The following is a 57671-nucleotide window of genomic DNA, read 5'->3' as shown; positions in this document are numbered from 1 at the left end:
CTCAAGAAGACCTACTGAGCTTGATCTCTGGTGGTTTTGACTCTGGCGTATCAAGCTACCTACACATCAAACGTGGTTCTAAAGTTCACTACTGTTTCTTCAACCTTGGCGGTCCTGCGCACGAGATTGGCGTTAAGCAGGTGGCTCACTACCTATGGAACAAGTACGGTTCTTCGGCAAAAGTGAAGTTCATCTCTGTTGATTTCGAACCGGTGGTTGCTGAAATCCTTGAGAACGTAGAAGACGGCCAAATGGGAGTAGTGCTTAAGCGTATGTTCATGCGTGCTGGTGGCATGGTTGCAGACAAGTTCAAGATCGAAGCATTGGTTACTGGTGAAGCACTAGGTCAGGTATCAAGCCAAACGCTAACTAACCTGCGTCATATCGATAACGTAACAGACACGCTGATCCTTCGTCCACTTATCAACTGGGACAAAGAAGATATCATCGATCTTGCGCGCGAGATAGGCACCGAAGACTTTGCGAAAGTAATGCCTGAATACTGTGGTGTTATCTCTAAGAAGCCAACAGTGAAAGCCAAGAAAGGTAAACTTGCAGCAGAAGAAGCTAAGTTTAACTTTGAAGTGCTAGAGCAAGTGATCGAGAGCGCTCGTGTTATGGATATCCGTGATATTGAGAAAGAGAGCCAAGAGCAAGCTCCAGAAGTGGAACAGGTTCAAGCTGTTGCTGAGCACGCTATCGTTCTTGATATCCGTAGCCCAGATGAAGAAGACGAAAGCCCATTAGAAGTCGATGGCATTGATGTAAAACACCTACCTTTCTACAAGCTAGCGACGCAATTTGGTGACTTAGACCAAGGTAAAGAGTACCTATTGTACTGTGACCGTGGTGTTATGAGCCGTCTGCAAGCGCTTTACCTGCAAGAGCAGGGCTTCAAGAACGTTAAGGTGTACCGCCCATAGTCTGTTAGCTTAGAGCACGACTTAGGTTGTAACAGATACAGAAAGCCGCTTACTGAAAAGTAAGCGGTTTTTTATTTATCGGTTGATTGTTATTCTGTAATCGATACCGTTATTTTACTGTGTTGCTCGTATGGTCTTTTGTTTACAAACAAGCTGATGTTATACATCTATTTTTAGGTTGCAGCGTTAGCATTCGCATTGTTACTGAGATGTACAGCTAGGTGCATATCTTTGTGTGCGTATGATTGTTTAAGTAAGCGAAGGTTAGATTTTGTGAGTAGAGTGAAAAAATAGTAAGGATTAATTAGCATAGCTATTGATAAACTTGTTGTTACTTTTCTTTGGACATAAAAAAACACCGCCTAATAGGCGGTGTAAACAAATTTGACAGACAGGTCAAAATAAATACAGGAAGTAGATGCCTCGTTTCAGCGCGTAGCTACAACAAAACATTTGGTAGAACTCTACCCAACTCGAAAAGTACGAGTTTGCAAACACAACATCGCAGGAGCTAAGCCAATTGATTCTAGAGAGAATCAAGCCGTTCAGGCTAGCTGCTGCGGAATGAAATATAGAATTTCTCTAGCCGCTAGGCAACGGACAAATTATAATGTTTCAGATAAAAAAAACTAATGCTTATTTAGAGAGTAACTATGTCTCGTCGATTACCCCCATTAAACTCACTAAGAGTGTTTGAAGCTGCGGCTCGACACTTGAGTTTTACGCGTGCCGCTGAAGAGTTGTTTGTTACTCAAGCTGCGGTTAGTCACCAGATAAAAGCTTTAGAAGAGTTTCTGTCTTTGAAGCTTTTTCGCCGAAGAAATCGTTCTTTGCTGCTCACTGAAGAAGGGCAAAGCTACTTCTTAGATATCAAAGATATATTTACATCATTGGCTGAGGCCACTGATAAGGTGCTTGAGAGAAGTGAGAAGGGTGCGCTAACCATCAGTTTGCCACCAAGCTTTGCGATTCAATGGTTAGTACCAAGGCTTGCTGACTTTAATCAACAAGAACCTGATATCGATGTTCGAATTAAGGCCGTTGATATGGATGAAGGCTCGTTGACCGATGATGTGGACGTCGCAATCTACTATGGTCGAGGAAACTGGCCGGGCTTGAGAGCCGATAAATTGTATCAAGAGTACTTGGTTCCTCTCTGTTCCCCATCTGTGTTACTGGGAACAAAACCATTAGAATCTCTAAAAGATTTAGCATGCCATACGCTACTGCATGACACCTCTCGAAAAGATTGGAAACAGTTTGCGAAACAAAACGGCATTGATGGCGTTAATGTAAACCATGGACCGATCTTCAGCCACTCAACCATGGTGCTTCAAGCCGCAGCTCACGGGCAAGGCATTGCATTGGGCAACAACGTTCTCGCACAACCTGAAATTGAAGCGGGTCGCTTGATTGCTCCGTTTGATGAAGTATTAGTAAGTAAGAATGCTTTCTATGTTGTGTGTCATGAGAAACAAGCCGACATGGGCCGTATCGCTACTTTCCGTGATTGGATGCTGGCTAAAGCACAAAGTGAACAAGAGGACTTACTTGATGAGTAGCATCATTATTGATGGTGAAGATAATCCGATCACCTTTATCTTTGCGCACGGTGCGGGCGCTGGTATGGATCATGAGTTCATGCAGTCGGTAGCCAAAGGGTTAGCCTTTAAAGGGATACGAGTGGTTCGCTTCAATTTCCCTTATATGATCAAGCGTGCCGAAGGTGGTAAGCGTCGTCCGCCTGACAGAGCGCCTAAGCTGCTTGAAGCCTATCAAGAGATCATTGAGCAAACCGATGCAGACAAACTTGTGATTGGTGGTAAGTCGATGGGAGGCCGCATGGCGAGTCACTTATCTGAGTTGGATAAAGTGGCAGCGATGGCTTGTTTAGGTTTCCCTTTTCATCCTCCGGGTAAGCCAGAGAATTATAAAGGTGAACACCTTGCTGCTTTGCAAAAGCCGTGTCTGATTCTTCAAGGCGAACGCGATACCTTTGGTAAGCGTGAAGAGTTTGCTGATTTCGACCTGTCGGATTCTATTAGAGTTGAGTTTATTCCTGATGGTGATCACAGCTTCAAACCACGCAAGAGTTCTGGTTACACAGAGCAACAGAACATCGCGTTAACGGTTGAAAAGCTCTCAGCATTCATTAAAGAGGTGCTTAATGAAAAGTAAGTACCTACTTACCTTCGCTGGTCTATCTGGCGCTATTGCGGTGATGCTTGGCGCGTTTGCTGCACACGGTTTAAAAGCTATTTTGCCTGAGTACCTGTTAGGTGTATTCGAAACGGGTGTTCAGTATCAGTTTATTCATACGTTAGCGATAATAGCGTGTGGTGCTCTGCTACAGATGAAACTTGGCGCTAAATCACAAAAATATTTTTTCATTGCGGCAATTTGCTTTATCATCGGCATCCTTTGTTTTAGTGGCAGCCTGTATGTGTTGGCACTGACAGGAATAAAATGGTTTGGCCCAATAACTCCGTTTGGTGGTCTACTATTTATCATTGGTTGGGGAGTCTTCTCCTTCGCTGCTTTGAATATAAAAGAGGTAACTCAGTGAAACACGTACTACTTTATTGTCGCTCTGGTTTTGAAAAAGAATGTGCTGGCGAAATTCAAGACAAGGCAACACAACTGGAAGTGTTTGGTTTTCCTCGATTAAAAAACAATACCGGTTTCGTATTGTTTGAATGTTACCAAGCTGGTGAAGCGGACAAGTTGATCAAAGAGATCGATTTCCAATCATTGATCTTTGCTCGTCAAATGCTAGCTGTAGCGGTTGAAATCAAAGATCTACCAACCGATGACCGCATCTCTCCAATTCTTGAGGCGCTTTCTGAGAAAGAAGGTTTCCCACGTTGTGGTGATATCCGTATTGAAACGCCAGATACTAACGAAGCAAAAGAGCTACTGAAGTTCTGTCGTAAGTTTACAGTGCCAATGCGCCAAGCTATGCGTGGCAAAGGTCTAATGACAGCGAAAGACAATGCTAAGAAGCCTGTGCTTCACTTGTGCTTCATCGCTCCAGGTCACTGCTTTGTTGGTTACTCTTACCCAACCAACAACTCACAATTCTTTATGGGCATCCCTCGTTTGAAGTTCCCTTCAGATGCGCCAAGCCGTTCTACATTGAAGCTAGAAGAAGCGTTCCACGTGTTCATCCCTCGTGATGAGTGGGATGAGCGTCTTGCTCCGGGTATGTGGGGTGTAGATTTAGGTGCCTGTCCAGGCGGTTGGACTTACCAACTAGTGAAACGTTCTATGTTCGTTCACTGTGTTGATAACGGCATGATGGCAGACAGCTTGATGGAAACTGGTCAAATCAAACACCACATGGTGGATGGCTTTAAGTTCGAACCAGACCGTAAGAACGTCACTTGGATCATCTGTGACATGGTTGAAAAACCAGCGCGCGTTGCACACCTTATGGGTGAGTGGATCATCAAAGGTTGGGCGAAAGAAGCACTATTCAACCTTAAACTGCCAATGAAGGGCCGTTACGATGAAGTTCTGCAAGATATTGAGAACCTAAAATTGTTCCTGATTGAGAACAAAGTGAAGTTCAAGATGCAGGCGAAGCACCTATATCATGACCGTGAAGAGATTACCGTTCATATTCAGTCGCTTTCAAACATCTCACCGCACTAATATTAGCGTTGATATATCAGTGATAAAAATGCTCCTTTAAGGGGCATTTTTTGTATCTGAAATTCGTTAAATGTTCGGGTTTAGGCGCGTTAATGAAGTCAAAATCGTCGAAATGTCGGCTATTTCAGTATTCGAATATTAAAAAAGCCGTAAGTGATCGAGACTTACGGCTACCTATCTTCAGGGGTGATACGAAGCAGGATTTATTCAAAGATTCAGCAGCAAAACGAAGTAAGTTTTACAGCGAGGGCATCTTAGCAAAATTTATTTTATGAAAAGTAAGTGAACGTAAGTAAAGAATGTAAATGATAAGAATTATCATTCAATTTGTGTAATATTCACGTCCCCTGACTTAAATATATAAAATATAAAAACACAGTATGAAACTTAAAGCACTTTCAGTAGCCGTTACGGTTGCCTTAACTTCATTTACAGCCCTTGCTGCCGATGAACAAGAAACGGTAGTGGTAATTGGTTCAGCTCTTGATCAACTTGTTCAGACTGAAATCAACTCTGACACACTTGAAAAGAAACAAGCATCAGACATTAAAGATGTACTGAATACTATGCCAAGCGTAACGGTAGACGGAAACGCACGTTACTCTCGCAAAGTGTATGTACGTGGTATGGAAGACAAGTTTGCCGTGGTGACTATTGATGGTGCACGTCAAGAAGGTCAGCTATTCCACCATTCTGGTGATCAGGCTATTGACCCAGCGATGCTTAAGCGTGCTGAAATTGAATTAGGCGGTAACTCTGCACGGTCTGGCTCTGGTGCGATTAACGGCTCATTTAGCTATGAGACAAAAGACCCAAGCGACCTTCTTAAGCCAGGCGAAAGCATTGGTGCTCGAGTTAAAACTAGCTACCAAACGGCTTACGAACGTTTCGCAACCAACGTTGCTGTGTATGCAAAAGTAAACGACAAGCTGCAATTCATGGGGATTGCAAACTACTCTGAAGATGGTGACCTACATATCCCTGATCAGGAAGCTGTGACGTCTAAGCAAGGCGAACTGAAGTCTGGCATCGCGAAAGTGGTATTCATCCCGAATGACGCTAACGAGTTTAAACTGACTTTCAACCGATACAACGATGGTGGTAAACGTCAGCTTTCTGGTGAGAAGGCCGGTGCTCTGTATGCGGATGAGGAGCACAACTACCATTCGCTTAACCGTGATACTGTGACTCTGCAACACGAATACGATGCGGGTAGCGACTTAGTACACCTAAAAACTAATATTTATTACAACCGCCAGTACATGGATCGTGATGCTCTAACAGAAGAGTACGGCGATTGGAATCAAGTAAATGGCTCTTGGGAATTTACTAAAGATGGTGACTTATCAATCCCACATCGTGAATACAATGTGACGACTATTGGTGGTGACATTCGCAATATCTCTCGGGTTGGTGAGCATGAGCTAACTTACGGCCTTGATGGTTATAAAGCAGAGCAGTGGATTGACGCGGGTGACGGTGTTTACCAAAGCGGTTCTAAGCAAGGTGAAACCAAGAAGTACGGTATGGATGGTGGTACCGTGACAGCTTACGGCCTTTACCTACAAGACATGTACGAGTTTAGTGACTTCCGTTTAACAACAGGTTTACGTTACGACGTTCATAAGCTTGGTGGTGTTTACGATGGTGATTTTGACCAGCTGTCTCCTAAATTCAAAGGTGAATACCAAACCACGGAGAATCTAAAACTTCGCGTAGGGTACGGTCGTTTGTTTAAAGGTGCATCATTGCCAGAAGCATTAACGATGAAAGCCGCATCTGATGTTAATCAGTCTGATACTAAGGCGATGACGGGTAATAACTACGAGGCTGGTTTTGATTACGAGCTGACACGTCTACTGGCGGCGGACTACGCTATCCTAGGTTTCACGGCTTACACCTACAACCTAGATAATCAAATGCACCCAACTAAGAATAACTCAACACTGGCAAACCAGTACGATGTTGAAGTGTGGGGTGTAGAAACGGTACTGAGCTACGCACTAGACTCTCTGAGTGTATACGCTAACCACTCTTACTCGGATGGTGATCAGAAAGACCTAGAGAGTGGCAAAACCAGCCACATGAGCAAAACTGGCATTCACAACTTTAAAGCGGGCTTTAACTACAGCCTAAACGGTGAGTTTTTGTTTGGTTGGGACTCTCGCTTCGTTCCGGGTAATGACTACACGGATGAAAAGGGTGAACAAGTGAAGCGTGCTGGTTTTGCTACGCATAATATTTGGGCGGCTTACACACCTACGTTTGCGAAAGACCTAGAGATGAACATCGGTGTCGATAACATTCTTGATAAGAAATACGCAGAGCATACTGGATTTGGTATCTCTTGGGGCTCAGATAAGTACACCAGCTACGAAGCCGGTCGTAACTTCAAAGCTTCTATCGCTTATAACTTCTAATCATCCGATTAAGTTCAGTTAGGCGGTAGCCAAAATAACAAAAAGCCTTAGTATCGACTAAGGCTTTTCTGTATCTGGAACTTGGTATAACGAAGGGTTTTATATAGAGCTAAGCGCTCGCTTCGTAACGAATATCTTGCAGGTTAAAACCTAAATCTATGTCTGTTTTGAGAGCTGAGACTTGCTTACACACTCGAGCGGACTCAATGTGTTCATCAAACTTCTTACGATATTTCTTCGGTAAGTCTTCCGCTTGGTATGCAGTTTCAATATCGGGGTACGAAGTTAATATCTCTTTTGCTGCTTTCGGCCCTACGCCAGGGATGCCAGGCACTTGGCTAGAGTTTACACCGGTTAATCCCCAGTAATCTGCAAGCTGTTCTGGTTTTACACCAAACTCCGCCTCGATAAAGGGCTTATCTAACCAGCGATGTTGGAAATAATCACGGATCTGCAGGGTAGGCGACAACAGTTGGCAGTAGCCTTTGTCTGTCGAGATGATGGTGACGGTCTCACCATGATCTGCGACTTTCTTAGCCAGCGTTGCCACTAAATCATCAGCTTCATCACCATCGGACAGTAACGAATCTATGCCTAACTCCCACCAAGCTTGTTGGATCGCATCAAGGCCTTGCATGAGCGGCTCTGGCATGGGTTTACGGTTCTGCTTGTAAGCAGGCAGTACTTCCGCGCGCCAACCACGGTCTTGCAGGTGGTGATCAAACACCGCGATGATATGCGTCGGCTTGGACTCGGAAATAATCTTATTCAGAGTGCGAGTTGTCGTGTTGATGGTTCTTGCTATATCGGTTGGATCCGGCTGAGCCGAGTGCACGCGTCGGATGAGGTTCAAGGCATCGATAATAACAAGATGGATAGACATAAGTTTCCACTAAATTGGCAATAAAAAGGGGCTGCTAGCCCCTTATAGTAACGTATCAGTTAGTGAGTTGAAACGTTGGTAGCATAAACGCCTTAATCACTTGAAGCGATTTTGTAGCAAGGCACGTAGTCGGTACCGCCTGGTAGCTTCATTCGATGTTGTTCAACAAAGTCGTTAAGCAGTTGGTCCATCTTAGTCATCAGCTCTTTGTCACCATCAATAATGAATGGGCCGTGTTTTTCTATCTCTAGAATACCCTCAGCTTTGACATTACCCGCAACAATACCTGAGAACGCTTTACGCAGATTTGCTGCAAGGCTTTCTGTTTTCTGGTCCATATGTAGGTCGAGTGCCGCCATCGATTCGTGGGTCGGATCGAACGGCAGTTGGAACTCAGGTTCAATATGCAGTGACCAGTTATAGCTGTAGGCATCGCCGGTCTCTTTACGGTGAGAACGTACGTCTGGCATAGCTTGCTTCATGATTTTCGCGGCGCGAGCCGGGTCATCAATCACGATCTCATAATGTTTTTGTGCTTCTGGACCTAATGTCTCGCCAATAAACTTATCGATCGAGCGGAAGTAAGCTTCGCTCTCTTTTGAGCCCGTTAACACAATCGGCATTGGCTGATCGGCGTTATTCGGGTGCATCATAATACCTAAGATGTACAACAGCTCTTCGGCAGTACCTGGACCACCAGGGAATATGATGATGCCATGTGCCATACGAACAAACGCTTCAAGACGCTTCTCGATGTCTGGCATGATCACAAGCTCATTCACGATAGGGTTTGGTGGCTCAGCCGCAATGATTGATGGTTCAGTCAGACCTAGGTAACGGTGATCGGTGTAACGCTGCTTCGCGTGACCAATTGCCGCCCCCTTCATTGGGCCTTCCATCGCGCCCGGTCCACAACCGGTACAGATGTTGAGTTCTCGCAAGCCTAGTTCATTACCCACTTCACGAGTGTATTGGTATTCGCTGGCATTGATTGAGTGGCCGCCCCAACACACGATAAGGTTCGGCTCGATACCCGGAGTTAATGCTCCAGCATTTCTTAAAATACCAAACACTAGGTTAGTAATATGAGTGGTGTTGGTTAGGTTAAGCCTTTGGTTGTCGGCTAGGTGCATGTTGACGTACACAATGTCACGCAGCACTGAAAATAGGTGTTCTTGAATACCCTTGATGATTTCACCATCAACAAAGGCATGCTCTGGCGGATTGCTCAGTTCGAGCTTAATACCACGCTCACGGCGTACGACTTCTACATCGAACGATTTGTATTTATCGAGCAATTCCTTGGAGTTGTCGGTATGGCTACCCGAGTTAAGTACCGCTAACGTACAGTTACGATACAGTTGGTACAGATCACTAGACGCGGTTTTCTTAAGACGCTCAACCTCAAGTTGAGAGAGTAAATCCATGCTACCGGCAGGGCTGATATGAGTGATCATAGTGCCTCCTTGTTGATAAGAGCAGGGGAGATAGTTAAGTAACCCTCTGACTCGAGAGTGAGAAGCAAACGTTGAAAGTGTTTGGTTAAAGGTGAGAGAGTTAACCAGACGAAACGAATACGACAGCGTTGCTTAATGGATTATATAAACTGCTCAAGAGCGAATATATGGCATTGCTTGCCAAGAATGCTTGTTAAGCGAATGTTAATCATTAGCTTAGCAAACATTGAGGAAATTGGTATGTGATAAGTATTTGAAAAAATGAAATAAATTAAATTTAAGGCCGCTTAGTGCCAAACAAGTTGGTTGCTACCGCGCTGTTTTGCCTTATTTAAAGTTTTATTGAGTCGCTCTAATACTTCTTCTGGTGTATCCGACTCTTTGAACTGAGTACTTGCAGCACATAAGGTTATCGTGATTTGTTGGTCACGGAACTTAAATGGCAAACGGCTCACTTGAGTCTGAATGTTTTGTATCACCTGATGACAATATTCATCGGTTTGCTCTGGGAGCAATAAGACAAACTCTTCACCAGAAAAACGAGCCACAGTATCTGTGGTGCTAGTTTCTTTGGTGATGGTTCGTGAGATGATTTTCAGAGCTTTATCGCCAGCCGTATAACCAAAGCTGTCGTTGATCGATTTGAAATTGTCGATATCAAGCAGCACTACACGTAGTGAGTGTTGTGCACGAATCCAACGGCGGTACTCAAGCTCTAAACGATCAGTAAAAGCGGTACGGTTGTAAACCTTCGTTAGAGGGTCAAGTAGCATACGCTGAGCCTGATCTTCTAGGCGTTTGCGGTAGTCTTGAGTCACTTCATACAGTGAATCGAGCTGAGTTTTTCCGTAGCTCATTCGTTCGATCAGTGCTTGTTCTTTTTGCTCGGCGTGATTCAACCTTTCTGATAGAGAAGCTATTTCACTGAGTAGGGGACTGATCGACTGCTTTAAGCTATCAATATCCTTCGCTTTATCTAAAGAGTTCTGGCTCTTACTCACTAGCTCTGTCAGCTCTGAGTTTAGACCTTGGCGATGCTCGAAATAGCTTTGGCTTTGATCGGTATTTTGGTCTGCCGTTTTGATGCTCGATGCGAGTGACGCGTTGAGTTGATCGATAAACTGTTCAGACTTTTTACGCTCTAGCGTGGTACCTTCAATGACCAGTTTGAGGATCTGAAGTGTCAGCTCAAGCAGGTTTTGTGTGGAAACACCAAGCAATAGCTTTGCGCGAATATCGGTCAGCATGTCACCTGATTCTCCCTCAAAATCGAGTTCAGTAATCAGATGTTGTAATTCGTTTGATAGGTCGGAAAGGAGCTCTTGTTCTGGAGAGTGTGCGGCGTCAGCAAACTGCGAACGTGAGTTGTTCGCCATAATCTTTATGGCACGCTCAAAAATCCCGAGTAGCTTTATCGCATGGTCGACTTTCTGACTGCCATTGCATTCGGAGAAGCTAAGTAAGTTTCGTAGGTCTCGCTTGAGCTGCGCTGGAAGACCAGTTATGCGTTGCAGCGTTTCCCCACTGTGCTTAATGCTATCGTCCAGATATCCGTTCTGTTTATCCATAGCCAACGTTTTCTGCTTTAGCATCCTTTCAAGTACTGCCAGCTTTGGGATTATCGAGCTAATGTCTTTTTGCTTTTCTAGCTCTTCCCTAAGGGCAATGAGGTTTTCATCTAAATGGCTATTGCTGCCAACGCACGCGTCGCTTAACGATGTGACGATACGCTTTAGAACTTTTTGTTCGCGAATAAATTTGAACGAGGTGTCTCTTTGCGTCAAACGAACTTGCTCCAACTGAAATTTCAGCTGGTGGAGTTGCGCCTGAATGTCTTTTTCAAGAATGCCCATAGATGTATTAAATAGCGCCGCGTAGATCGAACTCGATCATTTTGATGAAATTCCGTTACATCGATAATAACAAAACTAAAAATAAGGTCACGAGTTGCAAGTCTTAACCGCTCGCAAATCAGTCATCTTTTAGCATTTTTTTGATGTTGTCCTCATTCTGGTATGAGGATTGTATTTTTATTAGCCCTTGATTAATCGCATGTTTACAGGCTTCTCTTATGTTACCTGTTGCAAGGCTGGCGGCGGGTGCATTGTCGATGGCTTTGAGGTATACCCATTGACTGCTGCGCTCTTTGAGACTTATCTCACGCGCTAGGTTTGTTGACATCAATAGTACATCTAATAGCTCTTGATCGTTTATCGCAGTGTACGCACGTGGCAAGAATGGGTAGTCAGCGATACCCATGCGAACGGTGCGGTTGATATTACGTTCGGTCTCGAACTCATTTACCCAATCTTGAACCTTTCTGAACATGGCTTCAGGCGATGAGTCTCGGTCTGAATTCGGTTCGATGTAGAGTAGGTTGGCATCCGAGAAATGGTAAACGCGAGAAAGGCCTTCCAGTTTCGATTTGAGGTACTCGCCGAACGCATCTTCAAGCTCAAGGCCGGCTTTGTAACCATTCTGGGTGTACATATTGCGTAGGAAAGGTAGATCAATCATCACGAAGCGCAAACGGTCGTTTAGTGGTTCATGAATCAGTTCACCCATCTGCCATTGCTCAAAGGTTTGGCTAGTTTGCTCCAATGAGTTCGACAGTTTGGCGTTTAGCATTCTTAAGTTAGGCAGCTTGGAACGCGAGTGCGTAAAGAGATCGGTGCGCAGTGAATCGACTTCTTTGGCCAAGGTTTGAATGATGTAGCCTCGGCGCAGCACAAAGAAGAACAGTACAATACTGAATAGGAATAGCGCGAAGGCGATCTTCTGGAACTTGCGATGTTCAAGTTTGTATTTCTCTAGCTCTTGCGCTTGACCTGCATAGTGTAAGGTCTGCTCGGCGAACTCTTTCTGTTGGCGGAATGCATCTTCACCAACACGGTTGAGTTTTTGCTGCTCTAAAGAGACCAGGCTGTTGTATTGCTTGAGGTTAGCGAGCGCCTGCTGCGGGCGACCGGCTTGTTCGTAACCCAAAGAGAGCAAGTAGTACGAGCGTTGTGACAAGCGAGAGTTCTCGACTTGGCGTGAGATCTCAAGTGCACGTGTCGCATGCTTGATCACATCTTCACTCTCTTGCAGGTGGTAAGCCAGCCCTGCCGATAGCAGCGCAGCACGGCCTTCCAGTTTTGGTATATCGGTGTACTCGAGCAGTTCAAGAGCACGGGTGAGGTACTGTTCTGCAAGAGGGTAATTATAAAGGCGCAGGTAAGTCGCTGATAAACTTAAGCGAATATCGATGACTTGGTAGATATCTCGGTCAGTACTTTCGTGGTCAAGCACGTTGAAGAAATGCACTAGGGCAAGGTTGTATTTACCTTGGTAGAAGTACACATCACCCATTTTCTTCAGCACTTGAGCTAATACTGGTGAGTTTTCAAAGTTATCATAGAAATCAGCGGCTTGAGATAAGTGCTCTAGTGCTTTGTCTAACACTTGGCGCTCAAAGAACAGCTGTGCTAGTAGACGGTTAACTTTTGCCAAGCGTGCACTCAGGTTGCCTTCGACTGACTTCCAGTAGCCATACAACAATTCAGACAGCGCGTGATTGTACTCTTTATGGTTCAGGTAAAACTCACCGACTGCAATGTGGTAGTCGATGGATACTTTTTCTGAATAACGTTGGTCGAGGTAATTCTTGGCTTCTTGGTAGTACTTCTCCGCTTCATCGATCTTGTTGTCGTATGACGCAATGTCTGCTTTCAACATGATTAAGCGGTAGGTGATGCCTTCCGTTAAACGCAAGGTTTTGCTGACTGATTCTAGATTTGCTTCGATAGTTTCGAGTTCAGCTTTGGCTTTGTCTGACTTTCTGTCATTGAGCCAAACTAAGCGAACTTTTAGGATCTCAAGATCCACCTTTAGATAGTCGAGCTTGTAGGTTTTAGCGAGTTCAGAGGCTTTGTCGATGTGCTTGATCGCAATACGAATATTACCAAGGTTGTACTCTGCTTTCGCTAAGATCTTGTAAGCATCAATACTGCTGTTTGGGGTGCGGATCGAAGAGTCTGTCTCTTCTCGAGAAATCGCCGAAGGGCTTTTCTCGCGCTGATCAGAAAGGACACGCAGCGTCAGGTAGCTGTTGGCCATTTTTTTTGCTTGGCTTGGTTCGATCTCAACCAAGTTATTGGCTTCGTTGAGTAGCGCCGAAGAATAGACCGACGCATTCACCGAGGTGCTCAAGCTTAAAATAAATAGGCTAACAACGTATAACCAACGCATTTCAGTGTCCTTTAAAGATTAGGTAGGTGCCAAATTAAGTGTGTGGTTTGCCGATTATTGGCGAGCCATACGCTTATTGTGGCTTGGTCTATCTTGCTCTGTTGAACGGTATGGGTTGATATCCAGACCACCACGACGCGTGTAACGTGCAAATACAGTTAACTTCGAAGGCGCGCAGTATTTCATGATATCAGTGAAGATACGCTCAACACATTGTTCGTGGAATTCGTTGTGCTCACGGAATGAAACTAAATAGCGCAGCAGGGCTTCACGGTCAATTTGCTTGCCTGAATATGCGATCTCAACGCTGCCCCAGTCTGGTTGATTAGTGATCAAACAGTTCGATTTTAATAGATGGCTGTGCAGTGTCTCTTCCACTTCTTGCTCGCCAGTAGCACCTTCAAGCAGAGACGCTTCGAAGTCGTAGCTAGTGATTTGGATATCTTGGTTATCGATACATTCGCCTTCCATCGTCACGATAGGTTGGTTGGTGTAGTCGGTTACCGAGTTAACATTCACAATCACAGCTTCGCCTGCACATGCCGACAGGTCTTGCGTTAAGCGCTCAGTCACTTGTTCCCAGTTTTCGAATTGAGTCTGGTTGTAGCTGTTCAGATACAGCTTGAAAGATTTTGATTCAATTAAATTAGGGCTAGTTGCTGGGATGAAAACTTCACCCACCGCCACTTGTGGTAGGCCATTTGTGTTCAGCCACGAAAGCTCGTACATGGTCCAAATATCATGACCAACAAAAGGCAACTCGCCGTTTAGCGCGAGATCATCACGATTCAGGCTACGAGGTACTGGTTGCAATAAACTTGCATCGTATTGGTTAGAGTACTCAGTTTTTTGGCCCAGCGTTAAGCCCGCTAGTTCTTTTGCGTCGGAATATTTGCTCATACTTTCGTTTCAAATTCGATTAGAATGGGGTCGATTTTACTGAATCCCCTTTACCCTGTCATTACGTCATCGCTTATTAGACAAGCTTATTTGGCAAGGAAAGGCTCAGATTCTATTTATTATTATGTGTTTAGGAGATTTTCATGACTCAACGTGCTCAAGACGCACTGGTTTCTTTTAGTCAGCGATACGTTGACGCGTGGCAACAGCAACACCAAAGCTTACCTCGTAATGAGGAGTTGGTGGACATCGTATCGCCATGCGTAGAAGAAAAGAGTGGTGACGCTGTGTTATGGAAACACTACCCACGTGAGCAGTTTGCTGATTTTACCAACGTAGAGACAGGCATCGAGCTAACGCTACATGAAGACATCAAAACCTTCTATGGTGCTCAATACAGCGCAGATATGAATGCGACTTTTGACGGCAATGAGCTGACTCTTTTGCAGATTTGGAGTGATGAAGACTTCGAATGCCTGCAAGAAAACATTCTAGGTCACCTAGTGACGCAGCGTCGCTTAAAGCTGAAACCGACGGTTTTCATCGCAGCGACTGATGCAGAGCTGGATGTTATCTCTATTTGTAACTTAACTGGCAACGTGATTTTAGAGCGCTTAGGCACCAAAAATCGTGATGTACTCGCTGAGACATTGGCTGAGTTTTTAGAAAAGTTACAACCTGCGGTATAGATAGATGTACGTACTAGAACTTCAATTTGAGTGTTTTGATAACACAACGGTAAGCGCTGTCGACAAGGCGGTGAATGGCTTAATGGATGCACTGCGTTATAACGGACAAGTGCTAGGCCGTGAGTTTCCTATCGTTATGGGTGACGGCGAGTTTTACGTTCGTGTTGTCTGCCCAGAGCAAGATAGCTTACACCCGCGTAATCACTCAGATTTTGTGAAAGTGTGCTTAGATCGTCTGTCTAATGCGAGCCTGCTGACTCCTAAAATGCGCTTGCTGGGTCGAGATTTGAACTCAGAAGAAGTGGCTGAAGATGAAGCGCCTAGTTGGCAAGTACTGTACACCACTTTTGTGCATACCTGCTCACCGCTACGCAGTGGTGATAGCTTGTTGCCGATCCCACTATACCGTAACCCACCTACCTTCAATGGCGACCATAAAGCCGTGCTGAAATGGCAGACGGAATGGCAAGCTTGTGATGAAGTACAAATGGGTGGTGGTTGTCGAGCTGAACACGCGACCTTGACGGAAATCAGCGATACCAAAAGCGTACTGTTCAAACGCGGTTGGGGCTTGAGAGGACGTATTGAATATCTGACTAAGATTCCTACTTACTACTACTTGTACCGTGTGGGTGGCATTAGTTTGAAAGACGAAAAAGAGCGTAAATGTCCGCAATGTGGTGGCGAATGGCTGCTAGATGCGCCGATCCACGATATTTTCTATTTCAAGTGTGATGATTGCCGTCTGGTATCAAACATCTCTTGGGATCAGCTAAAGTAACGACGATATTTTTAGCGTGGCAGGCTCATAAGTGAGCTTCTAGTGATCGAAAAAGGGGCTGACACAATGTCAGCCCCTTTTGGTATCTATAGGGTAGTGAAGCGAGGCAGATTACCAGCCTTTAACTACGCCACCTTGGAAGATGTCAGAAGCTGCTTTGTACACTTCTTCAGTTTGGTAAGCTTTAACGAAGTTTTGTACGTTCTCAGCGTTTAGGTTCTCTTCACGAGACACAATTAGGTTCACGTATGGAGACTCTTTGTCTTCAACGAATACGCCATCTTTTTGTGGAGTAAGGTTGATAGAGCTCGCGTAAGTTGTGTTGATGATAGACAGTGCTACGTCATCAAGAGAGCGTGGTAGTTGTGCTGCGTCTAGCTCAACAATCGTTAGGTTCTTAGGGTTCTTAACGATGTCACGCACTGTTGCAAGAAGACCTGCGCCTTCACGAAGCTCAAGTAGACCTTGTTGCTCAAGAAGCAGTAGAGAACGACCTAGGTTTGTCGGATCGTTTGGTACAGCGATGCGCGCGCCATCTTGGATTTCGTCTACCGATTTCACTTCTTTAGAGTAACCAGCAATTGGGTAAACAAACGTGTTACCAGCGATTGTCAGTTTGTAACCACGGTCAGCTACTTGCTGATCTAGGTACGGTGCATGTTGGAATGCGTTGATGTCGATAGAACCGTCATCTAGTGCTGCGTTTGGTGTTACGTAATCAGTGAATGTTACTAGTTCGACATCTAGGCCGTACTTCTCTTTCGCTACTTTAGCTGCAACTTCTGCAACCTGAGCTTCAGCACCTGCCATTACGCCCACTTTTACTTTAGAAGTGTCGACTTCTTTATCACCACAACCTGCTAGAACTAGCGCTGAAGCTGCCGCTGCGATAGTTAGTAAACCTTTAAGGCTAAATTTCATAATAATCTCCTTTTAATAAATCTATTTAATTTGGTTCAGACGACTCTGTTGTTAGTTTGTTTGCGTATAAACGCTGAGTTTTATCTGTGGTCAACGCGGCGAACTAATGAATCACCGATCGATTGAATAATTTGTACAAGCACAATCAACATTACTACGGTCACTGCCATGATGGTCACATCGTAACGGTGGAATCCGTAACGAATAGCCACATCGCCTAGGCCGCCACCGCCAACCGTACCTGCCATTGCTGAGTAGCTCACTAGGGTAACGAGTGTGATGGTTACTGAGTTGATAATAGTCGGTAGTGCTTCAGGAAGCAGAACTTTGCTAATGATTTGTGTTGGTGTCGCGCCCATTGATTGCGCTGCTTCTACAAGACCTGTTGGTACTTCAAGCAGTGCACTTTCGATAAGACGAGCAACAAATGGGATTGCGCCAATAGTCAGTGGAACAATTGCCGCTGTTGTACCGATAAAGGTACCAATCAGCATCTTAGTCAGTGGGATAATCGCAACCATCAATACCAAGAAAGGTACTGAACGGCCTACGTTGACTACCGCACCAAGAATTTGGTTAAGCTTAGTGTTTTCTAGCAAACCGCCTTTTTTGGTGGTGTGTAGAATCACGCCTAGGGGAATACCGACAGCAAAGCCAACAATGCCTGCCACAGCAACCATATAAAGTGTTTCGCCAGTTGCTTCTAATAGAAGGTTACCGTTAAGGCTGATCCAGTCAGCAATCTCGTTGAAACTAAAGGACATAACCAAGCACCTCTACTTTTACATTGTTATCGCGTAGGAATTGGATAGCAGCATTATCATCTGCTTCGTTGCCGAACAGTTCAGCTACCATCATGCCGAACTTCACGCCGCCAGCGTAATCAAGATCAGAACTTAGAATGCTGACATCGATATTAAATTTACGAGCGATTTGCGTCATTAGTGGAGCATCAACGGTTGCGCCTGTGAACTCAAGGCGTACCAGAGGGTAACTGCCATCTACTCGAGTTTCTTGCAAGCGTGCTTGGTAATCTTCAGGGATCGTTAGATCTAAGGTTGAACGAATAAATTGATGCGCTAACTCAGTCTTAGGATGCGCAAAGATGTCGCCAACCGTGCCTTTCTCTACCAATTCACCACCACCGATGATCGCCACTTCGTGACAGATGCTCTTAACTACATCCATTTCATGCGTAATAAGCAGGATAGTAATGTGTAGCTTACGGTTGATTTCACGCAGCAGTTCAAGAATCGATTGAGTGGTTGCAGGATCTAGAGCGCTAGTCGCTTCATCACACAGTAGTACTTTCGGGTCTGATGCCAATGCACGAGCAATCGCGACACGCTGCTTTTGACCGCCACTTAGGTTTGCAGGGTAAGTATCACGCTTGTCTGCAAGACCAACCAATTCAAGTAGCTCACTGACTTTCGCTTCGATAACCGCTTTATCTTTACCTGCTAGCTCTAGAGGTAGTGCTACATTGTTAAATACAGTACGAGAAGACAGCAGATTGAAGTGCTGGAAAATCATGCCAATGTTACGGCGTGCTTCGCTAAGTTCTGATTTGCTCAGTTTTGTTAGGTCGATACCGTCAACAATCACTTCACCTGAAGTTGGGGCTTCCAACATATTTACACAGCGGATTAGGGTACTTTTGCCTGCACCTGAAGAGCCGATGACTCCAAAGATTTGACCTTGAGGAATGTGGAGGTTGATATCAATTAAGGCATTGATTTCTTTAGTGCCTTGATAAAAAACCTTATTGACTTGATTCACTTTAATCATAGAGAAACCCGTGCAGGTAGAACAGAATAATATGTCGATAGCTCGCTCGATTTACAGATGATGCTATGGTGTTCCGTGATCTAAGTCAATAGATATTTTTACGTCTAGACGGCTAAACGTCGATTGTGTTGCTGAGATAGAAACAAATCGTTAACGAACGCAAAACTAAATAGATAGTGATGAAGCAAATAAAGCGTGTAATAATTGATGATTAATAGAGAGTTGATAGAGAACAAAATTTTGTCTAAACCTGCTGTTTTTTTAGATCGTGATGGTGTGATTAACGTTGATCACGGCTACGTACATGATGAGCATGATTTTGAATACATCGATGGTGTGTTTGAAGCGGCGAAAGCGTTTAAAGATATGGGGTATTTATTGGTGCTTGTGACGAACCAGTCTGGTATTGCTCGCGGCATGTTTAGTGAAGACCGTTTTCTCTCTTTAACGCAGTGGATGGATTGGAACTTTGTCGATAATGGTGTTGAGTTAGATGGTATTTACTACTGCCCTCACCATGCTGAACACGGCATTGGTGACTATAAGCAAGATTGTGATTGTCGTAAGCCAAAGCCTGGCATGTTCATTTCCGCGCGTGACTTTCTAAAGATTGATATGGCTAACTCTGTAATGATCGGCGATAAAGCTGAAGACATGATGGCTGCAGAAGCGGCAGGTGTTGGCACTAAGGTATTGGTAAGAACCGGTAAACCAATTACCGAAAAGGGTGAAGCCTTGGCAAGTGTTGTCCTTGATAGCATTGCGGATGTGCCTGCTTTCCTAAAAGGCTAAGACATTTCACTACCTTCAACGGTATAAAGATGAGGAACGAAGTATGAAAGCTATGTTGGTAGCATCTCTATGTACGGTAGCATTAATGGGTTGCTCTAAATCAGCAGCGCCTGACAGTGCTACATCGGACAATCAATTCGTGACTTATCAATGTGAGTCTGACGTTTCATTTGAAGTGGCTTACCTTGATAATGAAAAAGCGGTATTACGTTTACCTGAAAATGAATACCGTCTGACTCAAGTAGCGGCTGGTTCTGGAACCAAGTACATCTTAGATGATGGTACTGGAGAGTTAATCAACAGCGTTACTTTACGTACCAAAGGTGATAACGCACGCCTAGAACTTGGTCGTGTGGTGTATCGAAACTGCAGCAAGTAAGCCATCTTTAATCGCAAAAATTTACAAACAGTTAAGTGAGGGAGTATGCCCTCACTGCTTCTTTTCCTTCCTTTGACGTTAGACTTATTATGAGCAAAAAACTCACTATTCTTGATATTGCTAAGCTGTCTGGTGTTGGTAAGTCGACCGTATCTCGCGTTCTGACCAATGATCCTAAAGTGAAACCTGAAACCCGTGAAAGGGTAGAAAGAGTAATTCAAGAATCTGGGTATACGCCTTCAAAGTCTGCGCAGTCGATGCGTGGTGGCAGCCAAAAAGTGATTGGCGTGATCATCTCTCGTTTGGATTCTCCTTCTGAAAACAAAGCCGTCAGCACCATGCTGTCTGAGTTGTACCAAGCGGGCTACGATGTCGTGATCATGGAAAGCCAGCTCGACAGAGAAAAAGCCAACGAGCACCTGCAGGTTCTAAAGCGCCGTAACGTTGATGGAATCATTGTGTTTGGTTTTACGGATTGCGATATTCCTGCGATCGAAGCGTGGGGACACAAAGCAGTGGTCATTGCGCTGGACACAGAGAACGTAACCTCGATTAACTATGACAACCAGCAGGTGATCAATCGGGCGTTGGCGTATTTAACGGATCAGGGGATCTCTGATATCGGTTTTGTTGGAGTGGATCCTAGTGATAAATCAACCGGTGAACTTCGTCTAAAGGCTTACCTCGATTGGTGCGAGCGCAGTGGAGTGATAGCGAACTATCGTACTGGTCAACTTCATCATGAAAGCGCTTATCAGTTAGTGGATGAGGTACTCACTCCAACGACTCAAGCGATTGTCTGTGCCAGTGATACTCTTGCTCTTGGGGTCATCAAGCGTTTACAAGAACGACAACGTGAAGATGTGGTGGTGACTGGCGTCGGTGGTAATGATCTTCTTTCTTTCCTATTCCCTCGGGTCTTTAGTATTGATCCGGGCTACCAATCAGCGGGTAAACTAGCCGCTAATCTATTGATCTCTCAACTTTTAGGTAACACAGAGATCTCTCATCACACCCAATCACCGATTCAATAATCCTCTCAACTAAGCGAAACTGAACCGCTTAGATTAAAATTAGACTGTGATCTCTTTCAATTAATGGGACTGTTCCCATTTTAATTTTTCATTCAGCTAGGCATTATAATAACCAGTTTTGGGAATGTTCCCACAAATCTAAATCTGAGTGGTTATTACTCAATGATTTAGATGAGTCATTGAATAAAACCAGGGTGAGGTAGTATGAGTAAGATAGCGAAGCAAGACATTGCGCGTCTTATCGAGTTAGTTGGTGGTAAAGAGAACATTGCGAGTGTCAGCCACTGTCTGACTCGACTACGTTTCGTATTGAATGAGACAGCTCAGGCAAATAAAGCAGAACTCGAAAAGCTCAAGCTAGTAAAAGGCTGCTTTACTAACGCAGGCCAATTTCAAGTGGTGATTGGCACCGAAGTTGACGAAGTGTATGCACTGTTGATTGAGCAAACGGGCAAAGAGGCCTCATCAAAGGATGAAGCGAAATTGGCAGCTCGTCAGAACATGAACTTCCTTGAGCGTGGTATCTCCCATTTAGCTGAAATTTTTGTGCCACTGCTGCCTGCCATTATTACTGGTGGTTTGATTCTTGGTTTCCGTAATGTGATTGGCGACATTCGCATGTTCGACGGCAAAACCTTAGTTGAAATCAGCCAATTCTGGGCAACTGTTCACTCTTTCTTATGGCTGATTGGCGAAGCGATTTTCTTCTTCCTACCGGTTGGTGTGTGTTGGGCGACGGTTAAGAAGCTCGGCGGAACCCCTATTTTGGGTATCACGCTCGGTGTGACCTTAGTGTCGCCGCAGCTGATGAATGCTTACATGATAGGTAAAGCCGTTCCTGAAGTGTGGGACTTTGGCTTTTTCGTGATTGAGAAAGTTGGCTATCAAGCACAGGTGATCCCTGCGATGCTCGCGGGTGTGGCATTAGCCTTCATTGAAACCAATCTTAAGCGCATCGTGCCTGCTTACTTGTACCTTGTGGTTGTGCCATTTGTATCGATCATTTTGTCTGTGATTCTGGCTCACGCCTTTATTGGTCCATTCGGCCGTATGCTAGGTGATGGCGTCGCATTCGCAGCGAAAGCGGCCATGACCGGTGACTTCGCGATTCTGGGTTCAGTGGTATTTGGCTTCCTTTACGCACCTTTGGTTATCACGGGTATTCATCATACGACTAACGCAGTCGATTTGCAGTTGATGCAAGACTTAGGCGGCACACCAATTTGGCCTCTGATTGCTCTATCTAACATTGCACAAGCTTCAGCGGTTGTTGGCATCATTATCTTGAGTAAACGCGAAGGTGAACGAGACATCTCGGTTCCAGCTGCAATCTCTGCCTACTTAGGTGTGACAGAGCCAGCGATGTACGGCATCAACCTTAAATACAAATTCCCAATGTTGAGCGCAATGATAGGTAGTGCCGCAGCGGCTGCTATTTGTGGTAGCGCAGGTGTGATGGCGAACGGCATCGGTGTAGGTGGCTTGCCAGGTATCTTGTCGATTCAACCGCAATATTGGTCTGTTTATTTAGTGGCGATGTTGGTAGCGATTGTATTGCCAGTGACCTTAACGCTGTTCTTCTACAAGCGTGCACAGTCAAAAGGTGATCTCGAAACAGCAAACGCGTAGCGCATCTTATAAGCGGTGACTCAATCCAGTCATCGCTTTTTTCCTTAGGTACGACTTCTATCGACCATGTGAACATGGTGATTGTTATTTATTATTTTTTGGTAAGTGAGTATTAGAGATGGCGATGACTGAACATGATGAAAGCTGGTGGAAAACCGCAACCATCTATCAAATCTACCCAAAGAGCTTTTGTGACAGCGGCAGTAAAGGTACTGGTGATATCAAAGGGATCATTTCGAAACTGGATTACCTCAAACACTTAAGTGTTGATGCGATTTGGTTAACGCCAGTATACGCATCACCAATGATCGATAATGGCTACGACATTTCAGATTACTACGCGATTAACCCTCAATTTGGCACCATGGAAGATTTCGACCTGTTGCTGGCTGAAGCGCATCAGCGTGGTATTCGTATCGTGATGGATATTGTGGTTAACCATACCTCCACTGAGCATGCATGGTTCCAATCCGCATTGGGTGATAAAAACAGCCCTTATCGTGATTACTACATTTGGAAAGATCCTGTAAACGGCGAAGCGCCAACTAACTGGCAATCCAAGTTTGGCGGTAATGCATGGGCGTTAGACGAAGCGACTGGTCAATATTACCTTCACCTGTTTGCCAAGGAGCAGGCCGACCTGAACTGGGAGAATCCGGTCGTACGTGAAGAAGTTAAAGACGTTATTAGCTTCTGGGCTGAGAAGGGCGTCGATGGCTTCCGCTTGGACGTGATTAACCTGATTTCAAAGCAGCAAGATTTCCCTAATGATGATATCGGTGATGGTCGCCGTTTTTACACAGACGGCCCACGTGTGCATGAATATCTAAAAGAGATCAGCGAAGCGGTATTCCAGAAGTATGGCAGCGTGACAGTAGGCGAGATGTCCTCAACTACATTAGAGCACTGTCAGCAGTATTCGAACATTGATAACAGCGAGCTATCGATGGTGTTTAACTTCCACCATCTTAAAGTGGATTACACCAATGGTGAGAAGTGGACCAATGCACCATTTGATTTCTTGCAACTCAAATCGATCTTCAACCATTGGCAAACGGGCTTAAACGGAAAAGGTTGGGGCGCGCTGTTTTGGTGTAACCATGACCAACCGCGAGTGGTGAGCCGTTTAGGTGATGATAAGAACTACCGTGTTGAGTCGGCTAAAATGCTGGCTGCGTCTGTCCACATGATGCAAGGCACACCTTATATCTATCAAGGTGAAGAGATTGGTATGACGAATCCTGGTTATACCGAGATCAGCCAGTATCGCGATGTAGAGAGCACTAACATGTACGACATTATGGTCAATCACGATGGTGTGAAGCATCAAGATATGATGGCGATTCTAGCGCAGAAATCTCGTGATAACTCTCGTACACCGATGCAATGGAGTAACGAAGCATATGCGGGCTTTTCAAAATCTCAGCCATGGCTGGATGTTGCGAACAACTACCCTGAGATCAATGCAGAGCAAGCACTGGAAGACAGAGATTCAGTTTTCTATTTTTACAAGAGTTTGATTGAACTTCGTAAAGAAGTGCCTGTGATTACTCATGGTAGTTATCAAGATTTGCTACCTGAGCATCCGTCAGTGTTTGCGTATTCTCGCGAGAGCGAAGGGCAGGCTTTACTGTGCATTAATAACTATTATGGTGAAGAGACGGAATGTGCTTTACCTGAGCGTTTTGATATGACGAATGCCAAGTGTTTGCTTTCTAACTATCAAGAGACTGGCAATTCGGTAACATCGTATCATCAAGTATTGCGCCCTTACGAGACTCGTATTTTGTTGATTGAGGGCTAGGTAGTCAGGTCACTTTATTAAGGTCTATCTAAACACAAAATAAAGCTCATGACCTTTAGTACTCCGTTGGTCATAAGCTTACCAACAAGGTTTTGGATTGCTCCCCCAAAGCCTTTTTAGATTAGTGCGTGGCAGTTAGTACAACTACGTCTTTTCGATTGCAGTCAGTTTGGCAGCTGATTTCTCGATGGTGGATTGCTCCACTGACATCAATTCAATCTGTTCAATCAGACCAATCGTTGGATTGAACCAGCGCTCAGACGATGTGCTAAACTCCGCTGAATCCATACCGACACAGCCAATGTAGTACGTGTTTTTCTCCGTAAGATTCGCAGCTTCGATCGATTTACCCGAAACCGTGAAGCTTCTACGTACACCAGTTTCATTAATTTCTTGTCGCCAATTGATTTGGCATGAGGCGTTATATTCTAAGTTTTTAACCCACTGGTGATCCTCAAAATCACTCAACATATTCGCGACGGCTCCTCCATCAAGCGTGATTTGCATTGCGATAGTTTCTTCACTGATATCAATGATTGGGTTGCTCTCTTTTATGTCAGTTCCTTTCAAACGAAATATGGGGCTGCTGTACATCATTCTTGTGATGTATTGGCTGCCAATAAAGTAAGCGTTGGTGATTTCATGTAACCCGCGGTCAGGACCTGCAAAATAAATGCTGCCGCCTTCTTTTGTGCCTTCGGAATTCGTCATGATGCCTTCAGAGACATAAAACTCGGTGATGCCGTAATTCACCAGATCGTTGATAATTTGAATTTCCGCTTCATTGCCAGACTCTTTTTCTAAAGCTGTAATGATGATCTCACCACTTAACGGCGTGAAGTTCATCGTCATCGAGCCTTCAGTATCACCATCTTTGGTAAATGCGTACTTCAATACTGTACTTGCTTTAGGCGCGAATTGAGAATCGTTGATTGGGTAATCGACTTGGTTGCTTGTGCCTTTATTGCCGTTGGTTAAACCAGAGGAAGAGCTGCCTCCACAGCCATAAAGAGCAAAAAGAGAAGTCGTAATCAGCACCATGGTTTTTTTCATGTGAAGCATTCCTAATAATGTTGTTGACCGTGAGCGGTCGGATATTTTTAGGAATGCTATTGATACGAGGGGTTATAGGGCAAAAAACGAAGACACATGAAATATTAATTTATATTTAAGTTTTTGTTAGTAATAGTTTTATATTTTTATTCCGATAGTTGATGCCCGACAGCGGTACAGTAATTTAGCATTAGATTCTCCCACTGCTTGATGATCAGCGGTTCTTTGACACTGAGTTTTAGATTTTTCCAAGGCTGAAGACAGGTCGATTTTGACTCTGGCTTGGACAAGCGAGCAAACAGTTCTTCCGATGGAACGACTCGTAGTAAGGCAACCAAAGACTCCATATAGTTGAGGCGAAACTTATCCATATCTCCTTGCTTATAAGCGATGTGAGATACCACCATATAAACCAGAGCATTTTCGATAGTCGAGTTCCCTGCGGTGTTGGTTAAGAATTCCTTCGAAGTTTGCAGATCTCTCAACTTGAAATGAATAATTCCCAGCCACAGTTTAAGTTCGTCTGGAATCAGCTTAAAGCGGGTTTGCACTAGGCTAGTAAATCGAATCAGTCGCTGGTGGTCGGTTTCAAATAGCGCTAGCTGTCGAGCGATCAGCGTTGATGTCATCACGTTGAGTGGCTCGCTATCAAGATCGATAGTCGTGTCATTCAATAGAGCACTTAATGTGTGATTATCGACAGACCATTCTGGAGAGAGAGGAGCAGGCAGAGCAAAGTAGCTCGCAAGCTCTTGGTTAATCTCCATCAAGCTCTCGCTGAGGTTGTCTATCTCAATAGAATAAACGCCACGAAAGGCAAGCTTACCTGAGCTCGGGTAGATAAGGCTGACCTTGGCTGCGAGTCGTTTGTCTACCTCTTGGTCCTTCAGCTGGATATTAAGCAGATAGTCACTGGTACGCATGTTCTTTGCACCAGGGAAGAAAGGAGAGCTATCTATTGGGTCTAAGAAGTAACTCGGGGCATCTTGGTTGGCTAAATCGGTATAGGCGTACTCAATTTGTTGTTGAAGCAACAGAGCTTTAACCATCTTGCGATAATGTCTTGCGTTGTCACCGACCGCATTGATGCGATTGAGTAGCAGCTCAACCTTAGGAATTAACCTCTGTTCTCGTTCAACCTCAGAGGCATGATTCGACGATTGCCAAAACATATAGCCCAAGCTTGCTGTTGTGATCAGTAACACCAAAGTCGTTAATAGAAGAACAGAGGTCACTAGCGTCGGAGTTTTTCGCGCTTTAGGTTGTTCTGTTTCTAAAACTGTTTCTGTTGTTTCAGGTGCTGTGTTAGATAAGCTGACCGAACTAGGGCTTAGGAAATAGCCTTTACGCGGATAAGTGACCAAAATCTTGGTAGCGTCACTCTCTGGCAAGTGCTTTTGTAGTACCGAGCGAAGTGTGCTGATTCGATTGGTGAGTACGTTTTTGGAGATGAAATTACTTTGCCAAACCGTTGCGATGATTTGCTTTGCCGCTAATGGTTCTCCGACGCTCGTGAGAAAGAGCTCAAGTAACTCGATAGAACGAGGTTCTAAATCGATGACCTGCTCGTTGCAACTCAAGACACGTGTCGCTGGGTTGAATTCTAAACCTTCAATGAAGATCGAGGTTTGAGTGTCTTTGGCGTTGGCGAGGTAATCTTGCATAACGAAAGAGGGGTAGCTTGTAAAAGCTAAATACTAGCTGTTTTCGTTATGAAAAACAGCTAGTAATTCATTGATTGGATAGCTGGTATTAAGACGCGTAGTTCACAGAATAGCGCGTTGGCTTGTGATTCATCGCTAGCACGATATTCAATACCGCTGTACCTAGCACTGACACTGCAATCACCCAAGGCGATACAAAGAAGAACGAGGCAAACAGAATACATGCGTCGATCGCCATTTGAGTTTTACCCACTGAGATGCCGTAGCGATCTTGGATAAACAGACACAAGACGTTGAAGCCACCCAGGCTAGAACGATGGCGGAACAGAATCAGCATACCCAAGCCCATCAATAAACCACCGGCAACGGCACAGTAGATCTCGTTATGAACTTCGAGCGAAATAACCAAGTATAAATGATCGGCAAACACAGACACTAAAGCGCCGGAAATCGCACTGCTGATCGCAAAGCTGCGACCAAAACGTTTCCACGCCAATAGATAGAATGGACAGTTAGCGGCAAAGTATAAAATACCAAAGGTTACAGGCAAAAATTGACTCAACAGTAGAGCCAGACCAGTAGTGCCTCCGGTAAGCAGATTCGCAGACTGTAAAAAGAAGACGCCTAACGCTACTAAAAACGTGCCCGTCAGCACTGCAATCCAATCTTCTTTACGTGAGTGTTTTTCCATCGTTTTAATAATTACCTAATCAATAAAGGCGTGCATAGTAGTTAAAAACTTAAGCTTTCGGTAGCTAGAGGGGCAAAATTAAGGTAAACCTATGTAATCTGCGTTTTACAGGGTGTAAATCGTAAAATTGACAGTAAGGGGCATCTTTGGTTGGATAAGCCCGATAACCATGATGAATCTTATTTGTGATTATGAAAAAACTGCATGATAAAATTGCAATTAGCTCTTTATGACCTAGATCAAATTATGTAGAATGCGTCACATCAAAACGGTGACGGAAACGTTTGCTTTCGGTCGTTGTGTGGTTTTTTTGAAACTTTCAGTACAATCTGAGTCAGGAGATACAGATGCTTAAGCGTGACATGAACATTGCTGATTACGATGCGGATCTATTCGCAGCTATCCAAGAAGAAACTCTTCGTCAGGAAGAGCATATCGAACTTATCGCTTCAGAAAACTACACAAGTCCACGTGTAATGGAAGCTCAAGGTTCTCAGCTAACAAACAAATACGCTGAAGGCTACCCAGGCAAGCGTTACTACGGCGGTTGTGAGTACGTAGACAAAGTTGAAACTCTAGCAATTGAACGTGCATGTGAGCTGTTTGGTGCTGAGTACGCAAACGTACAGCCTCACTCAGGTTCTCAAGCAAACAACGCTGTATACATGGCGCTACTGAATGCAGGCGACACAGTTCTAGGCATGAGCCTAGCGCACGGTGGCCACCTAACTCACGGTTCTCCAGTAAACTTCTCTGGTAAGCTTTACAACATCATCCCTTACGGTATCGACGAAGCAGGTCAAATCGATTACGAAGAGATGGAAAAGCTGGCTATCGAGAACAAGCCTAAGATGATCATCGGTGGTTTCTCTGCTTACTCTCAAATCTGTGATTGGAAGCGCATGCGTGAAATCGCGGACAAAGTAGGTGCTTACCTATTCGTAGATATGGCTCACGTAGCTGGCCTAATCGCGGCAGGTGTTTACCCGAACCCAGTTCCACACGCGCACGTTGTTACAACAACAACGCACAAAACGCTAGCTGGCCCACGTGGCGGTCTAATCCTTTCTAACGAAGGCGAAGATCTTTACAAGAAGCTGAACTCAGCAGTATTCCCTGGCGGCCAAGGTGGTCCTCTAATGCACGTTATCGCTGGTAAAGCAGTAGCGTTCAAAGAAGCACTTGAGCCAGAATTCAAAGAGTACCAAGCACGCGTAGTTGCTAACGCAAAAGCAATGGTTGCTGAATTCCTTGAGCGTGGTTACAACATCGTTTCAGGTTCTACAGAGAACCACCTGTTCCTAGTTGACCTAATCAACAAAGACATCACAGGTAAAGAAGCAGATGCAGCACTAGGTGCAGCAAACATCACAGTAAACAAGAACTCAGTACCAAACGACCCACGCAGCCCGTTTGTAACGTCAGGTATCCGTATCGGTTCTCCTTCTATCACTCGTCGCGGTTTCTCAGAAGCAGACGCGAAAGAGCTAGCAGGTTGGATCTGTGACATCCTAGATAACATGGGTGATGAGTCTGTTATCGAAGCGACAAAAGCAAAAGTTTTAGAAATCTGTAAGCGTCTACCGGTTTACGCTTAATTTTTCTGGCTCAAATAGCTTAATTTCTGTGTCAAAGGTGCTCATTTACACTCGTAAACTCCGCGCCTTTTCCTTGAACTAAAGCTATTTGATTGAAAAATACGATTTGAAAGGCTCCTGTAGGGAGCCTTTTTTATTGGTATAGAAATGCTTAGAGCGTGAACGAATTTCTGTGTCGCACATACTGATTTGCTAGCGCAAACTCCGTGTGAGCTCCTTGAACTTCGCTCATCTACTTTGAAAAATGATGATACTAGAGGCTCCTTTAATAGGGGCCTTTTTTGTATCTGGTGGTTTTGAGAGCAGAGAAAGGCAGGCACTAAAAAGGGCTAATGCTTTCACATTAACCCTTTGTATTTTTTTGTGTTGGTTCTACTTTTTGATGCTAAGTAGGGTGCCTGATTTACACTTGAACGAGTAGTAATTACGGCTTTCGTTAAATTTACCTAGGCCTTCGCCATCACAGTAATCGATGTTGATTTCGCGCATCACTTCTAGTGTATCTTCGCTGTTTAAAGCGAATTTAGAGCCATCAGAACAGACGATACGTACTCTCTCATCATGGCTTACAGAGTAAATATCGACTTCGGTATTACACAGCTCAAAAGAGGCTTCACGAAAATTGTCTTGCTGAGTATTTGAAGCGCAACCCGCTGTAAGAGCTGCAGTAAACACTGTTAAAAGTCCGAGTCTTTTCATTGTTAATCCTTCGCGATCATCAAGTTGGTTGATGATTTATTATTTGCTATTTGAGGTAGACTATACAACTACACGCTACGATTCAAGGCGCGTTCTTAGAGTCTAAGATATAAAAAGAGAGTAAGGAGGAGATAATTTATATTCTGAAGGCTGTGTTGGTTGAAACTTACATCTATAAAAAAGACCAACATCGGGTTGGCCTTTATCTATCAATCTGAATTTACATCATTATCTAAACTGTTTTGCTTCTGGCAGATATTCAAAACCCGCTGAGGCAAGTTTAGCGATTAATGCTGCTTTGTCGATTTCGTAGAAGTTCACTACTCGGTCTAAATCTCCGCCGAAGTCGTCACGTAGCTTCATGTTGACGATGCTCATCAACATAACAGGATCCATCTTTTCAAAATTAGCGAGGTTCATATTAGTCCTCGAAATCTGAGATGAGTAGGTTAGCAGCTGCAAATGCCGCGCGTTCGCGAGCTTCTTTAGGAAGAGATTCATCTGCTGCAAGGTCGTTTAATGTTTTTACTGCGCAGGTGATTGCTTGAGGAATGTAGCCTTGGTCGCCACTACCAATTTGAGAGTACAGTTCACGTACCAAATCACAACAATCGTATACTTTCATTTTTATACCTAACCAAATGATAACTGATCTCAATATACACATAGAGATAAGCAAAAACAAAGCGGATCTGACGAAGATCAGAGTTAGTTTGTCCTTGCTCAATATCTCACTTTATTAGGTGACCAGTTAACCAATGACTGGTCGACTAGCCCGCGACTTGCTGTTCCAGCTGGTATTTCACTTCATCTGCAAGGTTGAGTTGCTTGGCGAGCTCTTTGAGATAAGCCTTTTCCATGAAGTTCTGCTCGTCGGCCACAATCAAAGAAGCCAAGTAGATTTCACTGGCTTGTTGCGGAGAACTCGCGAGTTGAGCGATTTCGCTTGGGTCGAGCGGTTTGTGCAGCTCTTCAGACACTAACTTAGTCAGCTGATAATCCGCGCCCATGTTTTCGACGGCTTGCTCAATTTTAGCCATCTCTTGCTCATCGACATGACCGTCCGCTTTAGAAGCCGCAATCATAGAGCGTAGAATAAGTAGGTTATGACAAGCATCTTGCTCATTGAAAGTGGCTTGCGGAGATGAATCTGGTGTGCCTTGTTTGGCTTGGTAATCGTTATATACCTTGTATGCCAATGCACCAAGCGCAGCTGCTCCACCAATACCTACGGCCTTCTTGCCAATCTTCTTGGTTTTCTTTGAGCCCATGAGAGCTCCTAGCAACCCGCCACCAACGGCTCCTGCACCTAATGCACCAAGTGTACTTTTGCTGCTGCCTTTACTGCCTTGTGCAAGACCGCTTAGGCCAGATGAGCTTTGTGAGAGTTTCTGAGTGCCTTGTTTAACAAAATCTGACTTAAGTGCTTGGTTAAGTAAGCTTTTAAGATCCATCGATACCTCCAATGGTAAACGCGTCTAATGAGTTGATGAATCCAATATACGTATTTAAAGATGAACCGGGGATTAACTTACGTTATTTACTTTATCGAGAAATGAGAGAGTGAGTGAAGGTGAAGAGGGGAAATAAAAAAGGCCGCCAGATGGCAGCCTTCTATTATTTGCTTTGCAAGATCACATACTTTGCTGAGTTTGCTTATTTAGCAAATTGAGAAGTAACGTGTTCAACGATTGAATCGATAGCAACAGCTTCTTTAGTACCAGCACGACGGTTCTTATATTCGAAGTTACCTTCTTTCATTGAACGGTCGCCGATCACGATAGTGTGAGGGATACCAATTAGCTCGATGTCAGAGAACATTACACCTGGACGCTCTTTACGGTCATCGAATAGTACTTCGATACCCATAGCTGTTAGTTCAGCGTATAGCTTCTCAGCCGCTTCTTTAACTTCTTCAGACTTGTGCATGTTCATAGGAACGATAGCAACTTGGAAAGGTGCTAGTGCGTCTGGCCAGATGATGCCGTATTTGTCATGGTTCTGCTCGATTGCAGAAGCAACAACACGTGATACACCGATACCGTAACAACCCATCTCTAGGATAACGTTCTTACCGTCAGGACCAAGCACGCCACAGTTCATCGCTTGTGAGTAAACGTTACCTAGTTGGAAGATATGACCAACTTCGATACCACGTTTAAGCTGAAGTGTACCTTTACCACATGGGCTTAGGTCGCCTTCGATTACCTTACGTAGGTCTTCCACTTGAGCAAGCTCAACGTCACGACCCCAGTTGATACCGAAGTAGTGCTTACCATCTACGTTTGCACCCGCGCCAAAGTCGCTCATTACAGCAACAGAGCGGTCAACGATGAATGGTAGCTCTAGCCCTACAGGACCAAGTGAACCTGGGCCAGCGCCAACGAGTGCACGAATTTCTTCTTCAGAAGCCATCTCTAGTGGAGAAGCAACTTGTGGAAGGTTTTCCGCTTTCACTTCGTTCAGTTCGTGGTCGCCACGGATGATTAGAGCAATGATGTCTGCATCTACTTCATCAGAAGCTTTAACGAATAGAGTTTTAACTGTTTTCTCGATTGCTAGACCGTGTTGCTCTACCAATTCTGCGATAGTTTTCGCGTTTGGAGTATCAACCAGTTCCATCTCTTGAGTTGGTGCAGCAGCTTCTTCAGTTGGAGCTAGTGCTTCCGCTTTCTCGATGTTTGCTGCGTAATCAGATTCTGTAGAGAATGCGATTAGGTCTTCGCCGCTTTCCGCTAGTACGTGGAACTCTTGAGAACCACTACCACCGATAGCGCCTGAGTCTGCTAGTACTGGACGGTACTCAAGACCCATGCGGTCGAATGCATTACAGTAAGCATCGTGCATCGCTTGGTAAGACTTTTCTAGGCCTTCTTTGTCGATGTCGAAGCTGTACGCATCCATCATAGAGAATTCACGAGCACGCATAACTCCGAAACGTGGACGACGCTCATCACGGAACTTAGTTTGAATTTGGTACAAGTTCAGTGGTAGCTGTTTGTACGAGTTTACTTCGTTACGAACTAGGCTAGTGATTACTTCTTCAGCTGTTGGGCTAAGAACAAACGGACGAGAATGACGGTCAGTAAAGCGCAGTAGTTCTGGGCCCATTTTTTCGCTACGACCAGTCTCTTCCCATAGCTCAAACGGCTGCACTACGGGCATTAAAGTCTCAACTGCACCTGCATTATCGATCTCTTGGCGAACGATGTTTTCGACTTTACGCAGTACACGCAGACCGGTAGGTAGCCAAGTGTATAAACCTGAAGCTAGCTTACGGATCATACCTGCACGTAGCATCAGCTGGTGGCTGATAACTTCTGCGTCGTTTGGAGTCTCTTTCAGAGTAGAAAGAAGATAGTTACTGGTACGCATTCTATGGTATCCGTTTCATCATTAATAAAAGTAAACTTACTGCCGCTATAGGCAGCAGCAAATCCGATATAGCCGCATATAATATCAGCCTATTTGGGATCTCAAAAGCGTTCAATGTCAGTTACATTGATGAAAAACGCCTCAACAACGAATTTCACGTTAAGATCGAACAAATTTACCGCATATTCCTTGTTGTCTGGCTTGCCTTTCTTATAGGCAGGACGAGGATCTTGGCCTAATACCTCTTTGATCACCTGAATAATATGACGCGCTTGCGGATGCTGTGCCAGCTTGTTTTGTGCCTGCTGTGAAAAGTTAACCTCTAACACCTCTGGCTCTTCGGCTGCAAACCCTCCCTGTGCATCCGGAATGGAATCGGAGTAGGGGATGTAAGGCTTGATGTCGATAATTGGTGTCCCGTTGACTAAATCGACACTGCCAAGGTCTAGCCAAGTTTGCCCTTTATCTTGAGATACGCCTTTTAACTCAACCGCAGACATGCCAATTCCATTGGGCCTGAATGTGGCACGAGATGCAAAAACCCCAATGCGTTCATTACCACCCAGTCGAGGTGGCCTCACTGTCGGCTTCCAGCCTGCTTCAAGGTTTTTGTCGAACAGAAATAGGAGCCACACATGGCTGAATTGCTCGATGTTGCGAACCGACTCTAGACAGTTTGCCGCGTCTACAAGCCTTACTCTAGAGGTTGATGTCGGCACCAATCTAGGCTGCCTTGGTACCGCGAACTTCTCTTTATAGGGAGACTCTATAAAGCCAATAGGTTCAATTGAGTACATGGGGGGAGGTTCTCTAATTACGATCTATGGCTGGAAAATATCACAAAATAACTTGTTTTTCTTTTGATAATAATTATCATTTGCAATGTTATAACGTATCAAATGATGATTTAGGGGAAACAAATGAAATCAAATATCCATCCTGATTACCGCACTGTGGTTTTTCATGATACCAGTGTTGATGAATACTTCTTGATAGGTTCAACCTTGAAAACAGACCGCACTATCGAATGGGAAGATGGAATTACCTATCCTTACTTCACTATTGAAGTGTCTTCAAAGTCCCATCCTTTCTATACAGGTAAGCAACGAGTGATTCATAAAGAAGGTCGTGTGGCGAACTTTACTCGCCGCTTTGGTCAATTGGGTAAGGGAGCTAAATAGATGAAGGTTGTAAAATCACTTAAAAGTGCAAAGAGCCGTCACCCAGATTGTCAAATCGTTAAGCGTAGAGGTCGCCTCTTTGTAATCTGCAAAACCAACCCAAGGTTTAAAGCGGTTCAAAAATAGGCAGTCAATTTGGTGTGACACACCTTTAAAAAATGAGGGGAAAGTCAAACTTTATTCATTTAACGTTTTTTCTTTTCCTTCATATGCAATTTGATTAAATACCGAGTGACTACTTATCGTACGGTGAACTCTATTTTTAAATTAATCAAGAGGTTATATCGTAAAGTTATTTTAATGATGAATATGTGGTTGTGAATCATAAAGCTGATTTTTGTACTTATTTTGGTTTTATTTGCTAATATATTGTTAAGTTTTGGTTAAATTCAGTTGTTTGTTACACATTTTGTAACATTTTGAATTTCTAATTGATTATTTTGTCACGTACCCTTCGTCTGCAATTTGAACATTTTTGTCACAATTGCATAGGAATCACTACAAGGAGGGAACTGATGAGTTCATCAGCTTCAATAAAAAACAACTCGCCAAAGAAACCCATTTTTACCCGTTTTCTCGATGGTGTTGAGTATTTGGGGAATCTATTACCCCACCCTATCACTCTTTTCGCAATCTTCTGTGTCGCAATCTTAGTTACTTCTGGTATTGCAGGGTACTTTGAAGTGTCTGTTATGGACCCTCGTCCGGAAGGTGCTCCTGGTCGTGCTGCTGACGGCATGATCCATGTTGTAAGCCTACTTAATGCTGAAGGCTTACAACTTATCGTAACTAATTTAGTTAAAAACTTTGTTGGTTTTGCGCCATTAGGTACCGTGCTAGTTGCAATGCTAGGTGTAGCGATTGCGGAGTACTCAGGTCTACTATCTGCTGCGATGCGTGGCATGGTAATGGGCGCGTCTAAGCGCATGGTTACAGTAACTGTGGTATTCGCAGGTATCATTTCTAACACAGCTTCAGAGCTAGGTTACGTGGTACTGATTCCACTTGCAGCAATGCTTTTCCACTCTTTAGGTCGTCACCCTCTTGCTGGTTTAGCGGCAGCATTCGCTGGTGTATCTGGTGGTTACTCTGCAAACCTTCTAATCGGTACGGTTGATCCTCTGCTTTCTGGTATTACAGAAACAGCAGCACAAATGATCGACCCGACTTACACCGTTGGTCCAGAATCAAACTGGTACTTCATGTTTGTGTCTACTTTCTTCATCGCAATTACAGGTGCATTCGTAACGGAGAAGATTGTTGAACCAAAACTTGGTAAATACAACGACGAAGAAGCGTCTGAAGATTTATCAAACGATACAATGGGCAAGCTAACAGACGTTGAGAAGAAAGGTCTTAAGCTAGCAGGTATCGCAGTTCTAGCAGTATCAGCTCTTCTTGCTTGGACAATTGTTCCTGAAGACGGCGTTCTGCGTTCTGCAGCTGGCACGGTAGCAGGTTCTCCGTTCCTTAAGAGTATCGTGGCGTTCATCTTTGTATTCTTCGCAGTTCCTGGTTTCGTTTATGGTAAAGTTACCGGCACAATGAAAACTGACCGCGACGTTATCGATGCTATGTCTAAGTCTATGTCTTCTATGGGCATGTACATCGTACTTGTATTCTTCGCTGCTCAGTTTGTTGCTTTCTTCAAGTGGACTAACTTCGGTCAAGTATTCGCAGTAGCGGGCGCAAGCTTCCTACAAGACATCGGCCTAACAGGTCCAATGTTGTTCTTCGCATTCATCCTAATGTGTGGCTTCATTAACCTGATGATCGGTTCAGCTTCTGCTCAGTGGGCAGTAACAGCACCTATCTTTGTTCCAATGCTAATGCTTGTTGGTTACGCACCAGAAACGATTCAAGCGGCTTACCGTATCGGTGATTCAACAACGAACATCATTACTCCAATGATGAGCTACTTCGGTCTTATCCTTGCTGTAGCAACGCGTTACGTGAAGAACCTAGGTATTGGTACTCTGATTGCAACTATGCTTCCATACTCGATCGTATTCATCGTTGGTTGGAGCTTAATGTTCTACGTGTGGGTATTCGTATTTGGTCTGCCAGTTGGCCCTGGTGCAGCAACGTACTACACGCCATAGAATCTAATCATTGTTTTATGATTACACCGAAAGCCTGCACATTGTGCGGGCTTTTCTTTATTGGAAAATAGTGATTACAAGCCTGCAAATCGGTAGGTCATCCGAACCTCCAGCGGCCACCCTACATCCCTTTGGGTGAGAGGGCTGTTCGAGTCGTTGTGAGTCAATTCCATTTTGTTGATACCAGTCCAGCGTGGTGTAAATTTATAGAGGCCAATGAGCCCTGCTTGATAAACAAAGGTAGACCCTGCATCAAACTGATTTAGCCCTGATGCAGAGGATTCGCTATTTGAAATACCGTAGAGGTGATTAGAAAGTTTTTGTCACGATAATCGACTTCGAGGTAGGGGGGAATGGTTAATGGCTTTGCCCATGTTTCTAACGCCCTGCCCAGATGCAGCTGAACTTCGTAGCTATTATGCTCCGAGGTTACGTCGTGTAAGTAGGTGAACCTAGCGCCTACTATCCCCAGCGTTATCCCGAGTTCGCCATTGCCATCTCTGTCTTGAATGCCATTGGGTAGGTCAACGAAGGTATCTGATACTTCAGCGAACCGCCAGTTTCCAGATAGTCCGACAAAACGGAGTAGGTCGATTAAAATTTTACAGATCTCATTGTTGCCTAAATGAGACGTTCCCAGATCTCTCTGGAGAAGAAGGGAGGGTTAGCGCTTTGCTAGCAGGCGATCAAGGTGGTTAGCGAACTCACGACGGTCGGTTTGAGAAAGTGAGCTTGGGCCCCCTGTTTGGATGCCACTTGAGCGCATGGTTTCCATAAAGTCGCGAATGTTTAGGCGCGCTTTAATGGTCTCTTTTGTATAAAGCTCCCCACGAGAACTCAGCGCTAGTGCGCCTTTAGTGATAACTTCATCAGCTAGAGGGATATCTGAAGTAATCACGAGATCGCCTTTCTCTGTACGCTTTACTATTTCATTGTCGGCGATATCGAATCCGCTTGGCACTTGAATAGAGTGAATGTTTTTACGCTTCGGTACTGGGACAACGTGATTTGCGATGAAGGTGCATTCAACACCGGTTCGCTCAGCTGCGCGTACGATGGTTTCTCGGATAACTTTAGGACAAGCGTCCGCATCAACCCATATTTTCATAGTGTTCTATTTCTCTGTTAGCTAATCTGTGGATTTATTACTGTTAACCTATTTCTCGGCTAACTTATCGCTCAGCTAATTTGGCTTCAAGCGTGGCGACGCGAGCGGTAAGTTCAAGGATTTGTTTTTCTAGTTGGCCAATACGATCGACCTCTGGTTCTTGTTGTGCAGCGACTTCTACCTTGGGAACGCGGTTCGCGCTTTTCCAGCTTTTAATGGTCGTAATTAACGCAGGCATTGGAACCGATGTACTCATGCGAGCTTTTACTAACGCAACAGTTGGCTCTTTGCCTTGTGCTTGCAGTCCTTCAAGCACTGATTTCAACTCTTCAGAAACATCTTTTGTCAGCATGTTGACCTCCATTTTTAGTCTTTGGTCATTTTACTCGCTCCGGTGACTGATAGCGAATCATAAAACTGCCCATGGCGTGTGAGAGATCTCTTACAAACGCTGTGAGATAACGCGAATACTTCTCTAGAGAAATTGATATGTATATGGTTAAGTTACTGAATTTTATTTGTTTTATATAATTAACAACTTGGTTGAATTCAAAATGTGATGCAAATCTATTGTCCGAAATCCTAAATCGCGTAAATTAAATCTTGTCGGAAGGATTCTGACACGGAACAGGAAAGCACCAAGGAATTGGTTATCTTCAGGATGAAGATTTGGTTACTTAGGATTGAGTGATCAAGCATGGAGCGCAAGGACATTGTAGGGACACAGTCAGTTAACAGGAAGTTAGCTGCAATGGAATGACAATGGACACCTTTAGGATAAAGGGTTGGATTAGCATCAGGATGATGTAAAGGACACCGCTCACGGAACAAGTGATGTGCGCTAACTAGGATTGTTAGCTTTCAGGATGATTGGACACCGCTAGGACGGCGAAGTAAAGGAAAGAGCTGAAGGATTACAGCCACTATTATGGATGATGCATGGAGCATTAATTAGTAGCCGGACTGCTGCGAGTAAGACCCTAGCCCTGACACTTCGGTGTCGGGGCTTTTCTTTATCTGGACATTTCACCCATCTAGAGGCTCTTTATTTAGGAGCAATACATCTGCTTTTCTGCTAACGGTCAACACAAGGAGTGTTTTATGACGATAGCAACCTCAAGAACGCTGTTAGTACCTTATACCGAACAGCTACAGCACGACTTCATCAAGCTCAACTGCTGCCCGATTAATCGTGCAGAAATGAATGGACCGCATTCTATCGCTTCTGCGAAGCAACTATTTCAAGAGATACTGCAAGACAACGTCGGCTTTTGCCGTGCCATTATCCATAACCAAACCCGTGAATATCTTGGGCATGTATTTATCTCATCAGAAGAAGGTAAGCACGAGTTAGGTTTTATCTTGGATAAAGAATATTGGAATCAAGGTTTTGCCAGTGAGGTACTGAAACCTTTCTTTAATTTGGTGTGCTTTGAAGAGCGTTTAACGAATGTTTTCGCGACCGTTAATGTCGGTCATAATCCATCGATCAAGCTTTTAGAAAAACTTGGCTTTGTATTTAAAGAGACCAAACAAGATCAGTTTGGCCCTTATCATGAATATCGATACACCGCTTATTGCGACGTTACATTCTATGAGGCTGTAGCTCAAACCGCATAGAACGGAAACCTACCATGGTCAGTTTCCCTTTGTAACAGTCATCCCCTAACGCTGAAAACTCAAATTGGTAAATGGTGTGCCAGCGCCAAACGGTCGTGAGTTCATGGCGCATCTTTAGTTTATGACCACTAAAGGCAACACTTAACAGTTGCAAATCGAGCTCTTTACACTTTCTCGCAATGGCAGCTTTCGCAAGCTCAGATTGCCTGCGCTGCTGCCAAAACAGAAAGCAAAAGAAGCACAGAAACAAAATAGCCAATAAGTTATCTATCATTTAATCCATACTTCCTTTTACTTTTTCTTCCTATTTAACCTTAGCTTTCAGCAGCTTTGTTGAGGCTTGTCAGCTAGTTGCTAAAGCGTTACTGAGATTTAGTCGCCTGTTGTAACTCGATCAGTGCATTCGCCAATTCTGGAGATGGGTTTGAGTTCAGCAATGGTAAAAATACCATTCTCAGAGCTGGAATCATCACCAGATCAGCAAATAGCTGGTTGAATAGGTTTTGATTGCCCGTTTGTGCGAGGCGCAACAAGAATTGCTCAGCAATGGCTGGGTCTTGTAGAGAGTGCCAGCTTCGGCCTGCTAAACCAATCAGTACTTCTTGATGACTTAAACGCGGGCTCGCCAGAACTTGGTTAATTACTGAATTGGTGATGCTTGGCTCTGCACCGGATAGGGCACGCACTAGTGCAGACAACAAGAACAGGTCTGGTTCGCTGCTGTTGATCTCACTCTCTGCCATCTCTTGTAAGCGTTGAGCTAGCTTGTCATTAATTTGCGTGTGTTCAAGTGCGCCTAATGTCGCGTAAAGTGGTTCAGAAGGAAGCTTATTGAAGGCTTTACGAATCGCGACACCGTTTTGTTGGCTGCCGAGACGGGCACAAATATCAGTGATGCCTTGAAGGCCAACAGTCTGCCAATTGTCCCAACCTAATTCACCGGTGAAGTAGTGCTGAGCATGCTCATAGTATTGGCTAGTCGCAAGATCTAATTCTGCTCTTACTTGGCTATGGAATACCGCCATTTTGTCTTCAGAAGGCTTGAAGGTGTATGGGTTGTTTGACAGCTTCTCTTGTTGCTCTTCGCTGATCTCACCGCTTAAACGCGTGCCCATCGCTTCTAATACGAACTTCAAAAAGTTACCTACATCTGCTTGGTTGAGTAGGCCTCTTTCATCCAGTTTGAATTTTAAGAACCAGATCCATGGCTGCTTCTGTGCATTCCAGTAGCTGATCGCTAAGTGAGCTTGTTTCTGAAGTGGAAATGGGTATGGCTGTTTCCCTTGCTCAACATCTGAGAATAAGGTGTTGTCGATTTTCTGGATACGACGACCAAGATCGTAGATATCGTATTGGCAACCGCTATTCTTCAATAACTGAGTGAGCGTGTGAATGGTTTCCATAGTAATAAGCTCCTAACTTTCTTTCCTCAATAGATGGTACTCTATGCCCCAATTTCAAGGTCACTAGATAAATAACTTGGTGAAAAATGACAGCTGCCACAAAGTTACCTCCATTACTTCAACAATTAGAACAACAAATGCGCCAATGCTACCTGTGGAGTAGCGTTGCACCGTCGGATGAAGCTCTGGCGAGCGTTGAACCTTTTGCTATCGATTCACTGCAACCCGAAGAGTGGCTACAGTGGATCTTCATCGTAAAGATCAATGCGATGATTGACGCGCAAATGCCTTTACCTAAAGGGTTTGCTATTCATCCATATTTTGGTGAAGTATGGAAAAACGAGGCGGACAAAGCTGAGCTACTAGTGACGATTCAAAGCATTGATGAGGTATGCGCCTAATGTTAGAGATCATTTATCAAGATGAGTACTTTGTCGCGGTAAATAAGCCTGCAGGAATGCTGGTGCACCGCTCATGGCTAGATAAACATGAGACTCAGTTTGTGATGCAGACTCTGCGTGACCAAATTGGTCAACACGTGTTCCCATTGCACCGTTTAGATAGGCCGACTTCTGGCGTATTGGTGTTCGCACTCTCAAGTGAAGTGGCTTCTGAGGTGATGCCGATGTTCGCTAACCATGAGATGCAAAAGACTTATCATGCAATTGTTCGTGGCTGGATAGAAGAGGGCGATACGCTTGATTACCCACTTAAGGTCGAGCTAGACAAGATTGCAGATAAGTTTGCAAAAGAGGACAAGGAAGCACAAGAGGCTGTGACGACTTATGAACCTCTGGCAAAAGTGGAAGTACCATATTCGACAGGGCGTTTTCCAACGAGCCGTTACTGCTTAGTGGAGATGTTGCCAAAGACGGGCCGTAAACATCAACTGCGCCGTCATATGGCCCACCTAAGACACCCAATTGTTGGGGATACTTCTCATGGTGATGGTAAGCATAACCGACTGTTCCGTGAAAACTTGGATTCACACCGTTTGTTACTGCACGCTTCAGAGTTACGCTTTATTCACCCTTTCACGAAAGAAGAATTAGTGATGAAGGCAAGCCTTGATGAAACTTGGCTACAGCTATTTGAAGCCTTTGAATGGGATACAAATTTAGTCGATGCGCAAGTACGGTCGTCTAAATAAAAGTTTGATAAAACAAAGGGCTGATAGTGATATCAGCCCTTTTTCTTGTCTGTATAATCTGAGTAGATCAACCAACGTTAGTCATTAGTTGCCTAGCATCGGGATCATTTTAGTTTTTCTAGATCCGCTTCGATCTCAGCGATCTTGCTAGACACAACCTTCTCTAAATGGCGCAAGTCGGTCAGGATCTTCTGTTTTACATCCATCTCAGTGGTTGGCGTAGGTTTGGTGATCTTATTAAGTTCATCAATCACAAGCGTGAGGTTGCGGTTAATCTCAGTCACTTCTTTGTATTGATTATTGCCACCGCTAACAAGCACACTTTTTACTTGTCTTGGGTACTTAAACTTAACGCTTTTCGCGAACAGCTCGCCTTTTTGCTTACGAAAATAAATCTTTAGGATATCTTTGTGTGCTTCTTGGCGAAGGGAGTAACGTTCAATCTGTTTAGGCTCGTGGATACCTAAGCCAGTGAGGTTTGGATACATAAGCGACCTCTAGTTTATGAATGTAATACTTTTATGTAATTGACTTAATCAATGTAGCAGCCTAACGACGAGCTAGATAGTTGATATCTGTGAATTGATTGTAAGTTGTGGGCAAGATCGCTCTCTATCTTCGCCCACACTTATTTGGTCATTAAACCAGCGAGTTGTACTTCATTTGTGTTCTAAGGTGCAAGCTCGGAAACATGCTCGGTTAGCCTTTCTCTGAGCGCCTGTTCTTGCTCTTCAGAAAGTCGCCCACCTGTATCGCTAGTCAGAATAAACAAATCCTCTGCACGTTCACCAATGGTCGTAATTTTAGCACCATGTAGGTTGATCCCTAACTCTGCGAAGGTTGCACCAACTTGTGCTAGGAGCCCTGGAGTATCGAGCGCTCTTAGTTCCATTAAGGTGCGTTTTTTACTCTTGGTTGGTAGGAACTCAACCAGAGTTTTTACCTTAAAGTGCTGTAAGTTACGCGGCGTGCGACGTGTCTTAATCTTCGTAGGGCGACCATCGGCTAGAACATGGGTCAGATGTTTTGCGACAGCCTTGTGTCTTGCTTCGTCAATCGCATTACCATGCTGATCCAGTACGATAAAGGTATCCAGAACATGACCATCTTTGCTCGCCATAACCTGAGCGTCATGAACGTTGAAGTTACGTCTGTCGAGCTCGGCAACCACGGTAGCAAACAGTGCTGCTTGGTCTTTGCAGTAAACAAATACTTCTGTTCCGCCTCGTGTCGCTTTTTTGCTGATCAAAACTAAAGGCTGGCTTGGATCTTCTAGGCGTAGTAAATGTTCACAATGCCATGCAATTTGCTTGTGGGTATGACGTAAGAAGTAATCGGCTTTAAAGCGTTGCCACAACACTTCAATTTCACGAGCGGTGAAGCCTTCTTTACGTAGCAGTGCAGATGCCATTTGTTGGTTGTGACGAATACGGTCTCGAACGTCGACCGGGTTTTCCAAGCCACGTCGCAGCGCACGCTGAGTTGAGTGGAATAGCTCTGCGAGTAGAGTTCGTTTCCAACTGTTCCATAGCTCTGGGTTGGTTGCACAGATGTCGGCAACGGTTAAACAAACCAGCAGCTCTAGTGATTCTTCGTCACGTACTTTCTTGGCGAATTCGGTTATCACTTCTGGGTCGTAGATATCGCGACGTTGAGCGGTAACAGACATCAACAAGTGGTTTTGTACTAGCCACGCCACTTGCTTGGCTTCTGGTTTTGATAAGCCATGCTCAATACAGAAAGAGTACGCTTCGACCGCACCAATCTCTGAGTGATCACCGCCACGACCTTTACCGATGTCGTGGAAGATAGCGGCTAGGATCAGCAGCTCTTTCTTCTGCACTCGTGGGTAGACTTCACAACAGATAGGGTGTTTGTCGTGGTTTTCAATTTGACCGAAGCGATTGATGTGCTTGAGCAGTCGAATACTGTGTTCATCCACAGTGTAAACATGGAACAGGTCGAATTGCATCTGGCCCACGATCTGGCTCCACTGCGGTAAATAAGCTGAGAGCACGCCCAATTTGTGCATCAAGCTAAACGCTTTGTGCAGTGCATTGGGGTGGCGGACCAGAGTCATAAACTTCTCACGTGCTTCAGGGATAGTATGCAGGAAGCGGTTGAGCCTGCGACGTGCTGTACGTAGCTGTCGTAATGTTGGAGGGCTAACCCCTTCGATGGAAGAATCATTGGCGATATGGATAAACATATCGAGAATGGTTTCCGGCCTTGCTTGGAATAGAGCAGGCTTGCGCGCTTCTATCAGTGAGCCTCGACGCTGGAAGTCATTATCGAGAATCTCAGCTTCTTCTGTCTCACCACCATTTATGATCGCTTGGTCGAAGAGCTTGAGCAGCATTTTGTTGAGTTCTGCCACGCGGCGAAGGGTTCGATAAAACTCCTTCATCATCATCTCGACACCGCGGTTGCCTTCGCCTGTGTAGCCAAGGTGTTCGGCGACTTGTGCTTGATGGGCAAACGTCAGGCGATTGTCGTAGCGGCGCAACTCAATATGCAGTGCGAAGCGAACGCGCCATAAGAAATCTTGGCATTCCACGAGCTCACGATACTCGGCATCGGTAAGGAAGCCATACTTGCTCATTTCAAGCAGAGAAGTCGCACCGAAGTGGCGACGTGCCACCCAGCTCAGAGTGTGGATGTCTCGTAGGCCGCCTGGCGTAGACTTGATATCAGGTTCAAGGTTGTAAGTGGTATCGTGGTAGCGCGCATGACGCTCTCTCTGTTCTTGAATCTTTGCCTTGTAGAAGGTCTCACTTGGCCAAAATGAATCGGAATGAATCTTCAGTTTAAGTTCTTGAAAGGTATCTTCACTGCCACACAATAAGCGTGATTCTTGTAGGTTGGTGGCAACGGTTAGATCATCGAAACCAATATCAATACACTCAGCAATGGTACGTACTGCGTGGCCAACTTCGAGCCTTAAATCCCACAGCAAGGTTATGAACTGACTGACTTTTTCACCTAGGGCTGGTGGCAATGTTTTTTGAGATACGATTAAGATATCAATGTCTGACAGCGGATGAAGTTCACCACGACCATAACCGCCCACAGCAACTAGAGAGATATGAGGTAGGTTGCTAAAACCGAAGTGCTCCCACAAGCGTCTGAGTAACAAGTCCATGTATTCAGAGCGGAGCAATACCAAGTCAGTAACAGGGTGGTGATTTAGGAATTCATTTTTTTGGTACTGCGTGAAGATCTCGAGCTGATTTTTTAATTCGCAGATTTCAATTTGTTCGTCATTGAACGTAAGAGGGCATTGATAAGGCATAGTCTGCTATCCGTGCAAGCAAATGAGAATATTAAACAATTTACCAGAAGCTGGTGGAAAATCGAAATTGAGCGGATAAAAAAATATCCTCGACAATGCGAGGATATTTTAAAGGTTTGATGCGTTTAGCTCAGTGAACTAAGCGTTTTTCATGATACGTGGAATAGTATCATCGCTGCGCAGTGTTAGAACTTCACAACCTGTGTCTGTTACAACTAGTGTGTGCTCCCATTGAGCCGAGTTCTTGCTGTCTGCTGTGTACACTGTCCAGCTATCTTCGTCATCAAGACGGCAGCCAAACTTACCGGCGTTGATCATTGGCTCGATAGTGAAACACATGCCCGCTTTCAGTACTGTGCGGTCGTTGTTTTTGTAGTGTACAACTTGCGGATCTTCGTGGAACTCAGAGCCGATACCGTGACCACAGTAATCTTTAACAATAGAGAACTTAGCGCGAGGGTTGTTCTTGTTGTTGGTCTTGATGTACTTCTCAATCGCCGTACCGATTTGACCAAGTTGAACACCTGGCTTCACTTGGCGCATACCTTCGTAAAGTGCTTCTTGAGCAACCATGCACAGACGCTTGTTTGCAGGTGATACTTCACCCACAAGGAACATCTTAGACGTATCACCGTGGTAGCCTTGAGGACGAGTGCTTAGATCTGCATTTTCGTCGTCAGGGATGATTACTGTGATATCTACGTTAAGGATGTCGCCATCTTTAAGTACAGCAGGCTTAAATTGACCTGTGCTACCAGTTTCGTCTTGTGATGCTGGGATACCGTGACACACGATGTGGTTGATAGACGTACAGATAGACTTAGGGAAACCGTGGTAATCAAGTGGTGCTGAGTATGCGCCTCTTTCTAGAGCGTAGTCATGACAGATTTGGTTTAGCTCTTCTGTCGTCGTACCTACTTGGATGTGAGGTTCGATCATCTCTAGAATTTCAGCAGCCAGTTTGCCGGCGACGCGCATTTTTTCGATTTCTTCAGCAGTTTTAATTTTTACAGCCATTGCATATCTCTTAATTTGGTAGCACCTAAGTGTGCATATTGGGGGTATTCTATCAGTGCAGCAATTTAGCGCAACATTACCATGTCCGTACAATACCGGTGGATACTGTTAACGTGATTAAATAATGCTCGGCTAACGGATGCAGAAGCCGTTTGATATAGACACTATTTTATAGAGGAAAATCACCTTCAGAGATCAGTATAGCAGTCGCCATTTTTCGATTTTTTTCTAGCCATAGATAGACAAAATATGGTATAAAGCGCGCCGGACATCAGGACTGTTTTCTCCAACTGGCGAAACAGGCTTTGGTATCCACTAACTTATATCTTTAAATCACACACATTCCGTCACATGTTCCGGGGTGCTTCAACAACACAGATAACGGCTGAAAAGTGGTTAGTTGTTAGGGGTCGGATTCATGGGGGATGTGGAGGCCTAACCCCATAGAGGATTTTAAAATGGCAACTGTATCAATGCGCGATATGCTTAAAGCTGGTGTTCACTTCGGTCACCAAACTCGTTACTGGAACCCAAAAATGAAGCCATTCATCTTTGGTGCTCGTAACAAAGTACATATCATCAACCTAGAAAAAACTGTACCAATGTTCAACGAAGCTCTAGCAGAAATCGCTAAAGTTGGTGAGAAAAAAGGTAAAGTTCTTTTCGTTGGTACTAAGCGCGCTGCATCTGAAGCTGTTAAAGAAGCTGCTGTAAACAGCAACCAGTTCTACGTTAACAACCGCTGGTTAGGCGGTATGCTAACGAACTACAAAACTGTTCGTCAGTCTATCAAGCGTCTGAAAGAACTTGAAGCGCAAGCTCAAGACGGTACTTTCGACAAGCTAACTAAGAAAGAAGCTCTAATGCGCACTCGTGAAATGGAGAAGCTAGAGAAGTCTCTTGGTGGTATCAAGAACATGGGCGGCCTACCAGACGCTCTATTCGTAATCGATGCTGATCACGAACACATCGCAGTTAAAGAAGCAAACAACCTAGGTATCCCAGTTTACGCTGTTGTTGATACTAACTCTAACCCAGACGGTGTTGACTTCGTTATCCCAGGTAACGACGATGCAATCCGTGCAGTACAGCTTTACCTAAACGCTGCTGCAGAAGCGGTTAAAGAAGGTCGTAACAAAGACGTTGCTGCTGTAGCTGCTGAAAAAGATGGTTTTGTAGAAGCTGAATAATAGCGGCTCTGAATCACGCTTGGCTTAGCTAATATAGATTTTGAAATCTTTATTAAATGTAAGCTAAGTTATAGTTAGATCGGGGGCCTCATTTTGGCCCCTGATTTTTACCTTATTTTCGAATCAACCGAGGAATAGAGAATGGCAACTGTAACTGCTGCTCTAGTTAAAGAACTTCGCGAGCGCACTGGCGCTGGCATGATGGAATGTAAGAAAGCGCTTGTAGAAGCAAACGCTGACATCGAACTAGCAATTGAAAACATGCGTAAATCTGGCGCAGCGAAAGCAGCTAAGAAAGCTGGTAACGTTGCTGCTGAAGGCGCAATCATCATCAAAGAAGAGAACGGCGTAGCTGCTCTTCTTGAAGTTAACTGTCAAACTGACTTCGTAGCAAAAGATGCTAGCTTCACTGCATTCGCAGAAGAAGTAGCAGCTGACGCAGTAGCTACTCAAGCTTCTGTAGAAGAGCTACAAGCTAAGTTCGAAGAAACTCGCGTTGCTCTAGTTGCAAAAATCGGCGAAAACATCAACATCCGTCGCGTAGCATACGTTCAAGGTGCTGCACTAGCTTCTTACCGTCACGGTGAGAAAATCGGTGTTGTTGTAGCTGGTGAAGGCGAAGCTGAAACTCTTAAGCACGTTGCAATGCACGTTGCTGCATCTCGTCCTGAGTTCGTTAACCCAGAAGACGTACCTGCAGACGTAGTAGCTAAAGAGAAAGCTGTTCAAGTTGAAATCGCTATGAACGAAGGCAAGCCTCAAGAGATTGCTGAGAAAATGGTTATCGGCCGTATGAAGAAATTCACGGGCGAAATCTCTCTAACAGGTCAAGCTTTCATCATGGAACCTAAGAAAACTGTTGGCGAAATCCTTAAAGAAAAAGGTGCTGCAGTATCTAACTTCGTACGTCTAGAAGTTGGTGAAGGTATCGAGAAAGCTGCTGAAATGAGCTTCGCTGACGAAGTTGCAGCGGTACAAAAAGGTTAATCCTTAGCGTATTGTTTGAAAAAAGACCGTGGCAAATGCTGCGGTCTTTTTATGAATAGTGAACTATTTTTGAAGGCAACGTTAGTGGTTATGAATGCAAACTGACTTACTCAGTTTTTATCCATGACTGTTAATCATCAACTCTTTGGAAGGTAAACTCCATGACTACGAACCCTAAACCAGCGTATCAACGTATTCTGTTAAAACTTAGCGGCGAAGCGCTACAAGGCGAAGAAGGTTTTGGTATTGACCCAACGATCCTTGATCGTATGGCTCAAGAAGTAAAAGAATTGGTTGAACTAGGCGTTCAAGTTGGTGTTGTTATCGGTGGCGGTAACCTGTTCCGTGGTGCTGGTCTTGCTGAAGCTGGCATGAACCGCGTTGTTGGCGACCACATGGGTATGCTTGCAACAGTAATGAACGGCCTTGCTATGCGTGACGCTCTGCACCGTGCTTACGTAAACGCACGTGTAATGTCTGCAATCCCTCTAAAAGGCGTGTGTGACGACTACAACTGGGCAGATGCAATCAGCCAACTACGTCAAGGTCGCGTTGTGATCTTCTCTGCTGGTACTGGTAACCCATTCTTCACTACTGATTCTGCTGCATGTCTACGTGGTATCGAAATTGAAGCTGACGTAGTTCTAAAAGCGACAAAAGTAGATGGTGTATTTACTGCTGACCCAGTAGCAAACCCAGACGCAGAGCTGTATGATACTTTGTCTTACAACACAGTTCTTGAGAAAGAGCTTAAAGTAATGGACTTGGCTGCATTTACGCTAGCACGTGATCACAAAATGCCAATCCGTGTATTTAACATGAATAAGCCAGGCGCACTACGCCGCGTGGTTATGGGTGAAACTGAAGGTACATTAATCAGCGACGCTGACTAATTTTTCGGGCTTACTGGGGGCTATACTCTGGTAAGCTTTATCCTTATCACTCCAAATAAAAAGCTTTCTTGAAGAAAGAACATAATCAAGGTGAAATTGTGATTAACGAAATCAAAAAAGACGCTCAAGAGCGCATGGAAAAGAGTGTTGATGCACTAAGAAACAGCCTGCAAAAGATTCGTACAGGTCGTGCACACCCAAGCCTACTTTCTGGCCTTACAGTAGAGTACTACGGTGCACCAACGCCTTTGACTCAAGTTGCTAACGTTATTGCTGAAGACGCACGTACTCTAGCAATCACAGTGTTTGATAAAACACTAACGCCTCTAGTTGAAAAAGCGATCATGACATCTGACCTAGGCCTAAACCCTATGTCTGCGGGTACGGTTATCCGTGTTCCACTTCCACCGCTAACGGAAGAGCGTCGTAAAGACCTAGTTAAAATCGTTCGTGGCGAAGCTGAAGGTGGTCGTGTTGCTATCCGTAACATCCGTCGTGACGCGAATGGCGATCTAAAAGCGCTTCTTAAAGATAAAGAAATCTCTGAAGATGAAGATCGTAAAGCACAAGACGAAATTCAAAAGCTAACTGACGCTGCGGTTAAGAACGTAGACGAAGTTCTAGCAACTAAAGAAAAAGAGTTGATGGAAGTTTAATTTTCCATATTCTTTTCTTTCCGGAAAAACGCTGTACTCACTGTTCAGCGTTTTTTTATGCTACTCTGTTCGACTATTAGAATTTGATTCACTCTTTTATGCATAATTCTCAAGCGTTCACAGACTCTCTTCCTAAACACATTGCTGTCATCATGGATGGTAATGGTCGCTGGGCAAAAGCTCAGGGCAAGCCTCGCGTATTTGGTCATAAAAACGGTGTTCAAGCCGTTCGTAAAACCATCTCTTCTGCTGCCAGATTGGGCATCAAAGCCGTTACACTTTTCGCATTCAGTAGCGAGAACTGGCGTCGACCAGAGGAAGAAGTGGGTATTTTAATGGAACTCTTTATCTCCGTGCTTTCAAGTGAAGTGAAAAAGCTCCATAAAAATAATCTACAACTTCGTGTTATTGGTGATAAAAGTCGTTTCAATGATCGACTACAAAAGAAAATCGAAGAAGCGGAAGCTTTGACTAGCACCAATACCGGCATGGTTATCAATATCGCCGCAAACTACGGTGGTAAGTGGGATATTCAGCAAGCGATGACTTCCATCGCTCAACAGGTAAAGTCTGGCGATATTAATGTAGAAGACATTGATGAAGCTATGATTACACAGCACCTGACAATGGCGGATATTCCTGAAGTTGATCTTCTGATCCGTACCAGCGGTGAATGCCGCATTAGTAACTTCATGCTTTGGCAGTTGGCTTACGCCGAAATGTACTTTACTGAACAATTCTGGCCAGACTTTAATGAAGACAGCTTAGTCGAAGCTGTGACTTGGTTTGTAAATCGTGAGCGCCGTTTTGGCTGCACCGGTGAGCAGATTAAAGCTCTGATGGACAGTTAATAAGGATTTTTTGGTTTGAAACAACGAATTATTACGGCGTTGATTTTAGCTCCCCTAGTTATTCTAGGAATTTTCGAGTTATCACTTCCTACGTTTATCCTTTCATTAGCGGTTATCTCGCTATTAGGTTACTGGGAATGGACTCAATTTGTTGAAAGCAAATCGCGTTATTTAGCGTTGATTCCAACAGTGGTGGTAAGTGCTGCAAGTTTTGCTTTTATCCCTTTTGATGCATTTAGCCTAAATAACCTATCGAGTGCTCACTACGCCATTCTAACGATTGGCTCTATTTGGTGGGTAATCGCAAGTGGTATGGCAGTGACTTATCCTAAGTCTATGCCTGCATGGAAAGACTCATCGTTTCTTCGTCATGGTTTTGGTGTACTAACTCTGCTGCCATTCTTTTGGAGTGTAGTGATTTTGCGCGCCAACGGTATTGACGTTGATCCTTACCACGGCGCAAAACTGGTGATGTTTGTGTGTCTTCTGGTATGGGCTGCAGACAGTGGTGCTTACTTCTCTGGTAAGAGCTTCGGTAAGCGTAAAATGGCGCCAGCCGTTAGCCCGAACAAGACAATTGAAGGCCTGATTGGCGGTATCATCACCGCGGTGATTGTGGCTTGGATTTTTGCTGACCTGTTCAATATCCAATTCTCAAGCCCTCTCCACATGATTGTGATTACGCTTGTGACCGTTGTTATCTCTGTTCTTGGTGACCTTGTTGAAAGCATGTTCAAGCGTGTTTCTGGGGTCAAAGACAGCAGTAATCTGATTCCTGGTCATGGTGGTATACTAGATAGAATCGATAGCTTAACGGCTGCATTCCCTGTCTTTGCTCTGCTTTACTTAGCATTCTAATTAAAAGGGCAGTGAACCTGCCCTTTATTACATTTCTACGGTCATATGTGATGCGAAATCTAACTATCTTAGGCGCAACTGGCTCAATTGGTGCAAGTACACTAAAAGTCGTTGAGCAAAACCCAGACCTTTATTCAGTCGTTGCGCTGGCTGCTGGCTCGAATGTTGAAAAGATGCTGGCGTTAGTAGAAAAGTGGCAACCAAGCTATGTTGCTATGGCTTGTCCTGATGCTGCATCTCAGCTCGCTGACACCTTGTCTATCAATCACCCTAGCATCCAAGTACTCTCAGGCTCTGAAGGCATGTGTAAGGTTGCCTCTTTGGATGAAGTGGATACGGTGATGGCTGCGATTGTTGGCGCGGCAGGCTTGCTTCCTACTATGTCAGCAGTTAAAGCGGGCAAACGTATCCTGCTGGCAAATAAAGAAGCCTTGGTGATGTCTGGACAGCTGTTTATCGATGCTGTAGAAAAGTACGGTGCTGAGCTTCTTCCTGTAGATAGTGAACACAATGCTATCTTCCAATGCTTGCCGCAAAACGTCCAAACCAATCTAGGTCGCTGTGATTTAGAAGCTAACGGTATTAACTATATCCTACTAACTGGTTCTGGTGGTCCTTTCCGTTATACCGACGTGGCTGAGCTAGAAACAGTGACTCCTGAACGCGCTATCGCACACCCTAACTGGTCTATGGGGCCTAAGATCTCTGTCGATTCTGCGACTATGATGAATAAAGGTCTTGAGTACATTGAGGCGAAGTGGCTATTTAATGCGTCTCAAGAGCAGTTAAAGGTGATTATCCACCCTCAATCTGTGATCCATTCTATGGTTCAGTACAAGGATGGTTCAGTACTTGCTCAAATGGGTGAACCAGATATGGCGACACCTATTGCACTGACGATGTCGTACCCTGAACGTACAGAAGCGGGTGTTAAGCCGCTAGACTTTACCAAAGTCGGTGAACTGACTTTCTTAGAGCCTGACTTCAACCGCTATCCTTGTTTGAAATTAGCTATTGAAGCGTGTTACTTAGGTCAACATGCAACGACAGCGATTAACGCAGCAAACGAAATTGCGGTCGACGCTTTCTTGAACAATCAGGTTAAATTTACCGATATTGCAGTCATTAACGAACATGTTATGAGCAAAGTATGTGAACAACATAACTCTGAAGGCTTAGATAGCTTGGAAAGCCTGCTTGAGCTAGATAATATGTCTCGTCAAATAGCCATTCAATTTATTAAAGAGCAGCTAGCATGAGTGGAATTCTGTGGAACTTTGCATCTTTTATCATAGCGCTTGGCATTCTGGTCGCGGTTCACGAGTTTGGACATTTCTGGGTTGCTCGTCGTTGTGGTGTAAAAGTTGAAAAATTCTCGATTGGTTTTGGTAAATCAATCTGGAGCAAAGTTGGCCGTGATGGTACGGAATACAGCTTGTCCGTTATTCCACTGGGCGGCTATGTAAAAATGCTCGATGGTCGTGTCGATGACCTGTCAGAAGACGAGCAGCAGTACGCGTTTGATAAAAAGCCACTGTGGAAGCGAACCGCGATTGTTGGCGCTGGTCCTGCGTTCAACTTCATCTTTGCTGTGTTTGCATATTGGTTAGTATTTTTGATCGGTGTGCCTGCGGTTAAGCCTGTGATTGGTGAGGTAACTCCACAATCTATCGCTGCACAAGCCGGAATTGAAACTGGAATGGAACTTAAATCTATTTCGGGAATCAAAACCGCAGATTGGGAATCAGTCAATATGGGTTTGATATCGCATATTGGTGATCAATCGATGACAGTAACGGTGTCTTCGCAAGACGACATCGGCTTTGAGCAACAATTGACGTTGGATATTTCAGACTGGTCGTTCAACCCAGAAACTGAATCTGCGATGACAACGCTTGGCTTTAGACCATACTCTCCAGAGATCTCGACAGTGCTGGCTCAAGTGATTGATGATGGTGCTGCTTACTCTGCTGGTCTAGAAGCGGGCGACCAAATTGTTGAAATTAATGGTCAACCAATTGAGCAGTGGCAATCAGTGGTTGAGTTAATTCGCTCGAACCCAATGACATCTTTAGACGTTGTCGTATCAAGAAACGGCAGTGAGCAATCACTCGTTATGACACCGAAAAGCCGTGAGTTTTCTGATGGTTCAACAATCGGCTATGCGGGTATTGCTCCGGAAGTCGCAGAATGGCCAGAAGATTATCGCTTTGAGTTACAATTTGGTGTAATTGAGTCTGTAGGAAAAGCATTTGATAAAACAGGTCAAATCATTGGTCTGACGCTTACTATGCTGAAAAAGCTCATCGTTGGTGATGTTGGCTTAAATAACTTAAGTGGCCCGATTTCAATTGCTAAAGGTGCAGGTACAACTGCTGATTACGGTTTGGTTTACTTCCTAGGCTTTTTAGCTCTGATCAGTGTTAACTTGGGTATTATTAATTTGGTTCCGCTGCCTATGCTTGATGGCGGACATTTGCTCTTTTTCGCTATTGAGGCTGTTACTCGTAAACCAGTCCCTGAGAAAGTTCAGGAGATGGGATACAGAGTGGGAGGGGCGATTCTCTTCTCTTTAATGGCTCTGGCAATATTTAACGATTTTACTCGTCTGTGAATGGTTTCTCACAGGCATTGGTAGTAGCAAGGAATAATTAGAATAAGTATGGCGATTAAGCAAATTCTGTTCGCAAGTCTATTAGCCACCAGTGTGGCTGCGAACGGAGCACAAAACTTTGTAGTTCAAGATATCAAGATCGAAGGTTTACAGCGTGTTGCACTTGGTGCGGCTCTACTGAAAATGCCAGTACGTATTGGCGATGAAGTAGATGAAAGCGATGTCTCTGAGATCATTCGTGCATTGTACGCTTCGGGTAACTTTGAAGACGTCAAAGTCCTTCGCGATGAAGGTGTATTGATTGTTCAAGTGAAAGAACGACCAACCATCGCAAGTATCTCTTTTTCGGGCAACAAAGCGATCAAAGAAGAGCAACTTCAACAGAACCTTGATGCATCTGGTGTTCGTGAAGGTGAAGCTCTTGACCGAACTACGCTAAGTAATATCGAGAAGGGCCTTGAAGACTTTTACTACAGTGTTGGTAAATACAATGCGTCAGTAAAAGCAGTTGTAACGCCTCTGCCACGTAACCGTTCTGACCTTAAATTTGTCTTTACTGAAGGCGTTTCAGCTAAGATCCAGCAAATAAACTTTATCGGTAACGAAGTGTTTACTGATGAAGAACTGCTTAGCCGCTTTAATCTCAATGTAGATGTGGCTTGGTGGAACTTCCTAGCGGATGAAAAATACCAGAAGCAAGTGCTGGCTGGTGATATTGAAGCGCTTAAATCTTATTACCTTGACCGTGGCTACCTGAAATTTAAGGTTGACTCTACGCAGGTGGCGATTTCTCCGGATAAGAAAGGCGTTTACATCACGCTTGGTCTAGATGAGGGCGAAGCGTACACGGTTAAAGACGTATCGTTCCGTGGTGAGCTTATTGGTCGTGAAGCTGACTTTGAAGCGCTTGTGCCATTTGAAGACGGTGATACTTATAACGGTTCTTCTGTGACATCACTGGAAGAAGGCGTTAAGCGTATTCTTGGTGAGTCAGGTTATGCGTATCCGCAAGTTCGTACGATTCCAGAATTCAATGACGAAACCAAAGAGGTTTCATTGGTTATTAACGTAGAAGCGGGTAGCCGTATCTACGTGCGTGACATTCGTTTTACAGGTAACAACTCGACAAAAGACGAGGTGTTACGTCGTGAAATGCGCCAAATGGAAGGTAGCTGGCTTAACTCTAAATCGATTGATACCGGTAAGAGCCGTCTTAATCGTCTAGGTTTCTTCGAAACAGTTGATGTACAAACCGTTCGTGTACCAGGCAGCGAAGACCAAGTTGATTTGGTTTACAACGTTAAAGAAGCGAACTCGGGTAGCATCAACTTTGGTGTCGGCTACGGTACTGAATCTGGTGTGAGCTTCCAGGTTGGTCTTCAACAAGACAACTTTGCGGGCTCTGGTAACCGTGTTGGCGTAAGTGCCATGATGAATGATTACCAAAAGAACGTGAGCTTAGACTACCGTGACCCATACTGGAACCTAGATGGTGTGAGCTTGGGTGGTAAGATCTTCTACAACGAGTTTGAAGCATCTGAAGCGGGTATCGTTGACTATACCAACCAAAGCTATGGTACAAGCTTAACATGGGGCTTCCCTATGGATGAGCTGAACCGCATTGAGTTTGGTGTTGGTTACACACACAACAAGATCGGTAACGTTCCGACTTATATCCAGGTTGAACAGTTTGCGAGAAGTATCGACCAATACGGTGACGAGCACATCTTAACTGATGACTTCGATATCAATATCTCTTGGACACGTAACAACTTGAACCGTGGTTTCTTCCCAACAGAAGGTAACCACCAACGTGCTTTCGCTAAAATGACGGTACCTGGCTCTGATGCTCAGTACTTCAAAATGCAGTACGATGTAAAACATTACATCCCGCTGACCAAAAAGCATGAGTTCACACTATTGATGCGTGGCCGATTAGGCTATGGTAATGGTTATGGTCAAACGGATGGTAACGATAACTTGTTCCCATTCTATGAGAACTACTATGCGGGTGGTTTTACAACCCTACGTGGTTTTGGCTCTAACTCGGCAGGTCCAAAAGCCGTTTACGGAAGCAGCACGGGTAACAACCCAACCTACGACACCGCTACGGATGATTCAGTAGGTGGTAACGCGGTTGCTTTGGCAAGTTTAGAGCTAATCGTACCTACGCCGTTTGCTTCTGATGAAGCACGCAGCCAGATTCGTACCAGTGTCTTCTTCGATATGGCAAGTGTTTGGGATACCGAGTTCGTAGACCGTGGCGCACCTAACAGTGGCAGCCAGTACTACTACGATTACTCTGATCCAACGAATTACCGTTCATCTTATGGTGCAGCCCTTCAATGGATGTCACCGATGGGCCCACTGGTTTTCTCTCTAGCGAAACCAATTAAAATTTACGAAGGTGATGACGAGGAATTCTTCACATTCACCATTGGTAGAACTTTCTAATATTTAAAGGACAATATTTTGAAAAATATGATTAAAGCAGCAGGTTTAGGCCTTGTAGTTCTTAGCTCTTCTTTCTTTGCAACAGCTGCTGAAGCTGCGCAAAAGGTGGGTTATGTAAACACTGCACAAGTATTCCAGGCTCTACCTCAGCGTGAAGTTGTTCTTCAAAAAATGCAGGAAGAGTTCAAAGATAAAGCGGCTGAGCTGCAAAGCATCCAAGCGGAAGCTAAGACTAAGATTGAAAAGCTTAAGCGTGATGGCGAGCTACTAGGTCCAGACGAAGTTGAGAAACTTCGTATCGAAGTTGGTCAACTAGACAGCAAGTACAAGATCAAAGCTCAAGCTCTAGAAAAAGCAAGCCAACGTCGTGAAGCACAAGAGAAGCAGAAGCTATTCAAAGTGATTCAAGAGGCTGTAACGAAAGTTGCAGAGAAAGAAGGCTACGACATGATTGTTGATATTCAAGCGCTACAATACGGCAAGCCTGAATACAACATCTCTGAGAAAGTAATTAAAGAACTAAAATAAGTTTTATGAAGACACTGACTTTAGCCGAATTGGCAACCATTACCGGGGGGGAGCTACATGGTGACGGTACTGTAACCGTTTCTGCTGTTGCTCCTATGGATAAAGCGCAAGAAGGCAACATTACGTTTCTTTCTAACGTTAAGTACAGCAAGCACCTAGGTGACTGTAAAGCGTCAGCGATTATGGTTAAAGAGAGTGAGCGCGAACTGTGTAAGACTAACGTGATTGTGGTCAGCGACCCTTACGTTGCTTTTGCTAAGGTTGCTCAAGCGCTTGATACTACTCCTGCACCGGCTGCGGATATTGCTGATTCAGCTTCGATTGCGAGTGATGCAACACTTGGACAAAATGTGTCTATTGGTGCGAACGCTGTGATTGAGTCTGGTGTTGTTCTTGGTGACGA

Annotated in this window: 55 protein-coding genes and 1 pseudogene (2 of these 56 only partly in view); 31 read left to right on the top strand and 25 right to left on the bottom strand. The window is 44.5% G+C overall.

Translation table 11 applies throughout. From position 1 onward, the window contains the following. The 6 genes from thiI to BTO10_RS18520 form a co-directional block, all read left to right on the top strand. Nucleotides 1-923, top strand: partial view of a tRNA uracil 4-sulfurtransferase ThiI gene (gene thiI, locus BTO10_RS18550; RefSeq protein WP_105025457.1) — the 3' portion only. Its footprint begins 526 nt before the window's first position; the window shows 923 of its 1449 coding nt (coding positions 527-1449); its start codon lies beyond the left edge, outside the window; the stop codon is at nt 921-923. 653 nt (nt 924-1576) lie between these two features. Further along, nucleotides 1577-2485 (top strand): transcriptional regulator GcvA, encoded by a 909-nt coding sequence (locus BTO10_RS18545; RefSeq protein ID WP_004738518.1) that lies wholly within the window; start codon nt 1577-1579, stop codon nt 2483-2485. After that, the gene (locus BTO10_RS18540) at nt 2478-3101 is read left to right on the top strand and encodes an alpha/beta fold hydrolase (RefSeq protein WP_105025456.1); all 624 of its coding nucleotides are present in this window, start codon (nt 2478-2480) and stop codon (nt 3099-3101) included. The genes BTO10_RS18545 and BTO10_RS18540 overlap by 8 nt, the downstream gene beginning before the upstream one ends. Further along, nucleotides 3091-3489, top strand: a complete 399-nt coding sequence (locus tag BTO10_RS18535) for a DUF423 domain-containing protein (protein ID WP_105025455.1) — start codon at nt 3091-3093, stop codon at nt 3487-3489. Before BTO10_RS18540 ends, BTO10_RS18535 begins: the two co-directional genes overlap by 11 nt. After that, entirely contained in the window at nt 3486-4577 is a 1092-nt protein-coding gene (rlmM, locus tag BTO10_RS18530; protein WP_004738523.1) for a 23S rRNA (cytidine(2498)-2'-O)-methyltransferase RlmM, read from the top strand. Before BTO10_RS18535 ends, rlmM begins: the two co-directional genes overlap by 4 nt. A 380-nt stretch (nt 4578-4957) precedes the next feature. Continuing rightward, nucleotides 4958-6997, top strand: a complete 2040-nt coding sequence (locus BTO10_RS18520; RefSeq protein ID WP_105025453.1) for a TonB-dependent receptor plug domain-containing protein — start codon at nt 4958-4960, stop codon at nt 6995-6997. Nucleotides 6998-7106: 109 nt separating this feature from the next. Here the strand turns inward: BTO10_RS18520 and xni are convergent, their stop codons facing one another. From xni to queF, 5 genes are all read right to left on the bottom strand, one after another. Further along, complete coding sequence (gene xni, locus BTO10_RS18515) at nt 7107-7880, bottom strand: flap endonuclease Xni (RefSeq protein WP_105025452.1); 774 nt, start codon at nt 7878-7880, stop codon at nt 7107-7109. 92 nt (nt 7881-7972) lie between these two features. Then, nucleotides 7973-9337 (bottom strand): nucleotide 5'-monophosphate nucleosidase PpnN, encoded by a 1365-nt coding sequence (ppnN, locus tag BTO10_RS18510; RefSeq protein ID WP_105025451.1) that lies wholly within the window; start codon nt 9335-9337, stop codon nt 7973-7975. A gap of 287 nt (nt 9338-9624) precedes the next feature. After that, nucleotides 9625-11190, bottom strand: coding sequence for a sensor domain-containing diguanylate cyclase (locus BTO10_RS18505; protein WP_105025450.1), 1566 nt, complete (start codon nt 11188-11190; stop codon nt 9625-9627). A 118-nt stretch (nt 11191-11308) separates the two neighbouring features. Beyond that, nucleotides 11309-13567, bottom strand: a complete 2259-nt coding sequence (locus BTO10_RS18500; protein WP_105025449.1) for a tetratricopeptide repeat protein — start codon at nt 13565-13567, stop codon at nt 11309-11311. 54 nt (nt 13568-13621) lie between these two features. After that, nucleotides 13622-14467, bottom strand: coding sequence for an NADPH-dependent 7-cyano-7-deazaguanine reductase QueF (queF, locus tag BTO10_RS18495; protein WP_105025448.1), 846 nt, complete (start codon nt 14465-14467; stop codon nt 13622-13624). 143 nt (nt 14468-14610) lie between these two features. On the opposite strand from queF, the gene syd reads away from it, so the two are divergent. Next, nucleotides 14611-15156 (top strand): SecY-interacting protein, encoded by a 546-nt coding sequence (gene syd, locus BTO10_RS18490; RefSeq protein WP_004738534.1) that lies wholly within the window; start codon nt 14611-14613, stop codon nt 15154-15156. A 4-nt stretch (nt 15157-15160) separates the two neighbouring features. Further along, nucleotides 15161-15937, top strand: a complete 777-nt coding sequence (locus tag BTO10_RS18485) for a Zn-ribbon-containing protein (RefSeq protein ID WP_004738535.1) — start codon at nt 15161-15163, stop codon at nt 15935-15937. Nucleotides 15938-16048: 111 nt separating this feature from the next. Here BTO10_RS18485 and BTO10_RS18480 read toward each other — a convergent pair whose 3' ends face one another. From BTO10_RS18480 to metN, 3 genes are all read right to left on the bottom strand, one after another. Continuing rightward, complete coding sequence (locus tag BTO10_RS18480) at nt 16049-16858, bottom strand: MetQ/NlpA family lipoprotein (RefSeq protein WP_105025447.1); 810 nt, start codon at nt 16856-16858, stop codon at nt 16049-16051. An 80-nt stretch (nt 16859-16938) separates the two neighbouring features. Further along, on the bottom strand, nt 16939-17622 hold the full coding sequence (locus tag BTO10_RS18475) for a methionine ABC transporter permease (RefSeq protein ID WP_008222912.1): 684 nt from the start codon (nt 17620-17622) through the stop codon (nt 16939-16941). Next, entirely contained in the window at nt 17612-18646 is a 1035-nt protein-coding gene (gene metN, locus BTO10_RS18470; protein WP_008222913.1) for a methionine ABC transporter ATP-binding protein MetN, read from the bottom strand. The genes BTO10_RS18475 and metN overlap by 11 nt, the downstream gene beginning before the upstream one ends. Nucleotides 18647-18886: 240 nt before the next feature. Between metN and gmhB the strand changes: the two genes are divergently transcribed. The 5 genes from gmhB to treC all read left to right on the top strand — a co-directional run bounded on the left by gmhB (nt 18887) and on the right by treC (nt 24284). Then, entirely contained in the window at nt 18887-19438 is a 552-nt protein-coding gene (gene gmhB, locus BTO10_RS18465; protein ID WP_004738542.1) for a D-glycero-beta-D-manno-heptose 1,7-bisphosphate 7-phosphatase, read from the top strand. A 43-nt stretch (nt 19439-19481) separates the two neighbouring features. Continuing rightward, the gene (locus BTO10_RS18460; RefSeq protein ID WP_004738543.1) at nt 19482-19817 is read left to right on the top strand and encodes an MliC family protein; all 336 of its coding nucleotides are present in this window, start codon (nt 19482-19484) and stop codon (nt 19815-19817) included. A gap of 89 nt (nt 19818-19906) precedes the next feature. Continuing rightward, nucleotides 19907-20851 carry a trehalose operon repressor TreR gene (treR, locus tag BTO10_RS18455; RefSeq protein ID WP_105025446.1) on the top strand — a complete coding sequence of 315 codons (945 nt, stop codon included), beginning with the start codon at nt 19907-19909 and terminating at the stop codon, nt 20849-20851. A gap of 204 nt (nt 20852-21055) precedes the next feature. Beyond that, nucleotides 21056-22480, top strand: coding sequence for a PTS trehalose transporter subunit IIBC (gene treB / locus BTO10_RS18450; protein WP_105025445.1), 1425 nt, complete (start codon nt 21056-21058; stop codon nt 22478-22480). A 118-nt stretch (nt 22481-22598) separates the two neighbouring features. After that, entirely contained in the window at nt 22599-24284 is a 1686-nt protein-coding gene (gene treC / locus BTO10_RS18445; RefSeq protein ID WP_105025444.1) for an alpha,alpha-phosphotrehalase, read from the top strand. A gap of 144 nt (nt 24285-24428) precedes the next feature. Here the strand turns inward: treC and BTO10_RS18440 are convergent, their stop codons facing one another. From BTO10_RS18440 to BTO10_RS18430, 3 genes are all read right to left on the bottom strand, one after another. Continuing rightward, on the bottom strand, nt 24429-25337 hold the full coding sequence (locus BTO10_RS18440) for a hypothetical protein (RefSeq protein WP_105025443.1): 909 nt from the start codon (nt 25335-25337) through the stop codon (nt 24429-24431). 146 nt (nt 25338-25483) lie between these two features. Next, complete coding sequence (locus tag BTO10_RS18435; RefSeq protein WP_105025442.1) at nt 25484-27001, bottom strand: winged helix-turn-helix domain-containing protein; 1518 nt, start codon at nt 26999-27001, stop codon at nt 25484-25486. 88 nt (nt 27002-27089) lie between these two features. Further along, entirely contained in the window at nt 27090-27692 is a 603-nt protein-coding gene (locus BTO10_RS18430) for a YitT family protein (RefSeq protein WP_063524544.1), read from the bottom strand. 347 nt (nt 27693-28039) lie between these two features. Here BTO10_RS18430 and glyA point away from each other — a divergent pair, with 347 nt between their 5' ends. Continuing rightward, on the top strand, nt 28040-29290 hold the full coding sequence (gene glyA / locus BTO10_RS18425; RefSeq protein ID WP_004738553.1) for a serine hydroxymethyltransferase: 1251 nt from the start codon (nt 28040-28042) through the stop codon (nt 29288-29290). Nucleotides 29291-29662: 372 nt separating this feature from the next. Here the strand turns inward: glyA and BTO10_RS18420 are convergent, their stop codons facing one another. The 6 genes from BTO10_RS18420 to tsaA form a co-directional block, all read right to left on the bottom strand. Continuing rightward, on the bottom strand, nt 29663-29989 hold the full coding sequence (locus BTO10_RS18420) for a hypothetical protein (protein WP_004738554.1): 327 nt from the start codon (nt 29987-29989) through the stop codon (nt 29663-29665). 228 nt (nt 29990-30217) lie between these two features. Further along, nucleotides 30218-30409 (bottom strand): DUF4250 domain-containing protein, encoded by a 192-nt coding sequence (locus tag BTO10_RS18415; protein ID WP_004738555.1) that lies wholly within the window; start codon nt 30407-30409, stop codon nt 30218-30220. Nucleotide 30410: 1 nt separating this feature from the next. After that, the gene (locus tag BTO10_RS18410) at nt 30411-30614 is read right to left on the bottom strand and encodes a YaeP family protein (RefSeq protein ID WP_004738556.1); all 204 of its coding nucleotides are present in this window, start codon (nt 30612-30614) and stop codon (nt 30411-30413) included. 145 nt (nt 30615-30759) lie between these two features. Continuing rightward, nucleotides 30760-31443, bottom strand: coding sequence for a tellurite resistance TerB family protein (locus BTO10_RS18405; protein ID WP_105025441.1), 684 nt, complete (start codon nt 31441-31443; stop codon nt 30760-30762). 202 nt (nt 31444-31645) lie between these two features. Beyond that, complete coding sequence (locus tag BTO10_RS18400; RefSeq protein ID WP_105025440.1) at nt 31646-33364, bottom strand: proline--tRNA ligase; 1719 nt, start codon at nt 33362-33364, stop codon at nt 31646-31648. 101 nt (nt 33365-33465) lie between these two features. Beyond that, nucleotides 33466-34161: a tRNA (N6-threonylcarbamoyladenosine(37)-N6)-methyltransferase TrmO gene (gene tsaA / locus BTO10_RS18395; RefSeq protein ID WP_105025439.1), complete on the bottom strand. Its 696-nt coding sequence runs from the start codon at nt 34159-34161 to the stop codon at nt 33466-33468. Nucleotides 34162-34284: 123 nt separating this feature from the next. Here tsaA and BTO10_RS18390 point away from each other — a divergent pair, with 123 nt between their 5' ends. The 3 genes from BTO10_RS18390 (at nt 34285) to BTO10_RS18380 (ending at nt 36647) form a co-directional block, all read left to right on the top strand. Further along, nucleotides 34285-34545, top strand: coding sequence for a type B 50S ribosomal protein L31 (locus tag BTO10_RS18390; RefSeq protein ID WP_105025438.1), 261 nt, complete (start codon nt 34285-34287; stop codon nt 34543-34545). Then, the gene (ykgO, locus tag BTO10_RS18385; protein ID WP_004738564.1) at nt 34546-34671 is read left to right on the top strand and encodes a type B 50S ribosomal protein L36; all 126 of its coding nucleotides are present in this window, start codon (nt 34546-34548) and stop codon (nt 34669-34671) included. A 389-nt stretch (nt 34672-35060) separates the two neighbouring features. Further along, nucleotides 35061-36647 carry an AbgT family transporter gene (locus tag BTO10_RS18380; RefSeq protein WP_004738565.1) on the top strand — a complete coding sequence of 529 codons (1587 nt, stop codon included), beginning with the start codon at nt 35061-35063 and terminating at the stop codon, nt 36645-36647. Nucleotides 36648-36721: 74 nt separating this feature from the next. Here the strand turns inward: BTO10_RS18380 and BTO10_RS18375 are convergent. The 3 genes and pseudogenes from BTO10_RS18375 to BTO10_RS18365 form a co-directional block, all read right to left on the bottom strand. Beyond that, nucleotides 36722-37236, bottom strand: a pseudogene (locus BTO10_RS18375) (MipA/OmpV family protein); the annotation flags it as partial. A 75-nt stretch (nt 37237-37311) separates the two neighbouring features. Continuing rightward, a complete protein-coding gene (locus BTO10_RS18370) occupies nt 37312-37755 on the bottom strand; it encodes a YaiI/YqxD family protein (RefSeq protein ID WP_105025437.1) in 444 nt (147 codons plus the stop codon). A gap of 64 nt (nt 37756-37819) precedes the next feature. Then, nucleotides 37820-38107, bottom strand: coding sequence for a hypothetical protein (locus tag BTO10_RS18365; RefSeq protein WP_105025436.1), 288 nt, complete (start codon nt 38105-38107; stop codon nt 37820-37822). 749 nt (nt 38108-38856) lie between these two features. Here BTO10_RS18365 and BTO10_RS18360 point away from each other — a divergent pair. Beyond that, nucleotides 38857-39375: a GNAT family N-acetyltransferase gene (locus BTO10_RS18360; RefSeq protein ID WP_004738571.1), complete on the top strand. Its 519-nt coding sequence runs from the start codon at nt 38857-38859 to the stop codon at nt 39373-39375. Here BTO10_RS18360 and BTO10_RS18355 read toward each other — a convergent pair. Continuing rightward, nucleotides 39341-39649, bottom strand: coding sequence for a DUF3301 domain-containing protein (locus BTO10_RS18355; RefSeq protein ID WP_105025435.1), 309 nt, complete (start codon nt 39647-39649; stop codon nt 39341-39343). The genes BTO10_RS18360 and BTO10_RS18355 overlap by 35 nt on opposite strands. A gap of 88 nt (nt 39650-39737) precedes the next feature. Then, a complete protein-coding gene (locus BTO10_RS18350) occupies nt 39738-40778 on the bottom strand; it encodes a DUF3549 family protein (RefSeq protein WP_105025434.1) in 1041 nt (346 codons plus the stop codon). Between the two features lie 86 nt (nt 40779-40864). On the opposite strand from BTO10_RS18350, the gene BTO10_RS18345 reads away from it, so the two are divergent. Both BTO10_RS18345 and truC read left to right on the top strand, forming a co-directional pair. Then, nucleotides 40865-41179, top strand: coding sequence for a YqcC family protein (locus tag BTO10_RS18345; protein WP_105025433.1), 315 nt, complete (start codon nt 40865-40867; stop codon nt 41177-41179). Then, the gene (gene truC / locus BTO10_RS18340) at nt 41179-41928 is read left to right on the top strand and encodes a tRNA pseudouridine(65) synthase TruC (protein WP_105025620.1); all 750 of its coding nucleotides are present in this window, start codon (nt 41179-41181) and stop codon (nt 41926-41928) included. Before BTO10_RS18345 ends, truC begins: the two co-directional genes overlap by 1 nt. Nucleotides 41929-42032: 104 nt before the next feature. Here truC and BTO10_RS18335 read toward each other — a convergent pair whose 3' ends face one another. The 3 genes from BTO10_RS18335 to map form a co-directional block, all read right to left on the bottom strand. After that, nucleotides 42033-42416 carry a DUF3461 family protein gene (locus BTO10_RS18335; protein WP_004738577.1) on the bottom strand — a complete coding sequence of 128 codons (384 nt, stop codon included), beginning with the start codon at nt 42414-42416 and terminating at the stop codon, nt 42033-42035. A 182-nt stretch (nt 42417-42598) separates the two neighbouring features. Further along, the gene (gene glnD, locus BTO10_RS18330; protein ID WP_102423123.1) at nt 42599-45220 is read right to left on the bottom strand and encodes a bifunctional uridylyltransferase/uridylyl-removing protein GlnD; all 2622 of its coding nucleotides are present in this window, start codon (nt 45218-45220) and stop codon (nt 42599-42601) included. A gap of 138 nt (nt 45221-45358) precedes the next feature. Continuing rightward, entirely contained in the window at nt 45359-46237 is an 879-nt protein-coding gene (gene map / locus BTO10_RS18325) for a type I methionyl aminopeptidase (RefSeq protein ID WP_004738580.1), read from the bottom strand. 458 nt (nt 46238-46695) lie between these two features. Here map and rpsB point away from each other — a divergent pair, with 458 nt between their 5' ends. From rpsB to lpxD, 11 genes are all read left to right on the top strand, one after another. Then, on the top strand, nt 46696-47427 hold the full coding sequence (gene rpsB / locus BTO10_RS18320) for a 30S ribosomal protein S2 (RefSeq protein WP_063524560.1): 732 nt from the start codon (nt 46696-46698) through the stop codon (nt 47425-47427). 141 nt (nt 47428-47568) lie between these two features. Continuing rightward, on the top strand, nt 47569-48414 hold the full coding sequence (gene tsf / locus BTO10_RS18315) for a translation elongation factor Ts (RefSeq protein WP_004738584.1): 846 nt from the start codon (nt 47569-47571) through the stop codon (nt 48412-48414). A gap of 161 nt (nt 48415-48575) precedes the next feature. Continuing rightward, nucleotides 48576-49307, top strand: a complete 732-nt coding sequence (pyrH, locus tag BTO10_RS18310; RefSeq protein WP_004738586.1) for a UMP kinase — start codon at nt 48576-48578, stop codon at nt 49305-49307. Between the two features lie 98 nt (nt 49308-49405). After that, the gene (frr, locus tag BTO10_RS18305; protein WP_004738588.1) at nt 49406-49963 is read left to right on the top strand and encodes a ribosome recycling factor; all 558 of its coding nucleotides are present in this window, start codon (nt 49406-49408) and stop codon (nt 49961-49963) included. Nucleotides 49964-50061: 98 nt separating this feature from the next. Beyond that, a complete protein-coding gene (locus BTO10_RS18300) occupies nt 50062-50814 on the top strand; it encodes an isoprenyl transferase (RefSeq protein WP_004738590.1) in 753 nt (250 codons plus the stop codon). A gap of 15 nt (nt 50815-50829) precedes the next feature. After that, entirely contained in the window at nt 50830-51672 is an 843-nt protein-coding gene (locus BTO10_RS18295; RefSeq protein ID WP_004738591.1) for a phosphatidate cytidylyltransferase, read from the top strand. Nucleotides 51673-51722: 50 nt separating this feature from the next. Next, complete coding sequence (ispC, locus tag BTO10_RS18290) at nt 51723-52931, top strand: 1-deoxy-D-xylulose-5-phosphate reductoisomerase (protein WP_105025432.1); 1209 nt, start codon at nt 51723-51725, stop codon at nt 52929-52931. Continuing rightward, nucleotides 52928-54286: a sigma E protease regulator RseP gene (gene rseP, locus BTO10_RS18285; RefSeq protein WP_105025431.1), complete on the top strand. Its 1359-nt coding sequence runs from the start codon at nt 52928-52930 to the stop codon at nt 54284-54286. The genes ispC and rseP overlap by 4 nt, the downstream gene beginning before the upstream one ends. A 48-nt stretch (nt 54287-54334) precedes the next feature. Then, nucleotides 54335-56740 carry an outer membrane protein assembly factor BamA gene (gene bamA / locus BTO10_RS18280; RefSeq protein WP_004738595.1) on the top strand — a complete coding sequence of 802 codons (2406 nt, stop codon included), beginning with the start codon at nt 54335-54337 and terminating at the stop codon, nt 56738-56740. A 27-nt stretch (nt 56741-56767) separates the two neighbouring features. Further along, entirely contained in the window at nt 56768-57268 is a 501-nt protein-coding gene (locus BTO10_RS18275; protein ID WP_032554120.1) for an OmpH family outer membrane protein, read from the top strand. A gap of 5 nt (nt 57269-57273) precedes the next feature. Then, a protein-coding gene (gene lpxD, locus BTO10_RS18270) for a UDP-3-O-(3-hydroxymyristoyl)glucosamine N-acyltransferase (protein ID WP_004738597.1) crosses the window boundary here: on the top strand, nt 57274-57671 show its beginning. Its footprint extends 634 nt past the window's final position; the window shows 398 of its 1032 coding nt (coding positions 1-398); it begins with the start codon at nt 57274-57276; its stop codon lies off the right edge, out of view.

It is taken from the genome of Vibrio chagasii (assembly GCF_002954585.1).
Lineage (GTDB): Bacteria > Pseudomonadota > Gammaproteobacteria > Enterobacterales > Vibrionaceae > Vibrio > Vibrio chagasii_A.
The sequence above is the reverse complement of the archived record's forward strand: the minus strand, read 5'-3'. Positions and strand labels throughout refer to the sequence as shown.

Coding starts and splice junctions, on each gene's coding strand:
- BTO10_RS18405 (WP_105025441.1), bottom strand. CDS start 31,443: ATGGATCTTAAAAGCTTACTTAACCAAGCACTTAAGTCAGATTTTGTT.
- queF (WP_105025448.1), bottom strand. CDS start 14,467: ATGAGCAAATATTCCGACGCAAAAGAACTAGCGGGCTTAACGCTGGGC.
- BTO10_RS18545 (WP_004738518.1), top strand. CDS start 1,577: ATGTCTCGTCGATTACCCCCATTAAACTCACTAAGAGTGTTTGAAGCT.
- rpsB (WP_063524560.1), top strand. CDS start 46,696: ATGGCAACTGTATCAATGCGCGATATGCTTAAAGCTGGTGTTCACTTC.
- BTO10_RS18435 (WP_105025442.1), bottom strand. CDS start 27,001: ATGCAAGATTACCTCGCCAACGCCAAAGACACTCAAACCTCGATCTTC.
- BTO10_RS18355 (WP_105025435.1), bottom strand. CDS start 39,649: ATGATAGATAACTTATTGGCTATTTTGTTTCTGTGCTTCTTTTGCTTT.
- truC (WP_105025620.1), top strand. CDS start 41,179: ATGTTAGAGATCATTTATCAAGATGAGTACTTTGTCGCGGTAAATAAG.
- glyA (WP_004738553.1), top strand. CDS start 28,040: ATGCTTAAGCGTGACATGAACATTGCTGATTACGATGCGGATCTATTC.
- BTO10_RS18410 (WP_004738556.1), bottom strand. CDS start 30,614: ATGAAAGTATACGATTGTTGTGATTTGGTACGTGAACTGTACTCTCAA.
- ykgO (WP_004738564.1), top strand. CDS start 34,546: ATGAAGGTTGTAAAATCACTTAAAAGTGCAAAGAGCCGTCACCCAGAT.
- BTO10_RS18440 (WP_105025443.1), bottom strand. CDS start 25,337: ATGAAAAAAACCATGGTGCTGATTACGACTTCTCTTTTTGCTCTTTAT.
- BTO10_RS18335 (WP_004738577.1), bottom strand. CDS start 42,416: ATGTATCCAAACCTCACTGGCTTAGGTATCCACGAGCCTAAACAGATT.
- treC (WP_105025444.1), top strand. CDS start 22,599: ATGGCGATGACTGAACATGATGAAAGCTGGTGGAAAACCGCAACCATC.
- BTO10_RS18460 (WP_004738543.1), top strand. CDS start 19,482: ATGAAAGCTATGTTGGTAGCATCTCTATGTACGGTAGCATTAATGGGT.
- treB (WP_105025445.1), top strand. CDS start 21,056: ATGAGTAAGATAGCGAAGCAAGACATTGCGCGTCTTATCGAGTTAGTT.
- ispC (WP_105025432.1), top strand. CDS start 51,723: ATGCGAAATCTAACTATCTTAGGCGCAACTGGCTCAATTGGTGCAAGT.
- BTO10_RS18365 (WP_105025436.1), bottom strand. CDS start 38,107: ATGCTGACAAAAGATGTTTCTGAAGAGTTGAAATCAGTGCTTGAAGGA.
- tsf (WP_004738584.1), top strand. CDS start 47,569: ATGGCAACTGTAACTGCTGCTCTAGTTAAAGAACTTCGCGAGCGCACT.
- BTO10_RS18430 (WP_063524544.1), bottom strand. CDS start 27,692: ATGGAAAAACACTCACGTAAAGAAGATTGGATTGCAGTGCTGACGGGC.
- BTO10_RS18360 (WP_004738571.1), top strand. CDS start 38,857: ATGACGATAGCAACCTCAAGAACGCTGTTAGTACCTTATACCGAACAG.
- ppnN (WP_105025451.1), bottom strand. CDS start 9,337: ATGATCACTCATATCAGCCCTGCCGGTAGCATGGATTTACTCTCTCAA.
- BTO10_RS18500 (WP_105025449.1), bottom strand. CDS start 13,567: ATGCGTTGGTTATACGTTGTTAGCCTATTTATTTTAAGCTTGAGCACC.
- BTO10_RS18475 (WP_008222912.1), bottom strand. CDS start 17,622: ATGTCCTTTAGTTTCAACGAGATTGCTGACTGGATCAGCCTTAACGGT.
- BTO10_RS18300 (WP_004738590.1), top strand. CDS start 50,062: ATGCATAATTCTCAAGCGTTCACAGACTCTCTTCCTAAACACATTGCT.
- BTO10_RS18535 (WP_105025455.1), top strand. CDS start 3,091: ATGAAAAGTAAGTACCTACTTACCTTCGCTGGTCTATCTGGCGCTATT.
- BTO10_RS18350 (WP_105025434.1), bottom strand. CDS start 40,778: ATGGAAACCATTCACACGCTCACTCAGTTATTGAAGAATAGCGGTTGC.
- xni (WP_105025452.1), bottom strand. CDS start 7,880: ATGTCTATCCATCTTGTTATTATCGATGCCTTGAACCTCATCCGACGC.
- BTO10_RS18480 (WP_105025447.1), bottom strand. CDS start 16,858: ATGAAATTTAGCCTTAAAGGTTTACTAACTATCGCAGCGGCAGCTTCA.
- BTO10_RS18540 (WP_105025456.1), top strand. CDS start 2,478: ATGAGTAGCATCATTATTGATGGTGAAGATAATCCGATCACCTTTATC.
- BTO10_RS18380 (WP_004738565.1), top strand. CDS start 35,061: ATGAGTTCATCAGCTTCAATAAAAAACAACTCGCCAAAGAAACCCATT.
- treR (WP_105025446.1), top strand. CDS start 19,907: ATGAGCAAAAAACTCACTATTCTTGATATTGCTAAGCTGTCTGGTGTT.
- BTO10_RS18390 (WP_105025438.1), top strand. CDS start 34,285: ATGAAATCAAATATCCATCCTGATTACCGCACTGTGGTTTTTCATGAT.
- BTO10_RS18415 (WP_004738555.1), bottom strand. CDS start 30,409: ATGAACCTCGCTAATTTTGAAAAGATGGATCCTGTTATGTTGATGAGC.
- BTO10_RS18520 (WP_105025453.1), top strand. CDS start 4,958: ATGAAACTTAAAGCACTTTCAGTAGCCGTTACGGTTGCCTTAACTTCA.
- map (WP_004738580.1), bottom strand. CDS start 46,237: ATGGCTGTAAAAATTAAAACTGCTGAAGAAATCGAAAAAATGCGCGTC.
- rseP (WP_105025431.1), top strand. CDS start 52,928: ATGAGTGGAATTCTGTGGAACTTTGCATCTTTTATCATAGCGCTTGGC.
- BTO10_RS18275 (WP_032554120.1), top strand. CDS start 56,768: ATGATTAAAGCAGCAGGTTTAGGCCTTGTAGTTCTTAGCTCTTCTTTC.
- pyrH (WP_004738586.1), top strand. CDS start 48,576: ATGACTACGAACCCTAAACCAGCGTATCAACGTATTCTGTTAAAACTT.
- BTO10_RS18400 (WP_105025440.1), bottom strand. CDS start 33,364: ATGCGTACCAGTAACTATCTTCTTTCTACTCTGAAAGAGACTCCAAAC.
- glnD (WP_102423123.1), bottom strand. CDS start 45,220: ATGCCTTATCAATGCCCTCTTACGTTCAATGACGAACAAATTGAAATC.
- bamA (WP_004738595.1), top strand. CDS start 54,335: ATGGCGATTAAGCAAATTCTGTTCGCAAGTCTATTAGCCACCAGTGTG.
- BTO10_RS18420 (WP_004738554.1), bottom strand. CDS start 29,989: ATGAAAAGACTCGGACTTTTAACAGTGTTTACTGCAGCTCTTACAGCG.
- BTO10_RS18485 (WP_004738535.1), top strand. CDS start 15,161: ATGTACGTACTAGAACTTCAATTTGAGTGTTTTGATAACACAACGGTA.
- BTO10_RS18345 (WP_105025433.1), top strand. CDS start 40,865: ATGACAGCTGCCACAAAGTTACCTCCATTACTTCAACAATTAGAACAA.
- syd (WP_004738534.1), top strand. CDS start 14,611: ATGACTCAACGTGCTCAAGACGCACTGGTTTCTTTTAGTCAGCGATAC.
- tsaA (WP_105025439.1), bottom strand. CDS start 34,161: ATGTACTCAATTGAACCTATTGGCTTTATAGAGTCTCCCTATAAAGAG.
- BTO10_RS18505 (WP_105025450.1), bottom strand. CDS start 11,190: ATGGGCATTCTTGAAAAAGACATTCAGGCGCAACTCCACCAGCTGAAA.
- metN (WP_008222913.1), bottom strand. CDS start 18,646: ATGATTAAAGTGAATCAAGTCAATAAGGTTTTTTATCAAGGCACTAAA.
- BTO10_RS18370 (WP_105025437.1), bottom strand. CDS start 37,755: ATGAAAATATGGGTTGATGCGGACGCTTGTCCTAAAGTTATCCGAGAA.